Below are 53,776 nucleotides of genomic sequence, written 5' to 3' on the forward strand. Positions count from 1 at the left end.
TCAGGCCCCCTGCTTCGGTAATGCCGAGGTGCAGCGGGCAATCGACCGCGTCGGCCAGGCCCTGATAGGCCGCGACGGCAAGGAACACGTCGCTGGCCTTCACCGCGACCTTGTATTCGTGAAAATCGTGATCCTGCAGCAGCTTGATATGATCGAGCGCGGATTCGACCAGCGCCTCGGGGCAAGGCTCCCCGTACTTTTCGAGCAGGTCTTTTTCGAGGCTACCGGCATTCACACCGATGCGGATCGCACAGCCGTTCGCCTTGGCGGCGCGGACGACTTCGGCGACGCGCTCGCTCGACCCGATGTTGCCGGGATTGATGCGCAGGCACGCCGCGCCCTTGTCGGCGGCTTCAAGCGCGCGCTTGTAGTGGAAGTGGATGTCGGCAACGACCGGAATGTTCGACGCCTTCGTGATCTGGTCGAAGTTCGCTGTCGATTCCTCGGTGGGACACGACACGCGGATGATGTCCGCGCCCGCATCTTCGCAGCGGCGGATCTGGTCGATCGTCGCGGCCACATCCTCGGTCGGCGTGTTGGTCATCGTCTGCACGGTGATCGGGGCATCGCCGCCCACGGGCACCTTGCCGACCATGATCTGCCGGCTCTTGCGTCGCTCGATCGTGCGCCAGGGGCGGATCGCGTTCATATGCTTGATCGTCTTCCTGAATTTCGTGTCCGGACGATGCGGAACGGATGGGCCCTGCCGCCCGTTCCATGCGCCCTGCCATATGCTCTTACGGCCAGATGGGGATTCCCCTAGCAGTTTTTCAGGGCAGTATGAAATTGCCCCGACAACCTGCATAGATAGGCGCCATGACAGCGACGCGACACGATAACCATCCCGGCCACGGCAGCATCCTCCTGACCGATGACGTCGCCGGGGACGAGGCGCTGCTTTTCGGGCGCGTGCTCGACGGCAAGGGCGGCGGCAGGCCCGTGACCTGGGCAGAGGCCCGCGAATGGTCCCCCGGTGCGAACGACGAGATCATCTGGATGCACTTGTGCCGCAACCAGCCCGGTATCCAGGAATGGTTGGAGGCGACTTACGAGATTCCCGAACCGACGGCGGAACTGCTGGTATCGGACGAAACCCGCCCCCGCGCCTTCCGCGAGGCCGATACGCTGGTCGCGACGCTGCGCGGCATCAACTTCAACCCGAATGCAGAGCCTGAGGACATGGTCTCGATGCAGTTGTGGAGCGACGGCAAGCGCGTCATCACGCTGCGCCGCCATCCGCTGCAGACGCCTCGCGACACGCTGGCCCAGATCGACATGGGCCGCGGGCCGACCGATGCCGGATCGCTGATTACCTCGCTGACCGAACAGATGATCGCGCGGATGAGCCGTTCGATCATCGACATGAACGAACATATCGATGAACTGGAAGAGGCAGACCTCGACGGCGATACCGAGCCGCTGCTGGAAAAGATCGCGACGATCCGGCGCAACTGCCTTGCCCTCAAACGCCACATGAGCCCGCAGCACGAAGCGTTCGAACGGATCAGCCGCGAAGCACCGGCCTGGTTTGAAGATCATGACCGGCGCGAGATCGCGGAAACCATCGACCGGCTTTCCCGCTATCTCGACGATATCGACATCTCCAAGGAAAGCGCCGTCGTGCTGCAGGACGACATTCGCGCCCGCGCCGCAGCACGATCCGAACGCACCAGCTACCTGCTGACTATCGTGGCCGCCGTTTTCCTGCCGCTGGGCTTTCTGACCGGCCTTCTGGGCATCAACGTCGGCGGGATGCCGGGGGCCAGCGATCCCAATGCCTTCTGGGAAGTCGTCGCGCTATGCGGTGCGATCCTGATCATGCAGTTCGCGCTCTTCTGGCGCTGGAAGTGGTTCTGAGCCTCTAGCCCGCCGCATAAGTGCCAATACCTAAGGCGGCCCGCCCGCAGGATTCATCGGCTGCTGCCATTCCTTCTGCCCAATGTGGGGTAGAAGGAATCTGGCAAGATAAAGGAACTGCTCGCCATTCCCATGGTGGTGCTGGCGATTGCGGTGATTCCGACACTCGAGTTTGCAGGCGAAGACGGGGGGATCGTCAGCCGGGAAACGACGAGTTCGATGGAATCGCTGTGGATCGACGTGGAGAACACCGACACCGCTGCGCGCCGGTTCACCGTGCGCGTGGCCGCACCGGGCAGCGATGCACCGGTAAGCGGTGTGCGCGTGCTGCCCGACAATGCGCCGGAATTGAGCGGGGGCGAGAACCGGCGGGTGCTGGTGGTGTTCCAGGCGATGCGTCCCGGCGAACTGCGCGAGGCCGAGGTATGCTACGCCCCCGAAGTCCGGCCGCAGGACGCGACCTGCACCCACTTTGCGATCAGGCGGCTTTGATCTTCTTGAGCTTCAGTTCGTAGAGCAGTTCGTCATCGCGGTGATTGCCGACCCAGAAGTCGATGTCGGCGATCTTTTCGAAGCCAAAGCGTGCGTAGAACCGCTGCGCATCGTGGTTTTCGGCCCAGACTGAAAGCTGGATGGCGTCGGCCCGGCGGCTGCGCGATTCTTCCATCGCCCAATCCATCAGTGCAGCACCGATGCCGCGGCCGGTGTAGCGTGGATCGGTGTAGAGCTGCGACAGCGCGATCGGGCGCTTGGCATCGCCGTGATCGCCGAACTGCGCGCCTTCGACCAGCTTGCAGTAGCCCACCAGCTTGTCGCCCTTCACCGCAAGGCGATAGGCGACGCGGCGGTCCGCGATCTGCTTGGCGATCTTTTCCGGCGAGTGCGCGGAATGGAGGAAATTGGCGAGGTCCTCCGGCTTGTAGAGATGGCCGAAGGCTGCGTCGAAACTGGCGCGGCCCAGCGCGACAAGGGCGTCGCGGTCTTCGGGCAATGCATCGCGGTAGGTAATCGCGGTCATCCGGTCAGGCCCGTTTGTCCATTGGTAACAATCCGTCGTGTCTGTACACCCACCGAAGGCCCCATGGACGTAACCACTGGCCGGCGCAATCTTGAAGGGCACATGATGTGGAAACCGATGTCGATAATTGCCATGGTTCTGGCACTGGCCGGATGCACCACGGTAAAGGATCCGCCCATGCCGGTTAGCCCAGCCAAATCCGAATGGAGCATCGCGATTCACGGCGGCGCAGGTTCCATGGCACCGGGCCGGTTCAAACCGGAGCGCGAGCAGGAATACCGCGATGCGCTGGCCAAGGCGCTGAAAGCGGGGTCGGACATTCTGGCAGGCGGCGGTAGCGCCATGGACGCGGTAGAAGCCGCCGTCATGGTGATGGAGGACGACCCCGGCTTCAACGCAGGACGCGGTTCGGTGTTCAGTTACGAAGGCCACAACGAGATGGACGCTGCCGTCATGGACGGCGCAACGCGCGCGGCAGGGGCCGTGGCAGGGCTGACCGCGACGAAGAACCCCGTGCTCGCCGCCCGCGCAGTGATGGAGCGGACACCGCATGTTTTCCTGTCGCACGAAGGCGCAAACCGTTTCAGCGAAGAAATGGGCATCGAGCAGGCCTCGCCCGAATGGTTCGCCATTCCCTCACGCCGCCGCCAGTGGGAAGAATTCCGCGCCAAGCAGGTTGGCTGGTTCGACAAGGACCTGAAGTACGGCACCGTCGGCGCGGTCGCCCGCGACAGCGGCGGGCACCTCGCTGCCGCGACCAGCACGGGCGGTCTGACGGGCAAGCGCTGGGGCCGCATCGGGGACAGCCCCGTCGTCGGCGCGGGTACTTATGCCGATGACCGATCCTGCGCGGTTTCGGCAACGGGCACCGGCGAATACTTCATCCGCGAAGCCGCCGCGCACGAAATCTGCGCCCGCGTGCGGCTGACCAGCGTGGATACGCAGCAGGCAGCCGACGCGGTCATGGCCGAGATCGGCGAAATGGGCGGCGACGGCGGGGTGATCTTCGTGAGCAAGGATGGCGAGAGCGGGTTCAGCTTCAACACGCCCGGCATGTTTCGCGGACGTGCCGACAGCAACGGGGTGAGCGAAGTGGCGATTTACGCCGCGGACTAGCTTTTGCTGTCCGCCGCGCTGACCACGCGCTGGCGGATCAGCGGCATGACGAGGCTTTCGATCGCTTCGGGCTGGATCGGCTTTGTCATATGCGACTGCATTCCGGCCTCAAGGCACTTGCGTTCATCCTCTGCAAAAGCGTGCGCTGTCAGTGCGACGATGGGCAAGTCGTCGCCCGATATCCCGGCGCCGCGAATCTCGCGCGTGGCGGCAGTGCCGTCCAGCACCGGCATCTCGACGTCCATCAGCACCAGATCGAAAGCGGGGCCCTTGCTATTGGCAGCCATGACGGCTTCGACCGCCTGTCTGCCATCTTCAACGATTACCGGGTCGATACCCACGCGCTGAAGCATCAGGCGGATCAGCAGTCGGTTGGTCTCGTTGTCCTCTGCCACAAGCACGCGCGCATCGGTCATGCGGCGGCGGGGAGCGGCAGGCTTTGGTGCATCGCCGGGCCGGGCGACTACGAGCGGGAGCGCCAGAGTGAAAGTCGATCCGACGCCCTCCTCGCTCTTTAACGCCAGCGATCCGCCCATGAGTTCAGCGAGATTTCTGCAGATCGCGAGGCCAAGACCCGTACCGCCGAACTGGCGGTGCGTATCGTAACCGGCCTGTTCGAACATGTTGAACACGCGGCCCTGCGCATCTTTCGAAATGCCGATGCCAGTGTCGGACACCGGGAACTCCAGCATCCCCGCGCTGCCGACGCGGACCCGCAAGCCGATCTCGCCCTCCTCCGTGAACTTCGTCGCGTTGTTCATAAGGTTGACGAGAATCTGGCGAAGCCGCGATTGGTCCACCGCCACGCAAGCCGGGACATTGTCCTCGACTTTCACGACAAGCCTGATCGGGCGGTCGGTGAGCAAGGTTCCGGTTAGCCGCGCGACTTCTGCAACGACTTCGCGCAAGTCCACCGGACCGCTGCGCAGGCTGAGCTTGCCCGCCTCTATCCGCGAAAGATCGAGGATGTCGTCGAGCAAGGTCATCATCGCGTTGCCGGATTGGCGGATCGTATCGACCAGCAAGGCCTGGTCATGATCCAGATCGGTGTCCTTCAACAGATCGGCAAAGCCGAGCACGCCGTTCATCGGCGTACGGATCTCGTGGCTCATGTTGGCAAGGAAAACCGAACGGCTTCGCGCCGCGTCCTCCGCAGCCTGCCTGGCCCGATGGAGCCGCGCGACAAGCTCCTTCCGGCGCGTGACGTCACGGATGTTGGCGATAACCTCGCTGGGCGCGCCCTCCTCGTCGCGGACAAGCCGGCAGCTTGCCTCCAGCCAGATATAGACGTCGGGTTGCACGTGCGTGGCGGTACGATACTCGGCCTTCAGCATCTCGGTCTGGCCGCGCACGAGTTGTTCAAACTGCGAGAGGACGCGGACCCTGTCATCGGGATGAAGCGGGTCGAGCAACCTGCGACCAATCAACGATTCCGGTGACATCCCAAGCTGTTCGCGCACGGCCGGCGAGGCGAACAGACAAATGCCGTCCAGCGTGATGCGAAAGATGGCGTCGGACGAGTTTTCGACCAGAAGCGAGAATTCCGCCTCACGCCGCTGTAGCTCGCTGCGGTAGGCATCACGTTCGGTGACGTCGATGAATACGCCGACAAAGCCCAGAACTTCGTCATTTTCGTCGGTTTCGGCGCTTGCATATACCTCGGTCACAACGACCGATCCGTCTTCCCGCAGCCAGCGAATCTTGCGTTCACCCGATTGGCCGGTGCGAAGAATTTCTGCCCAAAGTTCGGCAAAATCCTCGACGTCGTCGGGATGGGCATGATCGCGCCATCCTTCACCCTGGCTCTGGTCGAGCGAGAGGCCGGTGATCTGCGTGTAGGTGCTGTTTACGAACGTCAAAAAGCCGTTGGGATCGGTGCGGAACACGCCGCACGGAATCTGGTCGGCCAGCATGGAATAGGCACGCTCGCTGTCGGCCAGCGCCTTTTGCGAGGCGATCTGTTCGGTCACGTCGATCGCAACGCCGACGAAACCGGTCGGCTTGCCGTCGAGGTCGAATTCCGCGCGGTTGAAGCTGTGCAGCAGGCGCAGGCCACCGTCGAGCTGAGGGACGGGGACAATCCGCTCCCTCTCCGGCAAATCGCTCGTGTAGTTCTGGAACGGCGGATCACGGCGGAAATCGGGGACTTCCAGCGCAAGATCGGCCCAGTGCCGGCCGATCGCACCTTCGGCCAGTGGGCCCAGCCAGTCGTACCAGCGGCGGTTGAAATAGGTTATCCGCCCGTCGACGCCGACACGGTAGATCCCGACCGGCACGATATCCGCCGTGCTTTCGAAGCGCGTATGCGCGACGTCGAGCTCCTGTTCCAGCCGCTGACGGCTGGTCTCGTCCGAAATTGTGGCAGCGAACGTCGCTGGCACGGTCTCGCTGGCTTTCACGTGGCGAACCATCAGTTGCAAACGCCGCTTCCGGCCCCTTGGATCGTCGCCTTCCAGCATGACCTGATGGACCGATCCCGAAACGTCTGCCGCGGCCCCTGCGAAGATACGCCGCACGGTTCGCAACGTGCCAAGGCCCAGCAATCGCTTCCAGCGATGCGATTCTTCGCGTGTCAGCCCGGTCAGCCGCTCCCACCCCGGGTTCACGTAGAGGAAGTTGCCCGCCATGTCGGTCTGGACCACTGCCTCGCGGACAAGGTCGAGCATGCCCTCATAGGCAGCGGGCTGTAGCGGGATCGGATGCGAATGTGGCATGGTTCGGGCTCGGCTCTTAAAGCGCCATCACCATGTGCGGCAGGGCGGGTGCAAGACAAGGTTCGCGATGACAGGTCCGGCTATACTCGACATCGACGCGCAACTCGGCGCGCTGGCGACGGACGCGAACGTAAAGCTGATGCTTGAGGCACTGCTGCGCGCCTCCGAGGTAGACATGGCACGGCTGAATGCGGCGATTGCGGCAGACGATGTCGGCGAAGCCGGTAAAGCGGCTCATGCTCTTGCGGGCGGCGCAATGGCAGCCGGTGCCGCAGCGCTTGCCAATATGGCACGCGACTTCGAATTGGCCGCAAAGGCGGGCAAAATGCCTGATGCAGGACCGCTTCAGACAGTCCATGCGACGACGCGGGAAGCGGCCTTGCAAAGGATCGCCCAATAATGACTGGCCCTTTGGCGCCACTTACTCGGTAACGCCCATTTCCTTAAGCCGCAGAATGGCCTGGCTGCGATTGGTGACGCCCAAGGTTTTGAGCGCGGCTGAAACGTGAGTCTTTACCGTCTGTTCGGCTAGGCCGAGATCGGCGGCAATGATCTTGTTCGGCTGGCCCTTAACAACCTCACGCATGACGCGAAGCTGTGCGCCGGAGAGCAGTTTGATCTGGTCACTCTCTAACTCGGCATCGTTGTCGAGCCCGTCTTCAAACCATTCTTCGCCGTTAAGAACCGCAGCGATCGCGCTGGTCATCTCGTCCATGGGGGCAGACTTTGGCAGGAAGCCCCTTGCACCCAGCGACCGGGCCTTTGCGGCAGCATCGGGCTGTTCCGTGGCGGATACCACGAGGATCGGCATACGCGGGGCGATGGAATGAACGATCGACAGGTTTATGAAACCCTGGCTGTCCTTGAGCCCGAGATCGAGCACCATGCCATCGAAGCGGCGCGCTTCCAGCTGATCTTTCGCCGCATCGAGCGTCTGAACTCCGGTCACCACGATCGCCGATTCATACGCGTGAGCCGCCATATCGATAGCAGCGGTACAGATCGGGTGGTCTTCAGCCACCAGCAGGTATTTCAGCAGCTTTCTCATAGTCGAAGCGGGCTGTCCCTTCCCGGTTCCGCGACGTGCCGATTACGCTTTTCCGATAGCGCGCAGCGTTGCAATCATACTCTATACTCAAATTCGTATATCGACGGAGAATATCCGGCAAGCCGCGGATATCTGCGGATCAGGCCCGCTTGCCCTCAATGAAGACAGCGCGCGGGGCTCCGACCAATCAGCTGCGGATCAGGCCCTGCGGATAGCAACCCAGCAGCCGCAGGTTTTTGGAGTAGAAACCCAGCTCTTCCAGCGCGAGATCGATTGCCGGATCGCCCGGCTTGCCCACGATGTCGCAATAGAAGCGCGTGGCGGCGAAGCTGGCCCCGTCCTGATAGGATTCCAGCTTGGTCATGTTCACGCCGTTCGTCGCGAACCCGCCGAGCGCCTTGTAAAGCGCGGCGGGGATGTTGCGGACCTCGAAGACGAAAGTCGTCATCGCCGGCCCCTCGATCTCTGCCGGATCCAGCGGCGCGCGGGCCAGCACGACGAAGCGGGTCGTGTTGTCCGAATTGTCCTCGATCGATTCCTTGATCACCTGAAGATCGTAAAGTTCGGCAGCCAGAGGCGGCGCAATCGCGGCAAGCGAGGGGTCCTGGTCCTCGGCTACCTTGGCAGCGGCAGCAGCGGTGTCGGCGTACTCCATCGGGACGATGCCGTTCGCGCGCAGCCAGTGGCGACACTGGCCTAACGCCTGCGGGTGGCTGACCGCCGCCTTGAACGGCCCCGGCCCCGTCGCCATCAGCGTGTGGCGGATCGGCATGAAATGCTCGCCCGTGATCGACAGGCCCGATTCGGGCAGCAGGAAGTGGATGTCGGCCACGCGCCCGTTATGGCTGTTCTCGATCGGGATGATCGCGCGGTCGGCGCGGCCCTCGCGCACGGCGTCGATCGCATCGGCAAAGGACCAGCACGGCATCGGCAGGCAGTCTGCATCGTAACGCAGCGCGGCGATGTGCGAATTGGCGCCCGGCGCCCCCTGGAAGGACATGGCACGGGTGCGATCCGCAAGCGCGGTGCGGTTGAGTTCCTCGGCCAAGGCGAGGGCTGGTGCGGGATAGCTGTGCATTGCGGCAAGCGCGTTAGGCGCGTGCAGCGCTCCTGCCAAGCCCGCGCGTGCGCGTGCGCAAGCCACCGTTCGTGCCGCACGGCAGCAATTCGGGCCCAAATGAGACTTGCGCTAACCTGCCCTTGTAACTAGAGCGGCGCGCAAACCCCCGTCCGGGGGACGATCAGGGACACGTTCGACGGGTTTTTCTGCATGAGCGACAAGTTCAACACCATTGCCGGCTGGACCCTTTTCGGCGGAGTCGTGGCACTCGGCCTTTCCAGCATCAGCCACCGCGTGATCACTTCGCACGCGCCCGAAACCGAAGGCTACACCATCGTGGCAGCCGAGGAAGAAGGCGCAGCAGAAGGTCCGAGCCTTGCAACCCTGCTCGCTTCGGCCGATCCGGCTGCTGGCGAAAAGGTCTTTGCCAAGTGCACCGCTTGCCACACCATCAACCAGGGTGGCGCGAACGGCATCGGTCCGAACCTTTATGGCGTGATGGGCCAGCCCGTTGGTCAGCACGTTGCCGGTTTCGCCTACTCGGGCGCGCTGGCGGATCACGGCGGCACCTGGGACTGGGACAACATGGACGCGTGGCTCGCCAGCCCGAAGGCTTTCGCCCCGGGCACGAAGATGAGCTTCGCCGGCCTTTCCAAGCCGGAAGATCGCGCCAACATCCTGGCCTATCTGAACGCGCAGGGTTCGAACCTGCCGCTGCCGACTCCGGAAGAACCGGCTGCCGAAGGCGAAACCGAAGCCGGCATCGAAACGGCTGAAGAGCCTGCGGTCTCGGCCACGCCGGACGGTGCGGCCGCCGTTGATGGCGAAACGCAGACCCCGGTTGCCGAAGAAGGCACTGCCGTCGCGGAATAAGCGGCTGGCAAGCGAACACGAAAAGGCCCGCCGGGATCGTCCGGCGGGCCTTTTTCTTTGCCTGGCCCGCGTGGCGGATCAGTAGACCGGCGGATCCTCTGCCGGAATACGGCCGACCGGCGCGACCGGTTCGCCGGGCTTGCGCGGGGGCAGTGCGTCTTCGGGTACTTCGGGGATCATCATGTCCTCGCTCGGCACGTGCTCAAGGTTCCGAACGACGACCTTGATGCCTTGATCCGACAAGTGCAGCTCGTTGAAACTGGGCGGGGAGGAGCGCAGCCGCTGAGACAACGTGCCTGCGCCTATCATGCGGATCTGGCCATTGGGCGTGTCCTGCATAAGATCGAAAGCATCGTGGACATGGCCCGACAGCACGGCCAGCACGTTGCGTTTCGCCAGTTCGGCCAGCGCATTGTTGCCACCCCGGGTCAGCGCGGTTCCGTGCGTGCCCACTTCGACCAGCGGGTGGTGGCAGGCAACGATCGGCCGCGTGCCAACGGGTAGCGCATCAATCATGTCGAGACATTCCTGAAGCGCGGCGCCTGTGATCCAGCCCTTCGACCAGTTCAGCCGCCATTGGGCCCGCGCAGCCGTCTTCAAAGGAACGATCGCCGCACCGGGCAGGTCGATTTCCTTTTCCACCACGTCCTCGATCGACCGGAACCGGCGATAGGGATCGAAGAACCGCTCTATCGGATTGAAATAGGGCAAGTCGTGATTGCCGATCTCGACCGTCACCGGCACGTCGAACGCGGTAATCCACTCACACGCAGCCTTAAATTCGTGGTGGCGCGCCCGCATGGTGAGATCGCCGGTGATCGCCACGGCATCGGGGCGCAGGCGCTCAATCTCGGCCACGACCCAGTCCAGCGCGCGCTGGTCCTCAAGCCCGAAGTGAATATCGCTGAGGTGAAAGAGCAGGCGTTCGTTATCGGCCACGCGACACCACTAGGTCGACTTCGCAGGGGACGACGCGGAACGTGGCTTCGCAATCGGACACGCGCGGTTCGCCGTCGACAAGAATGTCGAGCCTTTCGCCTTCGCAGGCCGTGATGGTCATTTCTTCAAGTCTTCCCAGTTTGTCATGCGGACCTTCGCGAAAATCGCGCTTCAGCAGTGCCAGGCTCTGCTGCGCGTACTCTCCTAGCGTTTCAGCATGATAACCGTCGACCGACATCTTGCCGTCTTCGGGGGACATCAGGACGAGGGGATATCCGTCCGGCTTGCCCAGCGGCGGGCTTACGACGCGGACCATTGGCCCGTCGGTCGATTCCTTCAGGGCTTCGGCCGTACTTCCCGCCATGGCGACCACATCGAAATGGCGCATCGCCTCGCGAACTTCGCTCCATGCGCAGGCAGGCCCGGCCATCATGCCGGCCAGCGCATCGCCCGCATCGCAGCGGATGACATGGGGACGCTCCCGCTCGGCCTTGCCCGAACAGAAGCGCGAGACGATCACATCCGGCTCGACATCGCCATGGAGGCGGATCGAAAGCAGGTTCATCGTCCCGCCCGGCAACACCAGGACCGCCCCGCCCCAGCCGTAAAGGCCAGTGACAAGCGCATTGATCGTGCCATCGCCGGTGTAGATCGTGACGAATTCGATGCCCGCCGCGTCCAGTTCGTCCGGCTTGGGCAGGTCGTCCTTGGGAAAGCGGATCACCCGTTCGACATCGATGCCGTTCTGGCCGCAGCAGTCTTGCAGCGCGTTGAACGCCTTGTCGTCATAGCTTCCGCTATCGGGATTGATGACCAGCCATGTCTTGCGCGCGTGGGCCATGTCCCACAAAAAGCGCGAAGCGGCACGCGGTTCCCGTTTCAGACCTTGCGCGAGATGATCAGCCAGGCCGCAACGCCGTTTGCCAGGGTATAGGCAAAGTAGGCCCAGATCGCCTGCGGGTATCCGTTCACGCCCAGCAGCATGGCCGCCAGCAGCATCACGAATTCGATCGCGATCGAAAATCGCCCCGACAGCATGTGCACGAACCACGGCATCTGGCCCAGCAGCGGATGCCCGCTTTCCAGCACGGCCTTGTGCATCGCGAAGTTTCCGACGCCGAGGATGAAGGCAAGCAATAGCATCAGGCGAACATTCTAGGCATGAAAGCGCGATTCGTCGGCACTTTTTTACGTGCGGCTCCGGTCCGGCGCACGAGTCTTGCGATTGTAACGAAGTCGTTCGTCCTGCCGGAATATGTCGTTCGTCCGTCAAAAACGGCGCTTATCGACCCGCGAGCCGCCCTTGCAGAGGGGCGAATGCCTGACGTCCCACCCTTGCGTAGACAGAATGACGACGCGGCAAAGAGCCGAAGCCGCAACACTAGAGGAGATGAGAGATGAAGACCATTCTGACCGCCACCGCCGCCCTCGCCATGTTTGCCGCTTCGGGCGCGGCTTCTGCAAAGGACGTCGAAACCGCAAGCCGTGAAGTTTCGTTTGAGGACGTCGATCTGACCACTGCCGAAGGTCAGGAAGAGATGGAGCGCCGGATCGTTCAGGCCGCTCGCAAGGTCTGCAAGGCCGACACGCCGAAGAGCTTTTTCCATCACCGTTCGTCGAGCGACTGTTTCGAAGTCGCCATGAAGAAGGGCCGCATCGAAATGGCCAAGCGGACGGAGGACGTACGTTACGGCGGCTGATCCCGCAGCCGTCCCACCCCGGACCGGTCCCAGTCCCCCGGTCCGGGGACAATTTACCCTCACAAGGAAATGCAGTCCCTTGGAGGTCAACCTGCCGCAGGAAGGAACCAGTCCCCCTTCCTGCGGCATTTTTTGTGTCTGAAATGGAAGGAGCAGGACGCGCTTAGCGCCCGGCCATCGCCTTTACCGACTTCAAGTGTGTACGCCCGATACGTACCGGCTCGCCCCGCGCGATTTCGGCGGACCAGACGCCCAGACCTTCGTGGCGAAGGCCCGTGATGAACTCACGCGCCAGGATGGTCGAACGGTGGACGCGGATGAAGCGTTCGGGGTCCAGCCTCTCTTCCAGCGATCCGATTGTCTCCAAGAGCAGGTGGCTCGTCTCTCCGACGTGCAGGCGAACGTAATCCCGTTCGGCATCGATGCGGCAAACGTCGTCCACGGCGATGCGCAGCAGTTCGGAGCGGTGCGGAACCCAGAATTCCTCGATCCACGGGCTGGGCGCGGTTTCGGACGAGGCCGCAGCAGTCCCGCCAGCACGGCGGTTGAAGGCGCGGTCGATGGCGCGTTCGAGCCGGTCGGTCGCGACGGGTTTGAGAACATAGTCCACGGCATCGAGATCGAAAGCCTCGACCGCGAAACTGTCATGCGCGGTGACGAAGACGACTGCAGGGCGCTGCGCCATGTCGGGCACGGTCTCGGCAATCCGGCGTGCGACCGATAACCCGTCGACTTGCGGCATCGTCATGTCGAGCAGGACGAGATCGGGCGTCAGCGCCTCGATCATGCGCAGTGCCGCCGCGCCGTCACCGGCCGTGCCGACAATGCGCAAGGCCGGGATGCGCGAGCAGATGACCTGCATACGCTCCACCGCCAAAGGCTCGTCATCGACGATCAGCGTCGAGAGCGTGCGGTTTTCCTGTTGTTCGACAGAATTCTGGCCATGTGTCCCCCCGGACATGTCGTTCAGTCCTCCTCCCCACTGAACTTCAGCGGCATCCTGATCACGGTTCGCCACCCCTCTTCCCCGGGGCCGCTGGCCACGCTCGCCTCTTTGCCGAACCGCGCCTTCAGCCTGTCCCGCACATTGGCGAGACCGATACCGAAGCCGCCGTGTTCGTCGCTCGAAGCGCCGGGGCCGTCGTCGGTCACCGTGACAACCAGCCGCTCGTACTCTTCCGAAGCTGCCAGCCGGATCGTGACGGGACGATTAACCAGCGCGACGGCATAACGGACCGAATTCTCGATCAACGGCTGCAGGATCATGCCGGGAATCCGCGCCTTGGCAAGTTCGGGCGGCACGTCGATGTCGACAACCAGCCGATCGGGGAAGCGTACGGCCTCGATCTGCAGGTAGATGCGCTGCAGCTCGATCTCTTCTTCCAACGGAACGTCATGCGTCGGATCGCCGGACAGTGACCGGCGATAGAACCGGCTGATCATCTGGATCATGGTTTCGGCCTGTTCGTTCCGGTTGGTCATGACCAGCGCGGAAAGCGAGTTCAGCGTGTTGAACAGGAAGTGCGGATTGACCTGATAGCGCAGGGATTTCAGCTCCGCCGCCTTGGCCGCGCGGCGATGTTCGCCCGCGCGCCGTTCGGCCATGCGGGCCTGTACCGCCTGTCCCAGCGCGATGTAGATCGCGCACCACGACAGCAGCAGGTAATAGCGGCCCAGCGCAATGTCGGTCAGTTGCTGCCACAAGAGCTTTTCCGGCCCCGGCGATGCAATGACGGTCTGCGCCGCAGCATGCTCTGCCGGAACGTCGGGCGCGGGGGGCGCAGGGGGCGGCACGTCCTCGTCGCCAGGCATCGGCGGAGGCGGAGCTTCGGGCGGTGCCGGTATATCCGGTACGTCGACCAGCAGGTTGCCTGCCTCATCACGGCGGATCGAAATGCCCTGCTCGTCCCCGATCCGCTTTACGTTGCGTTCTTCGATGTCGGCAAAGGCCTGCTGGTTGATGAATGCCAGCAACAGTGATGCCGGTGCCGCTGCGACGATGGCCACCACGATACGCAGGCCAAGGCTGCGCCGGTCAAACCCGCGCAGCAACAGCCAGAGCAGGACGGTCACGGCGATGCCCGCGATGCTGACGATCACGCGGCTCGACAGCATTTCCATCTGCATGTCAAAGCCAAGGACGACACCGCGCGCCGTCGCCAGCGCGAAGTAGACGGTCCACAGGATGACCATCGAGATCAGAACGGTCGGCAGCCCGACAGCCGCATGGGGGTGCGGGTCGGGCCCATTGTCTTCGTAAGGTTTCACATCGACCGTGATACGCGGCGCAAGCCGTGCGCGCCAGTAGGCCCGACTCGCCCCCGTCGAGGCGAGTCGGCCGTTTGTCGAACGTTCACAACTGTAGTCGCGAATCTATCCCCTCAGGTCGAGGGGAGCAGGTGTTCCTTGGCGATCTTTTCACGCCAGACCGCAGGGGCCAGCGTGTGGACGTTCTTGCCCTCGCTATCGACCGCGACGGTGACGGGCATGTCCTCGACCTTGAATTCGTAGATCGCTTCCATGCCCAGGTCCTCGAAGGCGACGACCTTGGCTTCCTTAATCGCGCGGGCGACGAGATAGGCCGCGCCGCCGACCGCCATGAGGTAAGCGACTTTGTGCTTTGCGATGACCTCGGTCGCGCCCTGCCCGCGTTCGGCCTTGCCGATCATGGCAAGGAGGCCAAGCTCGAGCATCTGGTCGGTGAACTTGTCCATGCGCGTCGCGGTGGTCGGGCCAGCCGGGCCGACAACTTCGCCGACGACCGGATCGACCGGGCCGACGTAATAGATCGCGCGGCCCTTGAACTCGACGGGCAGCTCCTCGCCCTTTTCCAGCATGTCGGCGATACGCTTGTGCGCAGCGTCGCGGCCCGTGAGCATGTGGCCCGAAAGCAGCAGGCGGTCGCCGTGCTTCCAGCTCTGCACTTCCTCGGGCGTCAGGTTGTCGAGATCGACCTTCTTGGCCGAGGCGTCCGGCTCCCAGTGAACCTTGGGCCATGCATCCAGATCGGGGAGCGGCAGGAAAGTCGGGCCGCTGCCGTCCAGCGTAAAGTGCGCATGGCGCGTGGCGGCGCAGTTCGGGATCATCGCGACCGGCTTGTTCGCCGCGTGGCAAGGCCAGTCGTAGATCTTGACGTCGAGCACGGTGGCAAGACCGCCAAGGCCCTGCGCGCCCACACCCATCGCGTTGACCTTGTCGAAGATCTCGATGCGCAGCTTCTCCAGATCGTTCTGGGGCCCACGCTCTTTCAGCTGGCCCATGTCGATCGGGTCCATCAGGCTCTTCTTGGCAAGCTTCACGCACTCTTCCGCCGTGCCGCCGATGCCGATGCCCAGCATCCCCGGCGGGCACCAGCCGGCGCCCATCTGCGGAATCATTTCCAGAACCCAGTCGACGATATTGTCCGACGGGTTCATCATCTTGAACTTGGACTTTGCCTCGCTGCCGCCGCCCTTGGCCGCTACGTCGATCGTCACCGTGTCGCCGGGGACCATCTCGACGTTGAGTACACAAGGCGTGTTGTCGCGGGTGTTGCGGCGGGTAAAAGCCGGATCGGCTAGCACAGACGCGCGCAGCTTATTGTCGGGATTGTTGTAGCCCTTGCGCACGCCTTCATCGACGACTTCCTGCAGCGACAGCTTGGAACCGAGGCGGCAGTTCTGACCCCACTTCACGAAGACATTGACGATGCCGGTGTCCTGACAGATCGGGCGGTGGCCTTCGGCGCACATGCGGCTGTTGGTCAGGATCTGCGCAATGGCATCCTTGGCGGCGGGGTTCTGTTCCGCCTCGTAAGCCTCGCCCAGCGCCTGGATGTAATCCATCGGGTGATAGAAGCTGATGTACTGCAAGGCGTCAGCGACGCTGTCGATGAGGTCCTGTTCCTCGATCACCACCATGTCGGACATGTAAAACCCACCTTTTCGCTCGAGCCTGTCGTTACGAGAGGCGACTTAGGAGCGATGCTGCTCAGTGGCAATGCCGTTCGACCCCGACAAAAGGAGGGGTACAGGCGCATAGCTTCGCAGGGGCGAAGGTCCTGCCTCTTGGCGGCGGGCCTTCGATGGCGTAGGGCGCCAAGCGGACTCGCACCTTGACGAAAGCTATCGTTTGGGGGCAAGTGTGTTACCTGACTAGGACAGTCCGCTTCGGGCTGCTGCAACAAGAGAGTGCATGACGCGATGGCCAGTGCTGCCGCTCCGACCGCCCAGACCGGTGATTTTGCCCGCGCCCGCCGCGCGATGATCGACAGCCAGCTGCGGACCAGCGGCATCAACGAGCCTTACCTGCTCGATGCCATTGCCCGCGTGCCGCGCGAAGATTTTGTGCCCGCATCGGCTCGCGCCGTTGCCTACAACGATCGCCAGATCCCGCTTGGTGGGGGCCGCGTGATGACGGCACCGCTCAGCCAGGCACGCCTCCTGCTCGAAGCAAAGCCTGCGCAAACCGACAAGGTCCTGCTGATCGGCGGCGGCTCGGGCTATCTCGCTGCCATTCTTGCCCCGCTCGTCGCATCGCTCGACGTGGTGGAAAGCGACGATGCGCTTGCCGCGATGGCATCGGTGAAGGCCGGTGACTGGCATAGCGGCGATCTTGCCGCTGGCTGGAAGAAAGGCGCGCCTTTCGACCTGATCATCATTGATGGCGCCGCAGAACAGATTCCCGCCGCTATCGCCAAGCAGATGGCCGAAGACGGCCGCATGGTCACCGGCACCGTCACGCGCGGCGTGACTCGCATTGCCGTGGGCCGCCGCGTCGACAAGTCGGTCGTGCTGGACGACGTTGCCGATATCTCGATGCCCGTTCTTGCCGACTTCGCCGCACCGAAGGGCTGGAGCTTCTGATGAAGGCTCGCACTGGCGCCGCGCTTCTTGCCGGCGCCGCCCTTCTTGCTCCCGCATCGGCGTGGGCCGATACGCTCGAAGAAGCGCTCGCGCTTGCCTATCAGACCAATCCGACGATTCAGGCCGCCCGCGCCGACTTGCGCGCGACGGACGAAAACGTACCGATCGAAAAGTCCGACGGCCTTCCCAGCATCGGCGGCAATGCGCAGTACACCGAAGTCCTGAAGCAGAGCGACAACAGCTTCAATTCACCCAGCCGCTATCTCAATGCCGGGGTAGAGCTATCGGTCCCGGTCTATTCGGGCGGCGGCGTCAAGAATTCGATCCGCGCGGCGAAACAGCGTGTTCAGGCAGGGCGTGCCGACCTGAAGGCAACCGAATCCGGCGTCTTCAGCCAGGTCGTGGCCGCCTACATGGACGTTATCCGCGATTCCGCAGTGGTGCAGCTCAACAAGCAGAACGTCGATACGCTGGACGTGAACCTGCAGGCGACGCGCGACAGGTTCGAGATCGGCGACCTCACCCGTACCGACGTTGCCCAGTCCGATTCGCGCCTTGCCTTGGCGCAAAGCGATTACCTGACCGCGCAGTCGAACCTCATCGGCAGCCGCGAACGCTATATCCAGCTTGTCGGCAAGGCGCCGGTAAATCTGCAAGCACCGCCGCCCCTGCCGGGTCTTCCGTCCAGCCCGGAAGAGGCCGTGGCGGTGGCGCTGGCCAACAATCCCGACCTCATTGCAGCACGCGAACGCAGCGAAGCGGCGCGCTATGACATCGAAGTCGCCGGTTCCACGCGCCTGCCGCGGGTCGAGCTTTTCACCAGCGGCGGATATACCGACTATTTCGGCACGCTTGGCGGCAATGCGCGCGACGTAGAACAGACCGAAACGACGGCGCAGGCAGGGGCCCGCCTTACCGTTCCGATCTTCCAGGGTGGCTTCCCCGCCGCGCTCGAACGGCAAGCCCAGGCCCGCGCCCAGTCGACCATGGAAACCGAGATCGCGATCGAACGCGACGTGATCGCACAGACCCGCGCCTCCTACACGGCGTGGCTGGCCGCGAACGAAGTGATCGAGGCGACGACGACCGCCGTTTCCGCCGCTTCGCTCAGCCTCGAAGGCGTGCGGGCGGAAAACACGGTCGGCAATCGCACGATTCTCGACATCCTCGATGCCGAACGCGAATTGCTGTCGGCGCAGGTCCAGCTCGTGACTGCGCAGCGTAATGCCTATGTCGCCGGGTTCAGCCTTCTGGCCGCGATGGGCATGGCAGAGGCGGAGGACCTCAATCTCGACGTTGGCCCGCTCTACGATCCGCTCGTCAACTATGACAGCGTAAAGGGCGCGATCTTCGACTGGCGCTTTGAGCCGGACCCCGAACCGGTCTCTACCCGCACCGTTGACACACCGGCGCAAGACGCAGACATTCCGAACCTGTAAGGGTCGGGTCGTAGTTTGGCTCTTGGACAGGAGCGACGTGTGAACAAGGATGGGGAACCGTCGGTCGAAGATATCCTTCGGTCGATCAAGCAGGTAATTTCCCGCGAGGATGAAGGCGCGCAGCAGGGCGGTGAGCCCGTAGCTGCGCCCAGTTTCGGTAACGGCCCGTTCGCCCGCCGCGACAGCTTTACCCGCCCGACATCCATGCCCACTCCGGCCAATGCGTCCGAGGAGGCAGATGCCGAGGACGTCTACGATCTCGGTGCACTGCCCGACGGCGAAGCACCCTCGGAACCGGAGGCCGTGGCGCCCGAGGAAACCGTCGCCCTTCCCGCCGGCTTTCAGGTCCATCGTTATGAGACGCCTGCCCCTTCCGCCAGCGAAGAGGATGAGGAAGAGCCGCTGACGCTGTCCTCCCCGTTCGTGTCGGACGAGGAAGAAGATGAGCCTGAAGTCGAAATCGAATTCGAAGCGGAGTTCGAGGAAGAGGAAACAGCCGTCGCTGCAGAGCCTGAGCATGTTGTAGATCCGGAACCGACACCCGAACCGCAACCCAGCGGCAACGAGGGCCTCCTTGCAGGAGCCGCCGCAGCAGCAGTCCGCGCCCAGCTTTCCGCGCTCGACAATCTCTCGGCCTCGGCGCCGAAAGCTGCGCCTGCTGCCAACCCGCTTGAGGACATGGTCCGCGAAATGCTTCGCCCGATGCTGAAGGACTGGCTCGACGCCAACCTGCAGGGCATCATCGAACGCATGGTTCAGGACGAGATCGCCCGCATCACCGGACGCCGCTGATCCCATGGCCAGAATCGCCGGTCCTGACCTCCTCGCACGCGCGCGCGCCGAACTGGGCGTCATGGGCGGCGGAGAGGCTTTTTCCCGCCACATCTTCCTCTGCGCCGATCAGACGAAGCCCAAGTGCTGCCCGAAGAAGGCAGGGCTGGAATCGTGGGACTACCTGAAAACCCGCCTCGCCGAACTCGGCCTCGACCGTGCGGGCGGGGTCATGCGCACCAAGGCCAACTGCCTGCGCCTATGTGTCGCGGGGCCGCTGGCGGTCGTTTATCCCGAAGGCGTCTGGTACCACTCGTGCAGCCCCGACGTGCTGGAAGAGATTATCCAGAAGCACCTCGTCGGGGGAGAGCCGGTGGAAGAATACCGGCTGACCGTGCCGGAAGAGGCAGACCAGACCTAGTCGATCTCGTCCCAGGCGTCTTTGGCCTGATCGCCCAGCCTGTCATCGATCGCTTCGTCGTGGCCGGTCCCGCTCGACAGGAAGACAAGTCCCATGAGTGCCGCCATCAGCATCATCGCCGCCGTCACGCCAAGCGCGGTCGCGATATAGAGGTGGATCGAGACCATCCCGTTGCGCCAATAGAGAAAGCCCAGCGACAGCACGACGGCAACGCTGGTAATGCCGAACATCAGCTTCATCAGCCAGCGATAGCGCGCCCATGCGTAGGCAGCGTTTTCCGGGTCGTCGAGGGGTGATCTGGGGGCCATGACGGGCCTCACATGGACCTGATGCGGCCCGCTGGCAAGTCGGCGACTCTTGTGGCACCATGCGTGGCGCAGTGCCGCTGCGACGGGCGGTGGCCAGCGCAGGAGAGACGCACCATGAGCATTGCGAGGATCATCGCCGGACGAGACTTCGAGATTGTCACCTGCAAGGCCGCGACCAAAGTCAGCGAGGCGGTCGAACTGCTCACCGAACGCCGGATCGGCGCCATGCCCGTGACCGACGACGAAGGCCGCGTGATCGGCGTCTTTTCCGAACGCGATGTGATCCGCTGCCTGAAAGCGCATGGCGGAGAGGCGCTGAACCTCGACATGGAAAAGGTGATGACCTCGCCTGCCGTGACGGTCAGCCCGGACACTTCGGAAAACCAGGCCCTGGCGCTCATGACCCGCCGCCGTATTCGCCACTTGCCGGTCGTCGAAGACGGCAAGATGGTCGATTTCGTCTCCATCGGCGACCTCGTCAAATCGCGCATCGATTCCATCGAATCCGAAGCGCAGGCGATGCGGGAATACATCCACAGCGTCTGACGGCCATGCCTGCGCCGCCTTGCCCCAAGGCGCGGCACATCCTATCTCGACAGGCATGGAACAGCCCATCGACCTGAGCCCGTCCGCCGCCAAGCGCGTGGCGACGATTGCCGCCAAGCAAGGACGTGACGCCGCGCTGCGTCTGGCCGTCGAAGGTGGTGGCTGTTCCGGGTTCCAGTACCGTTTCGACCTTGCCGGTGAGATCGAGGGCGATGACATCGTCGTCGAACGCGACGGGGTGAAGCTCGTCGTCGATTCGGTCAGTCTCGATCTGGTGCGCGGCAGCATCGTGGATTTCGTGGAATCGCTGGGCGGTGCCTCGTTCCAGGTGTCGAACCCCAACGCGGCCGCGGGCTGCGGCTGCGGTTCCAGCTTCTCGATCTGATTTTCGGTTCGAGGGGGACGGCAATGCGCATCGCGAGCTTCAACATCAACGGCGTGAAGGCACGCCTGCCGCGCCTGCTTGAATGGCTGAATGAAACGAAGCCCGACGTCGCCTGCCTGCAGGAAATCAAGTCGAGCGACGAGACTTTCCCGGGCGATGCCTTCCACGAAGTCGGCTATCGCGCGATCTGGCACGGACAGAAGGGCTTCAACGGTGTAGCCATCCTGCGCCGTGGGGAAGAGCCTGCGCACGAAGTTCTGCGCGGCCTTCCCGGTGACGATGAGGACACGCACTCCCGCTATATCGAGGCGGACGTGAACGGCGTGCGCGTGGTGTGCATCTACCTGCCCAACGGCAATCCGGTGCCGGGGCCCAAGTTCGACTACAAATTGAACTGGATGAAGCGTCTGCGCACGCGCATGTCGCAGCTTCTGGCGGAAGAGATTCCTGCAGTCGTCATCGGCGACTATAACGTGATCCCCGAAGACAAGGACGTCTGGTCGCCCAAGGCTATGGCATCCGATGCCCTGATGCAGCCGGAATCGCGCGATGCCTATTTCCGTTTGATCAATGACGGGTGGACAGACGCGATCGACCTGCATCACCCGCGCGGCGGCATGTGGACCTTCTGGGACTATCAGGCCGGTGCGTGGCAGCGCGATCATGGCTTCCGCATCGACCATGCGCTGCTGTCGCCGAAGCTGGCCGACAGGCTGGTCGCAACAGGCATCGACCGCGAATATCGCGGCCGGGAAAAGGCCAGCGACCACGTTCCCGTCTGGGTCGAAGTCACCGACTGATCGGTTTTCCAGGGTTCTGAAATAACGAAAGGCCGCCGGATGGGGGGATCCGGCGGCCTTTCCGCTTCCGCGCGCGTTTGGGGGGGACGCGCTTCAGCGATCTGATACTACCGGCTTAGCGGTAGAAGATGTGGTTATCGATCTGGGCCAACCGGGTCAGCTTGTTCTTCCAGCGGGGCGACACATAGTTCGCGTGGAAGAACAGGGCGCCCTCGGCCTGGCTTTCCCATGCATTATCGCGAGCGATCACGGCCAGCTTCTTGGCACGCTGCCAAGCGCGGCTGCCGGTGTTGATCGCGGGCATACGGCCACCGCGCACGAACGAGAACTGCGAACGCTGATAGACAACGCCGCAATAGCTCGACGGGAAGCGGCTGGATTCGGCGCGGGCGATGATCACGCGGCCAACGGCCAGTTGCCCTGCCAGCGGTTCGCCCTTCGATTCGAAATAGATCGCCCCGGCGAGGCAGCGCATCTGTTCGTCGAGAGTGTCGGGAACCGGCGAGGCGGCGACCAGTTCACGAAGCGACGATGCAGTCTGCGGCGCGACTTCCGGCTTTTCGGGAAGCGGCTGCACGACAGGCTGCGAAATGAAAGCAGGCGCGGCTTCCCCGGATACGGCAGCGTCTTCGACCTGCGTATCAACGGCGGATTCCGCCTGTGCATCTTCTTGGACGGAGACTTCGACGGGCCCTGCCACGTCGCTGTCTGCAAATGCGCTGGACCCGTCCGTTCCCAGCAGTATGACCCCGAGGGTCGCGACCAGCGAAAGAACGCTGGCGCCCTTAACCTTGCGGCTCATCGATGTTCTATCGAGTGCGGTTAACGTCCTGTCGCAGCGCTTTCGAAGGAACGGCGGTCGATCCCGACAACCTTTTGTGTGTTCCTTGAAACGGCGCTGCCGGCCGTTCCCCGTCTGCGCGCTTGATCAGGCGTGCCTTAATGCACGCGCGATCTGCCTACGCCCGTCAATCGCGCGCCATGTGCGATTGTGGCGGAAAAGTGTCAACACCGGTAACCAAGACGTTAATCCATTCCCGGGATGAACTGTTGCGCATTTGCGACATCCAGTTCCACGACCCAGCAATCGGGATCCTGCGCGCCGCGCCTGTCGACGTAGTCATTGAAATCAAATGGTTTTTCGGGGTCAGAGCGCCTGCTTTCGGCCCATTTTCGGCCACCCGACAGGTCTGGCATACGCTCGTAAAGTATTGAATCCCCGCCTCTTTCGCAAATAACGACAAGAAGGGAACCAGAATCCGATTCACCCTTTTTGAGTACTGTCGCAAAGCCTCCTGCAACCTCTACCGCGCGAATCATGGCCGTCACTTCAAGCCGAGTCGGCAAACGCGCGTCCATCGCGGTGCCTTATTTGCCTTCGGGCACGCGATATCCCGCAAGACCCGAAAGCTTGATCTGCGATCGCATGAAGGTGCCGGTGCCGCGGCCCACTTCCTCGCCTTCTTCATCGACCAGGCGCGCTTCACCGATCAATACGCGGCGGCGGCCCGAGATCCACTTACCTTCCGCGATGACGCGCCCGCCCTTGATGGGCCGCGCGAAGTGCAGGTTGAACGAGGTGGTGAGAAGGAAGCGGTCGGACACCATCGTGTTCGCCGCATAAAACGACGCATCGTCCAGCATCTTGAAGTAGATCGTGCCATGCGCAGCCCCAGCGGCATGGAAAACGCTTTCATCGACATCAAATGTGATGCGCGAGAGCCCTTCGCCCACGATTTCCAGCTTCGATTTGAAGAGCGCGTTGACCGGCGCGGATGCATAAAGCGATTCCAGCGCGCGCCAGTGCATTTGCGCACCGCTTGCCGCCCCATCCCTATTTGCACTGTCGCCCATCGCTCGCCTTATATCCTGATCGTACCTGCCAACAGGAACGATCAGGCCGCGTCGCGCGTCGATTCGTTCGTCAGCAGGGCGTAGACTGCCTCGTCGTTCTGCGCTTCGGCAAGGCGGTCGCGCAAGCGGTCGTCGCGCATTATGCGCGAAATCGCGGCCAGCGCGTGAAGATGCGTCGCCCCCGAATTGTCCGGCGAAAGCAGGCCGAAGGCCACTTCGACCGGCAGGCCATCGGCAGAATCGAACGTGACAGCGGTCGAAAGGCGCAGCACGGCGCAGACCGGACGGCGCAGGCCAGGGATTCGGGCGTGCGGGATCGCGACGCCGCGACCGAAGCCCGTGCTTCCAAGGCGTTCGCGTTCTTCCAGCGCTTCCATCACGGAAACGGCGTCGAGATCGTAGACGGCGGCAAAGCGATCGGCGAGCGCCTGGAGCACTTCACCTTTCGACATGGCATTCGACGTCCCGACAGCAGCGGGATCGAGCAGATACAGCGCACTCATAATGTTTTCAGTTCTTCCAGCCTTACTATGGCCGCCCCACTTGTTTTCGAGCAGGTGCAGCCGGGCATCGGCAAAGCGCGGCTAGGCGCGAGGGCACACCCCGCGCCTGTCCGGCCCTTGCGAACTCTTCTCCCTGATTCGCAAACCGATCTACGTCCGCTCCTTCCATCGGGTGGAAGGCCCCTCGCGCCTAAACGGCACCAGCGGACAGAATTATGACGGTTCGACCCAGCCGATCGTGCCGTCGGAGCGGCGGTAAACCATATTATGCCGTCCGGTGCCAGCATTTTTGAAAAACAGCGCCGGAGTATCGCGCAAATCAAGCATCATCACCGCGTCCGAAACCGAAGTCTCGGGAATGTCGGTGCGAGTCTCGGCAATGATCGGCGGGGCATCAGTTTCGATGAGTTCTTCGCCATCATCTTCGAAATCGGGCGCAGCACCAAACACGGTGTAGGCCGCATCTTCTTCCTTGAGCGCGTGTTCTGCCTGCTCATGGCGATCTTTCAGGCGGCGCTTGTAGCGGCGCAGCTGCTTGTCGATCTTCTCGGCGGCCTTGTCGACGGCCTGGTGCGCGTCCTGCGCCTCGGCGTGGCCCTTGAGGATCAGGCCCTGCATCACGTGCGTGACGATATCGACGGTAAAGCTGTTATGCGGGCCCTTGCCCAGCGTGACTTGGGACGAGATCGCCCGGTTGAAGTACTTTTCTACGATTCCGTTGAGTCTGTCGGAGGCGTGTTCCTGAAGCGCTGCACCCGTCTCGACCTGGTGACCGGAAACGCGAATATCCATCGACAACTCCTATTCTTAGTCTTCTTTTTCATCCCCGTCGGGGAAGGAGCGTGGCGCCGATTGTGGTTCAGCCCGCGACCGCTCCTTCATTCCAGATGGGGTCTTTCAACGTCGCGATAAAGGCCTGGTGCCGCGCGATTTCGTCCGCGCTCGCCGCATGGGGACGAGCCGGTCTCAATTCGCGCCGGACGACGACCGTCTCGACTTCGATTGAAACTTCTTGTGCCGCAGCCTCGACCGCCAGCTCGAGCCCGATCTGCCGTCCGCCGGTCAGTTCGACGTAAAGCTGGGCGAGCAGGTCGGCGTCGAGCAGTGCGCCGTGCTTGGTACGGTGACTGCGATCGATGCCGTAACGGGTACACAGCGCGTCGAGCGAAAGCTTTGCGCCGGGGTGCTTCTTCTTCGCGATCTGCACGGTGTCGACCATGCGCGAGGTGCACACGATATCGTGCCCGCACATGCCGAGTTCGGCATTGATGAAGCCGAAATCGAAACCCGCATTGTGCGCGACCAGCGGCGAATCGCCGATGAATTCGAGGAACTCCGCCACTTTTTCGGCAAAGCGCGGCTTGTCAGACAGGAAGGCGGCGGAAAGTCCGTGCACGGCCTCTGCCTCTGCCGGCATGTCGCGGTCTGGATTGAAATATTGGTGGTAGACCCGGCCGGTGGCGACCCGGTTGACCATTTCGATGCAGCCGATTTCGACGAGACGGTCCCCGGTGCGGGGATCAAGGCCAGTGGTTTCGGTATCGAACACGATTTCGCGCATTTGAAAAACTATGCGCTTCACCCGCCCCGGTGGCAAGGGGAGATCGGCGTGCGGAACGAACCTTGCCCACCGCTGGTTCTGACAGGCAGATGCCTATCAAGCCTGCCCCCGACTTTTCATGGCTAAAGCCCGATCCCCACGGGATTTTCGTGGAGCCGTGCAATGCCTGGATCGACCCGTCGAAGCCGGTTGAGACCGCGCTCGTCACCCACGGGCACGCCGATCACGCGCGCGGCGGGCACGGAGCGGTCTTCGCGACTCGGGAAACACTGGCGATCATGAACTTGCGCTATGGCGGTGCGGGGCGCGAGGTGACGGTGCCGATGCGCGAGCCTGTGGAGCTGGGCTGCGGCGTTACCGCGACCTATTTCCCGGCGGGCCACGTTCTTGGCAGTGCGCAGATCCTGCTCGAGCACGCTGGCGAGCGGGTCGTCGTCACCGGCGACTACAAGCGCCGCCCCGATCCGACTTGCGAGCCGTTCGAGGTCGTGCCCTGCGACATCTTCATCACCGAGGCGACGTTCGGGCTGCCGGTCTTCAAGCACCCCCCGATCGCGGGCGAGATGCGCAAGTTGCTTGATGCACGCGAACAGCGGCCCGAAGGCTGCGTCGCAGTGGGAGCATATGCGCTCGGCAAGGCGCAGCGGGTGATCTGCGAACTGCGCCGCGCGGGTTATCACGACCCCATCTACCTCCACGGCGCGCTGGAGAAGATGTGCGGGCTCTATGAGGAACTGGGCGTTCCGCTTGGCGAATTGCGCAGCGCGACCGGCATCAGGAAAGACGAATTGAAGGGCGAGATCGTGCTCTGCCCGCCCTCTGCCCTCAACGACAGGTGGAGCAGACGGCTGCCCGATCCGGTGACCGCGATGGCGTCGGGCTGGATGCGCGTTCGTCAGCGGGCGCGGCAGCGCAATGTCGAACTGCCGCTCGTCATTTCCGATCATTGCGACTGGGACGAACTGACCCAGACGATCCGCGAGGTCGATCCGGCGGAAACATGGGTGACGCACGGGCGCGAGGAAGCATTGCTGCGCTGGTGCCAGCTGAACCAGCGCCGAGCCCGCGCGCTGGCGATGGTCGGATACGAGGATGAGGACGACTGATGCGCGCCTTCGCCACCCTCGTAGACCGGCTGACCTATACGCGCAGCCGCAATGCCAAGCTGGACCTCATCGCCGACTACTTGCGCACCACGCCCGACCCCGACCGTGGCTGGGCGCTGGCGGCGCTGACCGGCGCGCTCGATTTCCCGGCGGTGAAGTCGAGCACGATCCGCAATCTCCTGACCGAGCGGGTCGATCCGGTGCTCTATACCCTCTCGCGCGATTACGTCGGCGACACGGCGGAAACCGCCAGCCTGCTGTGGCCCGCCCCTGAAGGTGAAGCGCCGACGGACGAGCCCAGCCTGTCTGAAGTCGTCGACCTGCTGCGTGCCATGACGCGCGGTTCGGTGATGACCGAATTGCCGAAGCTGCTCGACCGGCTCGACGCCGACGGGCGCTATGCCCTGCTGAAATTCGCGACCGGCGCAATGCGGATCGGCGTTTCCGCCCGCCTTGCCCGTGTCGCCTTTGCGCAGTCGTTCGATGTGCCGGTCGATGAGGTCGAGGAATACTGGCACGGGGTCGAACCGCCCTACCCCACGTTGTTCGCATGGGCGGCGGACGGTGCAGAGCCGCCGCGCACCGACCTCGTCCCGCTGTTCCGCCCTTTCATGCTCGCCCACCCGCTCGACGAGACTGTCGTGACGATGGACGACTACGCGGCGGAATGGAAATGGGACGGCATCCGCGTACAGCTTGTCCACGTGAACGGCGAGACCCGCGTCTATTCCCGCAGCGGCGACGATATTTCGGCAACATTCCCCGAGATGGCCGAGGCGCTGGACTTTCCCGCCGTGCTCGACGGCGAACTGCTCGTGCGCGGGGCGCATCAGGGCGGCCCAAAAAATGAAAAGACGCAAGGCGGGGCGGCGAGTTTCAATGCGCTGCAACAGCGCCTTGGCCGCAAGACCGTGTCGAAAAAGATGCTGAAGGAGGCACCGGCTTTTATCCGGCTCTACGACGTGCTGCTCCGTGATGGCGAGGACTTGCGTGAACTGGGCTGGGCGCAGCGGCGTGAGCATCTCGAACTGCTGATGGACCGGCTCGACCCCGAGCGCTTCGACCTGTCCCGCCTGATCGAGGCCGGGAGTTTCGAGGACCTCGCCGCGATCCGCGAAGGCGCGCGCGACGATGCGATCGAGGGCGTCATGCTGAAGCGCCGCGATTCCCCCTACATCGCCGGACGCAAGGTCGGCCTGTGGTACAAGTGGAAGCGCGATCCGCTGCTGATCGACTGCGTGCTGATGTATGCCCAGCGCGGGTCGGGCAAGCGGTCGAGCTTCTATTCCGACTTCACCTTCGGCTGCTGGGACGGAGACCCCGACAAAGGGGCGGAGCTGCTTCCCGTCGGAAAGGCTTACTTCGGCTTCACCGATGACGAGCTGAAATGGCTCGACCGCCATGTCCGCCAGAACACCATCAACCGTTTCGGCCCGGTGCGGGAGACCGACAAGTCGCTCGTCCTCGAAGTGGCGTTCGATTCCGTACACGAAAGCAAACGCCACAAGTCCGGCCTTGCCATGCGCTTTCCCCGCATCAACCGCATCCGGCAGGACAAGCCCGCACACGAGGCGGACCGGATCGAGTCGCTGAAAGCGCTCGTGCGTGACTAGCGCGGGTAGAGATCGCCGCGCAGCGTACGGACGATGCGTTCAGAGGCACGGCCATCGCCGAAGACATCGCTCGGCTCTGGCATGGGCAGCGACAGCACCTCGTTCGCAGCCGTGGCGATCAGATCGCGGTCATGCCCCACCAGCCGCGCCACGCCTGCTCCGATGGCCTCCATCCGCTCCGTCACCTTGCGCAACACGAGCAGCGGGAGGCCCAGTGCGGTGGCTTCTTCTTGAACGCCGCCACTATCAGAGACGACCAGCCGCGATGCGCGCATCAGGCGCAGGAAGGTGAAATAGCCGACTGCGGGAATCAGCTCGATCCGCGGCATATCCGCCAGAAGTTCCCGCAAAATCGCGCTTTCGGCACGGGGATGAAGCGGCAAAACGATCCGCACATCGCGCCGCTCGGCCAGTGACAGCAGGCCATAAGCAATGGCCTTCAGGGCCGATGTATCATGCTCGCGCCGGTGCACGGTCGCGAGGACGAGGGCGTGGTTATCCGCCGCCGCAATATACCGATGCGCCTCCGCCCCTAACGAGGGATCGGCATCGAGCCGTGCGCAGGCCCAGTGCAGCGCGTCGACGACGGTGTTGCCGACGACCTCGATACTATCCTGCGCGATATTTTCGCTGAGCAATGCGTTGCGCGCCGCCTTGGTCGGCGCAAAGTGCCAGCGGGCCAGCGGCGTGACCAGCCGCCGGTATGCCTCTTCGGGAAAAGGCTGCGTGATGTCGGCAGAGCGCAGTCCCGCCTCGACATGGGCGACCGGAATGCGCCGGTGGAAAGCCGCCATCGCCCCGGCCAGCGTCGTTGCGGTATCGCCCTGCACGATCACGGCCTTCGGGCACTGGCGATCAAGCGCGGCACCGATCGTCTCGATCATGCCAGCCAAAAGCCGGTCGACACCGGGGCCGTGCGGCCTTTCCAGCAATTCGTCGGGAGTGATCCCCGCGATGGTGAGCAAGTCTCGGCCCAGATCGGCGTGCTGACCCGAATGGCAGAAGCTTGGCCGCAGGACAGGTTCGTCCTCCAGCGCCCGCATCACGGGCACAAGCTTGATGATTTCCGGACGCGTGCCGGCAATCGTCATGACTGACAAGGAATTACGACCCTTTTTCTACGACCCGGTGAAGCGTTACCCTCTGAAATCGTTTGATTTCAAGCGCTCACTTACATTTTTTGACAGGTATCAAAGACGCTTGGCTCTGCATGCTGGATTACGAGGCTCGCAGCAGTTCGATCCGTAAGGACCCACGAATGACCAATACACCGCGCACCCCTTATGAAGCGCTTGGCGGGGCAGAGACCTTCCGCCGTATCACCGACAGGTTCTATGACCTGATGGAAAGCGAAGCGGAATTTGCAGAGCTTCGCGCCATGCACGCGCCTGATCTAGCCCCGATGCGCGGCGCGCTGGCAAGCTTTCTGGGCGGATGGGCCGGCGGCCCGCGCGAATGGTTCGACGCCAATCCGGGCCGATGCATGTTCTCGGTCCACGGCGACTTCCCGATTTCGGCGGATACCGCAGGGCAGTGGGCTGACGCGATGGAACGCGCGATTGCCGAGGCCGAGATCGAGAACGCCGACCTTGCAGCGCAATTGTCGGAGCGGCTGACCACGATGGCGCGGGGCATGGCCAAAGTCCCCGCCTGACAGGTCAGCCGACCTTCAGCACTTTGTCCCGCGAAGTCGCGCCGCGCACCAGTTCGACGGTGCCGGGCGCAATACCCATCGCCTTGGCGACCAGCTTGATGACGGCCTTGTTGGCCTTCCCGTCTTCGGGAACGACAGTCACGCGGGCGCGCAGCTGACCATCCTCTACCATAAGCGCTTCGTGGCTGGCATTGGGCGTGACGCGGACGGGCAGGAGGCCGTCCGCATCGACAAGCGTGCGGATCGCCTCGGCCGGCGGCAGCGACGGTTTCGGTCGAGCCAAGATCAGCCCGCGATCGCCGCCGTGTGCGCCTTTCCGTTCTTCACGTAGTGCGCGACGCCTTCCTGCATGTCGGCAATCTGCGCATCGCCGAGATCGCGCATGAACTTCGCCGGACGCCCTGCCCAAAGCTGACGCGCACCGATGGTCTTGCCGCCGGTCAGCATGGCACCAGCCGCCAGCATCCCGTCGCTTTCGATTACCGCCCCGCTCATGACGATGGCGCCAAGTCCGACGAAAGCGCGGTCCTTCAGGTCGCAGCCGTGGACCATCGCCATGTGACCGATCAGGACATCCTCGCCGATGATCGTCGGCCAGCCAGCGGGGTTCGCCTCGTCAGGGCTGTCGCAATGGACGACCGAGCCGTCCTGGATGTTGGTGCGCGCGCCGATCCGGATGCGGTTCACGTCGGCGCGGATCACGCAGTTGTACCAGACGCTGACGTCGGGGCCGATCTCGACATCGCCGATGATCCGGCATCCGGGCGCGATGAAGGCGCTGTCGTGGATTTTCGGGGTCTTGCCGCCGAACGGAATGATCGAGACGCCGTCGGGTGCGGTCATGATGGGTTCCTTGCGCTTTCGTGTTTGGTGAAGGTCTATGAGACAGATGCGCCCACGTCCACGCCCGCAAGATTCAGAGCGTAAGCCGGAAAGTGACGTGCGCCTCCAGCGGCGAACCTGCCGGGACATGCGGATGGTCGAAGTCCATGCTCTCCACCCGTTCCATGCCCAACCGCCGCATCACGGCCTGACTACGATGGTTGAGCACAGAAGTGATCGCGTAGATCGGCTTGCCGGGATAGGTCTTCGCAGCGTGGTCGATCGTCGCGCGTGCAGCTTCGGTCGCATAGCCCTTGCCCCAGGTGTCCCAGGCCAGCCGCCAGCCGATTTCGACCTCACCCGCGATAGGGCCGACAGAGGTGCGGTACATACCGACAAAGCCGATGACACGCGCATCGCTCTTGCGCTCGCAGGCCCAGAAGGTGTGGCCCTGTTCCTGCGCGACTTTGTCCAGCCGCTCGATCAGTCCTGCCGTCTGCTCGCGAGTCATCAATGTGCCAAGAGTCGCCATGACCTTGGGGTCAGTGCCGAGCACGTGCATCGCGTCGATGTCGCCGTCGTCGCCGACTTTCCAGTCGCGCAGTCGCAAGCGTTCGGTTTCGATTTCCATCACCCTCTCTCCGGCCTTTGCATCGACCACACCATTGTCGGGTTTTCCTGTGGCGGATAGTCGGGATCGTCGTAGTCGAGGTCCTTGCGCCGCGCCATGCCCAGCCGCTGCATCACCCGCCACGACCCGCAATTGGCCTGCGACGTCTGCGCGTAGGCCACCTCCTGATCGAACCGGTCGAAGATCATCGCGACGACCGCTGCCGCCGCTTCGGTCGCGTAGCCCTGCCCGCGCGCATCGCTGCGAAGCTGGTAGCCGACTTCGAACGAACCGCGTAGTTCGTCGGGCGCGGTCTCGGCCATGACAGGGCCGGTACCGCAAGACCCGACCAAGGCCCCGTCCGACACCCGCTCGATGGCGAGAAACCCATGACCCTCGTGGTCCCATGTTTCCAAGAGGCGGGCAAAGGTCTCGCGCTCACGCTCGGGCGGCAGCTTGCCGCCGAGATGCTTGCGCACTTCCTCTGTGTTGAGATGCGCCTGCCAGTCCGCAAGGTCGTCCTCCCGCCACTTGCGCAGGACGAGCCTTTCGGTCCGGCAGATCGTGTCAGCCATTGAGCAGCCGGGCGGCGAGCGGCGCGTGATAGGTCAGAACCCCGCTCGCGCCCGCACGCTTGAACGACATCAGCGTTTCAAGAACCAGTGCTTCGCGCTCGCCCGCTCCGGCGGCGACCGCGGCCTCGATCATCGCGTATTCGCCGCTGACCTGGTAGGCATAGACCGGCACTTCGAAAGTCTCGTGCACGCGGCGCACGATGTCGAGATAGGGCAGGCCCGGCTTCACCATGACGCTGTCCGCACCTTCCTCGATATCCAGCTCTACCTCGCGCAGCGCCTCGCGCCCATTGGCGGGGTCCATCTGGTAGGTCTTCTTGTCGCCTTTCAGCAGCCCGCTCGATCCCACGGCATCGCGGAACGGGCCGTAGAACGCGCTCGCATACTTGGCGGCATAGGCCATGATCTGGACGTTGTGATGGCCCTGATCCTCCAGCGCATCGCGGATCACGCCGATGCGTCCGTCCATCATATCCGACGGGGCAACGATGTCCGCGCCTGCCGCAGCCTGCACAAGCGCCTGCCCGACAAGCGCATCGACCGTCGCATCGTTCGCAACATAGCCGTTATCGTCGAGCAGACCGTCCTGCCCGTGGCTGGTGTAAGGATCGAGCGCGACGTCGGTCAGCACGCCGAGATCGTCGCCGACCGCGTCCTTTATCGCCGAAATCGCGCGGCACATCAGGTTCTGCGGATTGTGCGCTTCAGTCCCCGTGTCGTTGCGAAGCTCGGCGGGCGTATTGGGGAACAGCGCGACGCATGGGATGCCCAGCGAAACCGCTTCCTTCGCCCGCGCCGCGATACCGTCGACCGACCAGCGCGAAACGCCGGGAAGCGAGCCGACAGGCTCTTCCACGCTGCTGCCTTCGGTAACGAAAAGAGGCCAGATCAGGTCTGCCGGAGTGAGGACGGTCTCGCGCAGCATGGCGCGGCTCCACGCGGTGGAGCGAGTGCGGCGCATGCGAAGGTTGGGATAGGTGCTCATGGCGCAGTCTCCTGCCCCTTCGCCCCTATCCAGCGCAAGTGGCTTGTCGCGTCAGGCCGCGTTGGAAAGGCGGTCGATCTCGCGCACGGGCTCTTCCGGTTGCTCGTTCTGCGGAGCAAGCGCTTCAAGGGCGGCGCCCGGCTTAACCGTCTTCAACTCGCGAAGGTGGGCGCGGAATTCCTGCAACTCGCTGCTCGAAAGCTGGGCGCGGACGACGAACTGGACCGACAGCGGGTCGATGTTCTTGCCGTTGCGGTACAGCTCGTAATGAAGGTGCGGACCCGTTGAAAGGCCGGTCGAGCCTGCGTAACCGATGACCTGTCCGCGCTTGACCCTTTGCCCGCGCGACACGGCAAAGCGTGACATGTGGGCATAACCCGACTGCAATCCGCTGCCGTGGCTGAGCTTGATGAAATTGCCATAGCCGCCGTTGCGACCTGCAAACGCGACAGTGCCGTCGGTCACCGCGTAGATCGGCTGTCCGGTGCGAGCGCGGAAGTCGACGCCCTTGTGCATCCGCTTGTAGCGCAGAATCGGGTGACGGCGCATGCCATAGCGCGACGTAATCGCACCGTTGGTAGGTGAAACGAGACCGGTGCGCAGCTCGCCTTGCCCGTTCGCGTCATAGAACTTGCCGTCCTTGCCCCAGCGCAGCATTTGCGCCTTGGCCGTGCCGCGGCGCGAAAGCCCCGCGAACTGGACGTCGCCCACTTCGACCTCGCCGGTCTCGGCACGCTTGTAGGCGATGATGATGTCGAAATCGTCGTCGGCCCCGACTTCGCGATCAAGGTCGATCGCCTCGTCCAGAGCCTTCAGGTACTGCTGCACCGCGCGGGCAGGAGCGCCTGCGGCACGGGCCGAACGATAGAGGCCCGAACCCACCTTGCCGGTAATGCGCAGCGGCGTGTCGTCGACGCGGATAACCCGCTTTTCGAGCGCGAGGGGCCCGCCTTCGCGGCCTACCGTCAGCTGCAGGTCGAACCGTGCGCGGAACGTCAGGTTTTCGAGAGGGCGCGGCTCACTGGGCGAAGTGCGGCGGCCAAGCGTCATCTGGAAACCGGTGCCGCTTTCTATGTCCTCAACCGGAAACGCGCCCGAAATCAGTTCCTCGGCCCGCGAGGCATCGCCTGCGCCAACGCCCGCACGGCGCAGCATGGCGGCAAGGGAATCGTCAGCCCCGAATGTCGCTGTCAGTTCGACGACCGGGCGTTCCGGCGCACTGGCCAACGGCACGACAAGGCGCGACGGCCCCATGCGGCGGCCCGTGTCCGCGCCCAGCGCGAGCGGGGTGATCATCTGGCTACGGTATTCGTCGCGTTCTTCCTCGGTCAGGTCGACGTCGGGCGCAGCCTGGACGGCGTTGAAATCAGGCCAAAGCGCTAGCGCCAGCGCGATGAGGACCAGCATGAAGGCAAGGCTGCGATACCAGCGCGGCGAACCGATGCCGGAACCAAGGTCGGAAACCCAGGGCTCCTCCGCCCCGTCCTTCAGGCCGAACTGGCGCAGCACGGTGCCGAGGTCGCGTTTTTCGACCTCTTCCGTCTTTCCGTCGTCCGGCTTGCCGATATGCGGTGCCTGCACCGCGCACCTCCTCGTCATGGGTCCGTATTCCTGGCGCTGAGGCGATCCACCCCCCCGCGCGCAGGACTGGTTAACGCGTTGGCGCAAATCGTGCCTTACGCAAAGTTGAAGAAGTGCTGCTTCCACAAGACCAAGCGACGAAATGCCGTTTTGCTGCGACGAATGACACGCTCCGATGCGCGCATGGCGGGTGATGAGCACGGCCCCATGCCTTGTCGCCCCGCCCCGCGACTGCCAAGTTGGGTCCTGTCATGAACCGCGCTGCCCCCGACAGCCGCACCGTCAAGGCCATGCTTGGCCCGACCAATACCGGCAAGACCCACCTCGCCGTCGAACGGCTCTGCGCGCATTCGAGCGGGCAAATAGGCTTTCCGCTGCGTCTTCTGGCGCGGGAGATCTATGACCGTGTCGTCGCCATCAAGGGGCCGGACCGCGTCGCGCTGATCACGGGCGAGGAACGGATCGATCCGCCCAATGCGCGCTGGAAGCTCTGCACGGTAGAAGCGATGGACCGCGACGCCGATGTCGCCTTCGTCGCGGTGGACGAAGCGCAACTGGGCGCGGACCGGGAACGCGGCCACGTCTTTACCGACCGGATGCTGAACGTACGGGGCCGCGAGGAGACGATGATCCTCGGCTCCTCCGCACTCATCCCGATGGTCGAGCAGCTCGTGCCCGAGGCCGAGATCATTACCCGCCCGCGTTTTTCGACGCTGACTCACGCAGGCAGTCTCAAGCTGTCCCGCCTGCCTCCGCGCAGCGCAGTCGTCGCGTTCAGCGCCGAGGAAGTCTACACCGTCGCCGAAATGCTGCGCCGGTTCCGCGGAGGGGCCGCCGTCGTCATGGGCGCGCTTTCGCCGCAGACCCGCAACAAGCAGGTCGAGATGTTCCAGTCGGGCGAGGTCGACTACATTGTCGCCACCGACGCCATCGGCATGGGCCTCAACCTCGATGTCGCCCACGTCGCATTCGCAGGGCTTGCCAAGTTCGACGGCCAGCGCCGCCGCCGGCTGACGATCGCCGAAATGGCCCAGATCGCGGGCCGCGCCGGTCGCCACCAGAAGGACGGCACATTCGGTACGCTGGCAGGTGAGCGCGGCGCGGAGTTTTCCGAAGAGGAAGTCCACGCGATCGAGGAACACATCTTCCCGCCGATCGAGAAGATGATGTGGCGCGATGCGCGGCCTCGCCTCGATTCGGTCGACGTGCTGATCGACGATCTGTCCGCCCCACCGAACGATCCGGCGCTTGCCCCCGCGCCCGAAGCGATCGACCTGGCCGTTGCGCGGATACTTTCCGAAAGCCCGAAGGTTCGTGAACGCGCCAAGGGCAAGGCGATGGTCGGACGGTTCTGGGATGCCTGCTCGCTCCCCGATTTCCGTTCTTTGGGCCCGGAAAACCACGCCCGCTTCGTCGCGAGGCTGTGGGATGACCTGTCCGAAGGAACGGGCCGACTGGGTCACGATTACGTCGCGGGCATGATCGCGCACCTTGACGATGCGCGCGGCGACATCGACACCTTGCAGGGACGGATTGCCGCGATCCGTTCATGGGCCTACATCGCGCAGCGTCCGGACTGGGTCCGCGACCGTGAGGACATGGCCGATCGGGCCCGCGCGGTCGAAGCAAAGCTTTCGGATGCCCTGCACCAGCGGTTGACCGAGCGGTTCGTGAACCGCCGCACCGCCGTATTGATGAAGAAACTGGGCGACACCGCACTTCTGCCGGTGACGCTTGGAGAAGGAGGAGCCGTGATGGTCGACGGCGAGGAAATCGGGAAACTCGAAGGCTTCCGCTTCGATGTCGATCCCCAGGCACGGCTTGAAACGCGGCGGCTGCTTCTGGCCGCGGCGGAAAAGCACTTGCCCGGTCTGCTGAACGAACGCGCGGACGCGCTGAAGGCAGATTGCGAGAATCGCGGTGAGGATCTCGCGTGGTCCGGCGATACGGTCAGCTGGCTGGGTCAGCCGGTGGCAAAGCTGGTTGCGGGCCGCCGCCTGCTCGAACCGCAGGTCAAGCTGGCGCCGGGCCTCAATACCCTCGACGCGCCGCTGCGCGCGAAGATCGAGAAAGCCGTGCAAGGCTGGCTCGATAGCGAGATCTCGGTCCGCCTGAAGCCGTTGGTGAAGCTGTCAAAGGCCGCCGAGGAAGCCGAGGCCGGTACCGAGCTTCGCGCACTCGCCATTGCCCTGCACGATGCGGGCGGTGCGGTTGCGCGCAAGGATAGCGGTGTCGGCAAGCTCGACACCGACAAGCGTTCGCACCTGCGCCGTCTGGGCGTTCAGGTCGGCGCGCTCGACGTTTTCGTACCCGCCATGGCCAAGGCCTCGACGCTCGAGGCATGGCGCGCGCTGGCCGAATTGAGCGGCATGAAGGTCCGCCCCGTTGCTGCCGAGATGCAGGCGATCCTGCCGGTCAAAGGCGCGCCGCCGCTGTTCTACCGCCGCGTCGGCCAGCAGAACGTACGCGTCGATCTGGCAGAACGGCTCGTCCACGCCGCCCACCAGCGCCGCGCCCGCTGGGCTGGCGAAGCACCGCAGCGCCGCCGCAAGGGCAAGGAAGGCGAAAAGCCCGCAGAGCCGGTGCGCTTCGCGCTCGACCCGTCGATGGCGCTTTCGATGGGGCTCAGCACGCAGACCTATACCGAACTGCTGCGCCAGGCGGGCTTCACCGCCCAGCCGCCCGCCGAACTTGCCGAAGGCGCGTTCGGCCCGCCCGAGCCGCCGCTGTGGCGCTGGCGTCCGCGCCGTGACGGTGCGCCGCGCGGCAATGACCAGAACCGTGGGGGTCGCAACGACAACCGCAAGGGCGGGCCCGGACGCAAAGGCCCGCGTGGTCGCCGCGAGCCGGAACCCAAAGTCGCCGAAGGCAATCCCTTCGCCTCGCTCGCCGAGCTTATCCGCTGATGTCGAGGCAGGTCGTTCCGGTGCGCGAGACGCGGCGGATCGACCGGCTATTATGGATGCTGCGCCTCACCCGCACGCGCGGGGCGGCGCAGGATCTCGTCTGCGAAGGCCATGTCCGCGTGAACGGGCGGCGCGTGCTACGCTGTTCGCAGGCGATCGCGGTCGGCGACATCGTCACCATGCCGCATGACGAGACGGTGCGGATCATCGAGATCCTCGACCTGCCCAGCCGCCGCGGACCGCCTGCCGAGGCGCTTGCGATGTTCCGCGACCATACGCCCGGCGCAAATGCAAGCGTTTCGCAAGAAGGCGAGGCGTCTTGACGAACCGGAACACCCTGCATAGCAGCGGCGTTAACGGCTCTAGCTTATGCCTGCCGCCCGGCGGGCCACGATAACACGGGGAAGCCACGCGAAATGACCTACGTCGTCACCGATGCCTGCATCAAATGCAAATACATGGACTGCGTGGAAGTCTGCCCGGTCGACTGCTTCTACGAGGGCGAGAACATGCTCGTCATCAATCCCAGCGAATGCATCGACTGCGGCGTCTGTGAACCCGAATGCCCGGCCGAAGCCATCCTGCCCGATACCGAGAACGGTCTCGAAAAGTGGCTTGAGCTGAACACCAAGTTCTCCGCCGAATGGCCGAACATCACGGCCGCCAAGGAAGCCCCCGCCGATGCCGACGAGCACAAGGGCGAGGAAGGCAAGTTCGAGAAGTACTTCTCGGCAGAGCCCGGCGAAGGCGATTAATCAGCCCTTGGCGGGGCGCGAGTCGCTCCGCCGCCGGTACCCCCGGCGACATGGCAAACAAGTCCCTGTGATCGCTTGTTGCGAGCGTTCGCAACAGGATTCGCATTTTCCGTCAGATTATGGTAAAACTCCACCCAAGCTGGTGGCGTAGTGCCGCCTGCTGCCGTCAGGAAAGGCGTAATTCCCGCGAGGTGTGCACAATTCGGGCCGTGATTTTCGGCACGAGGGACATTGCACTCCATCGTTGCGTGCCCCGCCCCCCGGGGTCGTTGCGAAACGCGGGACAATCCCGCCATAGAAAGGACAATGCATGACTGCCAAGGCTCCTGCCTTCGACGTCGGAGACTATGTCGTTTACCCCAAGCACGGTGTTGGCCGTGTGATCGAGCTGCAAAGCCAGGAAATCGCAGGCATGCAGCTGGAACTCTACGTTCTGCGGTTCGAGAAAGAGCGCATGACGCTCCGCGTGCCCGTCAACAAGGTCGAATCGATCGGCATGCGCAAGCTGTCGTCGGACAAGACCCTGCGTGAGGCGATGGACGTTCTGAAGTCGAAGCCCAAGGTAAAGCGCACCATGTGGTCGCGCCGCGCCCAGGAATACGAAGCGAAGATCAATTCGGGCGACCTCGTGTCGATCGCCGAAGTGACTCGCGACCTGTTCCGTGCCGACGATCAGCCGGAACAGTCCTATTCGGAACGCCAGATCTTCGAAGCCGCTTCCAGCCGCCTTGCGCGTGAACTGGCCGCGATGGAAAAGACCGACGAACCGGCCGCCCTCGCCAAGATCCTCGAGATCCTGAACGAGTACGCACCCAAGTACTACGAACAGACCGCCTGATTTTCACATCAAGCGACCTGATCGCGTGAAGAGGCCGCCGGGAAACCGGCGGCCTTTTCCGTTTGCGAGCCTGTACCGTTCGTCTGCCGTTCGTCGAAGCGAATAGCCTGCTGGTCGAGCGCTGCCTGCCCCACCCTTGCCGCTTCGCTTCCAGTTCTGTATTACCGTGTTAATACAGTTCAGGAGTAGACGATGTCCCGCAAGTTTCCTTTCGACACTCTCGGCAAGGCCATCGGCGCTGTCGCCGGGCTCGCACTGGGCGCCAGCCTTTCGGCCTGCAATGCAGAGAACATCTCTTTCGGCGGCAAGCAGGGCGTGCCGCTTTCGGAACTCGACATGAGCGGCGATCCGCCCGAATCCATCGCGCTGGCAGGGCCCGACACGGTCAAGCTGAGCGAAGGGCAGGAACTGGCGATCGAAGTCGAAGGCTCGCAAGCGATGAAGGACGCCATGCGCTTCCACATCGAAGGCAAGACGCTCGCCATCATGCGCAGCAAGGACGCCCCCGATAGCGAACGTGCGAGAGTCCTGGTCACGATGCCTGCGCCCAAGTCAGTCGTGATCGCAGGTTCGGGTACTCTCCAGGCCGAAAAGCTCGCCGAAAAGGCAGACGTGACCATCGCGGGTTCGGGCTCGGCCGAAACGAAGGACATCGCCGTCAGCGCGCTTGACGTGAACATCGTCGGTTCCGGCACGTATCGGGCCAGCGGCACGGCCGGTTCGCTCGATCTCAACATCGCGGGCAGCGGCGATGCCGATCTGGATGATCTCATGGTCGAAAAGGCCGATATTTCGATCGCAGGGTCGGGCCGCGGGGCATTCCGCTCTGACGGCAAGGTCGATGCCTCGATCATGGGTTCGGGCACCGTGAAAGTGAAAGGCCGCGCCACGTGCGAGGTTTCCTCGATGGGATCGGGCAAGCTGGTCTGCGAGGAAGCGTAAGAAAGACACAGGATGGCGCAGTTCATCACAGCGCCATCGTAAATCGGATACTCCTCATGACGGGATCACCGTCGTGGGGAGTTTTCGTATGCGCCTGAAGCTGGCCGTTCCAGTCCTGTTGTTATCCGCCACTGCCCTTTCGGGCTGTATCGCCAAGACCGCGCTGGACGTCGCCACTGCGCCCGTTCGCGTCGCAAGCAAGGCCGTCGACGTCGCAACGACCAGTCAGTCCGAGGCTGACGAAAAGCGCGGGCGCGAGATTCGCAAGCGCGAGGAACGCCTTGGCAAGCTGGAGCGGCAGTACGGCAAGGAAATGGCCGACTGCGAGGATGGCGATGCAAAGGCCTGCGCCGAAGCGCGCGCGACTTATGCCGAAATTCAGGAAATCCTGCCGACGATCCCTGTCGAACCCGACTAGGCTGCGGCGCGGGCGAGCCTGTCGTTGATGGCGACGCCGATGCCTTCGTGCGGAATCGGCACGACCGCGACACGCGGCTGCGGGGCCGCGCTAGCGGCGTGCAGCGCTGCGTAGAGCCGCGATGCGGCCTCGGCGAGATCGCCCGATGGCGACAGGTTGAAATCGCCACCGTCCGTACCGAAGCCGATGCGGAATTCGCCTTCCTGCGCGTCCAGCGCTTCAAGCCGGACCGGTTTGCCCGGCGCATAGTGGCTCGCAAGCTGGCCCGGTGCTTCGATACCCTTTGTGCTGCCAGCTATCGCAGGGCCGAGCACCGCTGCGATCTCCGCCTCGGTTACAGGGCCCGGTCGCAGGATTTGCCAGCCATTCTCGCGCACCGCGACGATTGTCGATTCGAGCCCGCGCTCAGTCTCCCCGCCGTCGAGCACCATTGGTATGCGCCCTTCCAGCGAACTTGCGACATGGGCTGCGCTAGTCGGACTGACGGCCCCGCTGCGATTGGCCGATGGTGCGGCAAGAGGTGCCGGTGCGGCAAGAAGGACCGCGCGCATGGTTTGATGGCTCGGCATCCTGAGCGCCACGGTTGAAAGCCCTGCGGTCACCGCTGGCGCCAAACCGGAATCGTCGCGTATCGGCAGGACCATCGTCAGCGAACCGGGCCAGAAGTGTTCAGCCAGCGTCCTCGCCCGATCGTCCAGATGCGCCAAACGCTCCGCCGCCAATAGATCCGGCACATGGACGATCAGCGGATTGAAATCGGGCCTGCCCTTGGCCTTGTAGATACCCGCGACCGCTGCGGCCAAGTCCGCTCTTGCCGCAAGGCCGTAGACCGTCTCAGTCGGTAACGCGACGCAGGCCCCCTCCCCCAGAAGGCGCACGGCCTCGGAAATACCCTCTTCGTCGGCAGGCAGCACGCGCGGCTGGGATGGATTGGCGTCGGTCATCTTGCGTCGCTATAGGCGGGATGCATCGTGGGCCGGAAGGAAAGAATTTCGCGCGTGACCGACAACGACCAGACCCTTGCCCGCATTGCCGCCGCGCTTGAGCGTATCGCCCCTGCCCCGACAGATGCACAGGACGTATTGTCCGCCCCCGCCTACGGCTGGGACGGCAAGGCTCTGACCGCGATTCCCGCGATCGATGCCCCTCCTTTGGAGCTTCTGCGCGGCATCGACCGGCAGCGCGATACGGTAGCCGAAAACGTCGCACGCCACGCCGCCGGCGCGGATGCGCACGATATGCTGCTGTGGGGCGCGCGCGGCATGGGCAAGTCCGCCCTTGTCCGCGCCTCTGTAAAGGCCGCTGCAGGCCCCTCAGGGCACATTGCACTGGTCCAGGCGGCAGGAGACGCCCTTGGCACGCTTCCGGCGCTCATGAGCGTCCTGAGAGGTGCTGACCGCCGCTTCCTGCTGTTCATTGACGACATCGGCTTTGGGGCGGGTCAGGAGAATGAGGCTCGTACCCTGCGATCATTACTGGAGGGCGGCGTCACCCCACGCCCCGCCAACGTGCGCATCGCGGTCACCTCGAACCGCCGCGCGATCGTCTCGCGGCACATGGCTGAGCAGGACGATCCGGTGAACCCGCGCGATGCGGTGGACGATACACTGGCGCTGGCAGACCGCTTTGGCCTGTCGATCGGCTTCCATAATTGCACTCAGGACGATTATCTCGCCATCATCGCAGCCTATGCCGATCATTACGGCCTGGCGTGGGAACAGTCGGACGCGCTCGAATGGTCGAAGCGCCGCGGCGCACGGTCGGGCCGCGTGGCCCGCCACTATGTCACCGAACTGGCAGGCCGCGCTGGACGGACGCTCGGCTGATCAGGAGCCGGTGACGCGCCAGATGATGCCGCCGGTATCATCGCTGACCAGCAAGGCGCCGGTCTGATCCCATTCCAGCATCGTCGGGCGCCCGTGCGCCTCGTCGCCGCCGGCATCCATGAAACCGGTCAAAACGGGCTTCGGAAGCTCGTCCAGCGGATTGCCGCGTTCGTCAAAACCGACGAATACCACGTCATAACCCGCCGCCGGCTTGCGATTCCACGAACCGTGGCGCGCCACGAAAGCGCCGCTTGCAAAGCGAGCAGGCAATGCACTGCCTTCCGCAAACTTCAGCCCCAGCGGCGCAACGTGCGCACCAAGCGCATATTCGGGCCAGCGGACATATTCCTGCAGGTATTGCGGCATCGGTGCCTCGACACGCGGGTCATATTCGAAGCGCCAGTAAATCCACGGCCAGCCGTAATTCACGCCGATCGGCACGTTGGTGAGATAGTCGGGCGGACCGTCACCGCCCAACATGTCGCGCTCGTTCACCGTGGTCCAGAGCTCGCCGGACTGCGGGTGAAAAGCGAGACCAGTGGGATTGCGCAGGCCCTCGCCATAAATGCGCGAAGTGCCGCTGGCGATGTTGAACTCATGAATGGCAGCGCGTCCCTCTTCGAGATCCATGCCCTTTTCGCCGATGTTGGAGGCCGAGCCGACGCTGACGTAGATCCGCTCACCATCCGGTGACAGCACGAGGTTGCGCGCCCAGTGATTCTCCCCGCCGGGAAGATCCATCAACTTAGTCGGCGCTGCGTCGATCTTCGTCTGGCCCGGCTCATAAGGGAAGGACACGAGCGAGTCGGTGTTGGCGACGTAAAGCGTACCTTCGGTCCAGACCATACCGAAAGGCGACGTTAGTCCCTCGACAAGCACGCCGGCCTGCTCCGCCACGCCGTCCTTGTCAGCATCGCGTAGCAGCTTGATCCGGTCCGGCGACTTCACCCCGGCCCCGACCTTCTCCATGAAGAAGTTCATCACCTTGCCCTTGAGGCTGTCGGCCGGGCGTTGCTGCGAATTCGTTTCGGCAACCAGCACGTCACCATTGGGGAGGGTCAGCATCGAACGCGGGTGCGTAAGCCCATCGGCAAAGCGCGAGACTTTCAGCCCCTCGGCAGCCACGGGGGTTTCCGCATCCGCCCAGCCACTGGGTTCCAGCAGTTTGAGCGTGGGGAACGTCTCCATCTCCGCTGGCGCGATGACCGGATCGGTGCCCGAAACTTCATCGACCGTCATATCGGCAGGATTGCCGATCCAGAGATAGATGATGATGCCGACGATGATCGCGAGGATCAGGCCGACAAAGACGAACACGTTGCGTTTTGCTGAAGTCATGCGGAGTTAGATAGGGCGCGGCCCGTACGCGGGCAATGGTATTGGCTCGCAGAGGAAGCTATGGGCGGGCCATGTTCGATTTCCTTCCCACGAACCCGTCCGACAAGACCGCAACTTACGCCGAACTGGCAGAAGCGGTGTCAGCGATCACGACTGGCGAAACCGACCGGATCGCCAACATGGCGAACAGTGCCGCGCTGATCGACGCCTTCGTCGCAGACCTGAACTGGTCAGGCTTCTACCGCGTGGTCGAAGGTGAACTCGTGCTCGGGCCCTTCGTGGGGCGCCCTGCGTGCATCCGGATCCCCTTTGGCAAAGGCGTGTGCGGCACTTCGGTTTCCGAAAAGCGGACGATGCTGGTGGAGGACGTTCACGCCTTCCCCGGCCACATCGCCTGCGACGCAGCGAGCCGGTCCGAACTTGTCGTCCCGATCATCAAGGACGGCGAAGTCGTGGCGATAATCGACCTCGACAGTCCTTCGCCCGCGCGCTTCGACGCAGAGGACCAGGCAGGGATCGAAGCGGTTGCCGCGATCCTCGCCGAACGGTTCTAGATTTCGCCGCCTGAAAGCCGCTGACAGACCAGGTCCAGCTGATCGAGCGACTTGTAGCGCACGATCACCACGCCGCTCGTCGGATCGTCATCGGACTTGATCTGCACGGGAAGGCCGAGGAAATCTTCCAGATGCTTCTCGACCGCCGCGATGTCGGCATTGTCCTCACGCGGGGGACGCGCGGCACGGCGGCGCGGAGCCTCAGTCCCGGCAGAGGCCTTGCGAACGCGCTTCTCGACTTCGCGCACTGACAGCGCACCGCCCGCGGCCTCCTTCGCAATCTGTTCGGCCGCTTCGCAATTGATAAGCGCCCGGGCATGGCCCATCGACAGATCGCCCTTCTCCACCATCGTCAGCACGCCTTCGGGCAGGCTGAGCAGGCGCATCAGGTTGGCGACATGGCTGCGCGATTTTTCGACCAATTCGGCAATATCGCCCTGCGACATGCCGTCACGATCCGACAGCCGATGGTAGGCGCGCGCTTCCTCAACCGGATTCAGGTCTTCGCGCTGGATATTCTCGATTAAGGCTAGCGCAGTGACGTCACGATCGTTGAGATCGCGAACAATCGCTGGAATTTCATGCACTTGTGCCTTCTGAGCGGCCCTCCAGCGCCGCTCACCGGCGACAAGCTGATAGGTGCCGCCCTCAGCCGGACGCACGATTACCGGCTGAATCACGCCGCGTGCCGAAATCGACTTGGCGAGGTCCTCCAATGCGCCTTCTTCGAAATGGACGCGCGGGTTTTCGGGATGCGGCTCGATGCTGGAGACGGAAAGCATGGCCAGGCCCTCGCCGACCGGCGCGGGTTTGCTCTTGGCGGCGGCAGGCTTTGCACCAGCTGCTGCGACAGGCTCTTCCCGACGGGTATCGCCCAACAGAGCGCCAAGGCCGCGACCCAGTGCTGCACGGCCCTTCGGCGACGGCTTGGTCTTGGTGTCCTGGCTCATGCGGCTTTCCTCTTTTCGGGCAGACGACCGATCAGTTCACGTGCCAAGTCCATGTAGGCGCGCGATCCGGTGCAGTTGTGGTCATAGACAATGGCAGGCATCCCGTGACTGGGTGCCTCTGACAAGCGCACATTGCGCGGCACGACAGCTTCGAAGACGAGCTTGCCAAGAACGTTGCGAACGTCATCCGAAACCTGGTCGGTCAATCGATTGCGCCGATCATACATGGTCAGCGCGATACCAACGATAGCGAGCTCTGGATTGAAGCGCTGCTGCACCTGTTCAACCGTATTAAGCAGCTGGCTCAATCCCTCAAGCGCGTAGAATTCGCACTGGAGCGGAACCAGCAAGCGATCGGCAGCGGTAAGCGCATTGAGCGTCAGAAGCCCCAGCGACGGGGGGCAATCGACGAAACAGATATCGTGATGTGCTTCCGCCAATCCTGCGCGCAGGCGACCAGTCCGGTCGTGCATTTCGACCAATTCGATCTCGGCACCTGAAAGGTCGACGGTCGCAGGCACCAGATCAAGATCGGGGATCTGGGTCTTCACCAGACATTCGTCGAGAGGAATCCCATCGACGAGGAGGTCATAGCTCGATTTGAGTCGGTCTTCACGCTCGACCCCAAGCCCGGTTGAGGCATTTCCCTGCGGATCAAGATCGACAAGCAAGGTGCGCCAACCAATCGCGGCGAACGCGGTTGCTAGGTTCACGGCGCTGGTAGTCTTGCCAACCCCGCCTTTCTGATTGGCAACCGCTATCGTGATCATGCGAATCCCCGCTTTACTTTGGGCCGAGCAACTTCCCGATAATGATGCCCGATTGCGGATCGGTTACCGACTGTTCCACGTGGAACGTGTGTCGCCACCCCTTCAAGTCTTCCAATTCCTGCTTTGCAGAACGCCCTTTCGGCAAGAGCCATTCGGTAGCCTTTGTGGAAAAGGCGGCGGATAGCCTGAGCAAACGTGGCAAAGGTGCAAAGGCTCGCGCGCTGATCGCTTCGAATTTGGCCTCTGGCAGCTGTGATACATTTGCAGTCACGACATCGACATTGTCGAGTCGCATCTGCTGCGCAGCCCGGTTTAGCCAGTCAGTACGCAGCGGGCGTTGTTCTGCCAAAGTGAACCGACACGAAGGCAAAAGCGCTGCACAAACGAGCCCGGGGAACCCCGCGCCGGTTCCAAGATCAAGCCACGATTGTGTTTCACGTGGAACATATGTGAGTAGCTGGGCACTATCCACGATGTGTCTGGACCAAGCATACGGCACCGTTCCGCGCGCAATCAGGTTCTGACTCTCAGCCTCGGTCAGCAGAGCCTTGAGCAAAGTATCGAGCTTCGCGATACTCTCCTCGCTCGCATCAAGATTGGCAGACAGCCAGTCTCTAGACCAGTTCTCATCCTGCGGGTCGAACACTCAGGCGGCCTCGCTAGAGCGGCGGCGGGCATGGACCAGCAAGGCTGAAAGCGCTGCGGGCGTGATCCCCGCAATCCGTCCTGCGGCGGCAAGACTGTCCGGTTTGGCACTGGAAAGTCTCTCAACCATTTCCTTCGAGAGACCGGGGATCTCCGCGTACGGAAAGTCCGGGGCTAGCCGTAAGGATTCGCTCGCACGAAGGTCGCGCAGCTCCGCCTCTTGCCGCGCCAGATAAGGGGCGTAACGCGCATCCTCGACCATCTCTTCGAGAAGATCGGCATCTGGATCTTCGATATCGATGAGATCTGCGACCTTCTCCGCTACGCTATCGAAACGTAGCCACTCTGTCAGTTCAGCAGCCGGCAGATCCCTGCGCACCTCGACACCTCGCGCAATGAGGTCGCTTCCCGTCATTTTACGTTCAAATATTCGCGAGAGTGTTTCACGTGAAACACCCCGCTTAGTAAACCACTGTTGACGCTCCTCTCCGATACAACCGACATCCATCGCAACAGGTGTCAGGCGCGATGCCGCATTGCTGGCCCGCAAACGAAGTCGGTATTCGGCCCTTGCCGTCAACATGCGGTAAGGCTCGCTGACGCCATGCAACGTCAGATCATCGATCATCACCGCCATGTAGCTATTGGCCCGATCGATCGCGGGCCCCTCTTTCCCGACAACCGCGCAAGCAGCCTCGAGACCGGCAATAAGCCCTTGCGCTGCGGCCTCCTCATAACCGGTTGTTCCGTTGATCTGACCGGCACAATAGAGACCGGGAATAGCCTGAAGTTCCAAGGAGCGATGAAGGCAGCGGGGATCCACGTGGTCATACTCCACAGCATATCCCGGCACCGCCATCTCGACATTTTCCAGCCCTTCTATCGTACGTAGGAAGGCCAACTGGATGTCGGTGGGTAGCGATGTGCTGATTCCGTTCGGGTAGATCAGGTGAGTGTCGACACCCTCGGGCTCGAGGAAGATCTGGTGACTGTCGCGATCGGCGAACCGGTGGATCTTGTCCTCGATTGATGGACAGTATCGCGGTCCACGTGCGTCAATGGCCCCGCTGAAGAGCGGTGATCGGTCCAACCCATTACGGATAATTTCATGGGTTTCAGGTGTCGTCCGCGTAATCGAACAGAAGACCTGAGGATTCACGCGCCCCTTGGTCAGCGGCGACATCGTCCAATGGTCTGCGTCTGACGGCTGCTCCTCAAGTCTGGCCCAGTCAATCGTCCGGCCATCAAGGCGCGGCGGCGTACCGGTCTTGAGCCGTGCCATCGGCAAGGCAGCGTCACGCAGCTGCGAAGCCAGTTTATGAGCACCAGCCTCCCCTATGCGGCCACCTTCGAATACCTCTTCACCGCGGAAGAGTCGGCCACCCAAGAAGGTACCCGTGCAAAGGACAACTGCACGTGAAGCAATCTCGGTGCCATCACCCAGGACAACACCCCTCGCCGTACCCGCCTCAATACGAAGCGCGGCAACTTCGCCTTCAATTTCCTCAAGACCATCCTGAGCCGCGACCATCGCCTGAATCGCACGCCGGAACAGCGTCCGATCCGCCTGGACGCGCGGACCATGGACTGCACTGCCCTTTGACCGGTTGAGCATGCGATAATGGATTGCACCGGCATCAGCCGCACGCCCGATCAGTCCGTCGAAGGCATCGACCTCCCGGACAAGGTGTCCCTTACCCAGACCACCGATTGCCGGATTGCAGGACATTGCTCCGGTCTTGGATCGATCAAATGTCACCAACGCAGTGCGCGCACCGGCACGGGCCGAAGCTGCTGCTGCTTCGCAACCGGCGTGGCCTCCGCCTACAACGATGACATCGAACTCTTGCATAGCCGCCATCTAGAGGCGGCGTGCTATTTGGTCAAAGCAAGATGATGTTCCACGTGGAACATCACTTGCCGATGCAGAAACGACCGAACAAGGTATCCAGCATATCCTCGGTCGCTGCGCGGCCCGTCAATCGATCGAACGCCAGTCGTGCCCGCCGCAAATGTTCGGCGGCGATCAGCATGTCGGTTTCTCTACCAGCCAAATCGATCGCATCACGTGCATCTGCCAAGAGCGTCCGCTGATGCCGCGCAAGCGCCACCTGCCCCGGCTTCGGCATTGCTCCCTTGGCATGGGAGACTAGATCCTCCACCAATTGGCTCACGCCCTCCAGGGTCGTCGAAGATATGCGGTGGCGCGGTGCCGACTTGGTGACATGCTCGGCCCGGTCGATCATCGTCTCGACCTCCCAAGCGCCCTGCGGCCCCTCCCCTTCAGGGCCAAGCCAGAGGACCAGATCTGCTCGTTCGATCTCTCCGCGGGCGCGTTCGATGCCGATCTGCTCGATCTCGTCATCGGTCGCGCTGCGTAGACCAGCCGTGTCAGTAAAAGTGAACGGCACACCGCCCAACCCGACCGAACGGCTCAGGACGTCACGCGTTGTACCCGCAATGGGTGTCGCAATCGCTGCTTCTTCTTCAAGCAAAGCATTGAAAAGACTACTTTTCCCGCTGTTTGGCGGCCCCCCGATGACGACTCGGTAGCCCTCCTTCAAAACTTCGGCCCTTGGCGCTTCAAGCCAGGTAGCCAGACTGCTGGCTAGTGCATCACATGATTGCGCGAATACGGGCGAGAGTTCTGCAACATCGTCCTCGTCGGAAAAGTCGAGATTGCTCTCGATCTCTGCAGCAAGAGAAAGAACGGAATCTCGCCACTCGCTCACCTGCCGAGACAGCACTCCTCCTGCCAGCGCCTGCGCATTGCGCCGTTGCAACTCGGTCTCGGCGGATAGAAGGTCGGCCAGTCCTTCGGCCTCTGACACGTCCATTCTGCCATTTGCAAAGGCGCGACGCGTGAATTCGCCCGGCTCTGCATGGCGAAGCCCAGTTATATTGCTAAGCGCCCTCTCAACGGCAGATATGATCGCGCGGCCGCCATGCAGGTGCAGTTCCGCACAATCCTCGCCCGTGGCGCTGGCCGGGCCCGGCATGAACAGGACCAGCGCCCTATCGAGCAATGCTCCCTCCAACGGATCGCGCAGCGACCGCAGGAAGGCCTTGCGCGCTTCGGGTACCGAGCCTGTCAGTGTTTCCAGTGCCAGCGAGCATCCCGGTCCGCTCAGGCGGATAACGGCGATTGCTGCGGGCGGACTGCCGCTGGAAAGGGCAAAGATCGTATCGCCGCCCATCTGCGACCAAGTCCTTCAATCGCGAAAAGATCAGCTCTTCTTGGTGGGCGTTCCGAAAGCCGCCTTGGTGCCGCTTTCCATGATCTGCTGGAACATGCGCAGGCCCATTTCACCCATTGGCGCGAAGCCCTTGATGAGATCCTGGACCTGATCGAGGCTACCTGCACCCTTCATCGCGGTGACAAGGCTGTCGACATAGACGTCGTTGGCACGCGAAACGTCGGGCAGGCCCATGAAGCGGCGCGCCTCTTCCGGGGTGCAATCGATCTCGACATTCACTTTCATTGCCCGTTTCCCCTTCGTCCGTAAGCGCGCTTTACCACGCCAAGCTGTCATACGACCTTGGCAAAGTCCATTACCGCGCCATATCCCCACAGGGAAACGCAAAATTGTCAGGAGACGACCGATGGCCTTCAATGCACAAATCGAGACGCTGAGCGGCGAGGACAGCTTCGGCGCCTATGTCGCCCGCCCCGAAGGCACTCCGCGGGCCGCGATCATCGTCATCCAGGAAATCTTCGGCGTGAACGAAGGTATCCGCCAGAAGTGCGACAAGCTGGCCGCGGCGGGCTATCTCGCGGTTGCCCCCGACCTGTTCTGGCGGATCGAACCAGGCATCGAGCTCGACCCCGATGTCGAAAGCGACTTCCAGAAAGCGCTCGATTACATGGGCAAGAACAATCCCGACAAGAACGTGCGGGATATCGAGGCAACGATTCACTTCATCCGCCGGCAGGAAGGCGTCGCGAAGGTAGGTTGCGTCGGATACTGCCTTGGCGGCAAGCTTGCCTATATGACTGCCACGCGCACCGATATCGACGCCAGTGTCGGTTACTACGGCGTGATGATCGACCAGATGCTCAATGAAGCGCACGCGATCGCGCATCCACTGATGCTGCATATCCCGACCGCCGATGGTTTTGTTCCGCCTGAAGCTCAGGCCAAGATGCATGAGGGCCTGGACGGCCACGCCAAGGTCACGCTGCACGATTACGAAGGGCTGGACCACGGTTTCGCGACGGAAATGGGCAAGCGCCGCGACGAAGAAGGTGCAGACCTTGCCGATAGCCGCACGGCTGAATTCTTCGCCGCGAACCTCGTCTAGTTCAGCGTCGTAAAGTTTGTCACGACCCGCATCACAGCACTCTTGAGGTCGATCGGCATGTTGCGTGCCAACGTCTCTCGCCGGTGCTGCTTGTCCCCGTTCAACCGGATGTGATGCATCGTCCAGACCGGAAAGTTGCGCTTCTCGATCATGTTGTCTTCCAGCACCGTGATCGCGTGGTGCCGCTTGTCGGTATAAAGCCTGTCGAGCAGCTTATCGATCGCTCTGTCGGGTCCTTCGACAAGCTGCATGAACGTAGTTCCGTTGAATAAGAGAAATCCGGTTACGTCCGCCATGGCATTGTTGAACTGTGATTTGGCGACAATATCCGACACGTCTTTGTCGGATAAGGGGTTCGTCGCCGCACTTACGTAAACGATCTGGCGCACGCTGCTCCTCCATACGAGCAACCTGCCGGTTGGCCAGTGCGCAAGCCTTTCCCGACAGGAGAAGCGACCCTTCCGTCTATCGCGATAATGGAATCGGAATGGTTGCAGATGCAAACAAAAAAGGACGGCAAGCCGTGTGGCTGCCGTCCTTTCGCTGTTTCGGTGGGCGACGCGCTTACTGGTTCATCGTCGCGAAGAAGTCTTCGTTGGTCTTCGAATCCTTCATCTTGTCGAGCAGGAATTCCATCGCATCGACCGTGCCCATCTGCATGAGAATGCGGCGCAGGACCCACATCTTCGACAAGTTGTCCTTGCCGACCAGCAGCTCTTCCTTGCGGGTGCCGGACTTGCCGACATCCAGCGCGGGGAAGATGCGCTTGTCCGCGACCTTGCGGTCGAGCACGATTTCCGAGTTACCGGTGCCCTTGAATTCTTCGAAGATAACTTCGTCCATGCGGCTGCCGGTATCGATCAGCGCGGTCGCAATGATGGAGAGCGAGCCGCCCTCCTCGATATTGCGGGCCGCACCGAAGAAGCGCTTGGGGCGCTGCAGCGCATTCGCGTCGACACCGCCGGTCAGCACCTTGCCCGAGGACGGAACCACGGTGTTGTAGGCGCGGCCGAGACGGGTGATCGAGTCGAGCAGGATAACGACATCCTTCTTGTGCTCGACCAGGCGCTTTGCCTTTTCGATAACCATTTCAGCAACTTGCACGTGGCGCTGTGCGGGTTCGTCGAAAGTCGAGGAAATGACCTCGCCCTTCACGCTGCGCTGCATGTCGGTGACTTCTTCCGGACGCTCGTCGACGAGCAGGACCAGCAGGAACACCTCCGGGTGATTGTCGGTGATCGCCTTGGCAATGTTCTGCAGCAGGACGGTCTTACCCGTGCGCGGCGGTGCGACGATCAGGGCGCGCTGGCCCTTGCCCTGCGGCGAAATGATATCGATCACACGGGCCGACTTGTCCTTCACCGTCGGATCGACAGCATCGAGGACCAGCTTCTCTTCCGGATAAAGCGGTGTCAGGTTGTCGAAGTTGACGCGGTGGCGCACGACATCCGGATCGTCGAAATTGACCTTCAGCAGCTTCGTAAGGGCAAAATAGCGCTCTCCATCACGCGGAGCGCGGATCTCGCCTTCGACCGTATCACCGGTACGCAGCTGGAACTTGCGGACCTGGTTGGGCGAGACATAGATATCGTCGGGCCCTGCAAGGTAGTTCGCCTCGGGGCTGCGCAGGAAGCCGAAACCGTCAGGCAGAACCTCGATCGTGCCGATGCCGAGAATTTCCTCGTCTTCGGCGACTTCCTTGAGGATGCCGAACATCAGGTCCTGGCGGCGCATGGTCGACGCGCCTTCCACGCCCAGCTCTTCGGCCATCTCGACCAGCTCGGCGGGGGTTTTCTGTTTGAGTTCCTTGAGATGCATTTTTTTGAAATTCCGTCGTGGAGTCTGGTGGATCCTGTCGGGCCTTGAACCGATCGTTCGGCAGGCTGGCAGGGCCGTGGTCTATGGGCTTGGTGAAAGCGGACCTGTTCGCCCCTTTGCGGGATCGAACGGCGGCAGGAAGCCGCTGACTCTCTAAATAGGTTTTACGCGGTGAATCGTCAATCTGCCCTGACGGTCCCGTGCGACCGGCTGCGCCCTACGAAAGGTAGAACTTGCCCACGATCACCGTCGTCACAATCAGGATTGCGGCCATGCCCGGTACTTCGTTGAGAAGACGCAGTTTCTTGCCCGAAAGCGGCCGTTCGCCGCGTGCCAGCTTCTTCGCATAGGCCATCATCCAGCCGTGATAACCCGACAGGCCCAGCACGAAGAGCAGCTTGAGATGGAACCACCCCTGGCTCCACGCATCGATCGTGAAGGCCAGCGCGAGCCCGAAAACCCAGACGAGAATCATCGAGGGATTGAGGATAATCTTGCGAAGCCGTCCCTCACGCTCGACCCAGCGGGCGGCCTCTTCCGAACCTTCGGGAGCTTCCTGGTGGTACACGAAGAACCGCGGCATCATGAACAGTCCCGCCATCCAGAAGATCACGAAGACCAGGTGGCCGACCTTGAGCCAGGGATAGAGCAAGGAAAGATACTCCTGCATGGGACATGAGATAGGACGGGCAACGCGCGGCGCAAACCCCCTCGCCCGTCCGAAACGGGAAAAACGTTAGCGGGACCAGTCCCTGACCGTGGCCAGCAGTTCTTCGACATGGGCGATCGGGGTTTCCTTGCCGATGCCATGGCCAAGATTGAAAACGTGCGGCCTGTCGGCAAAGCAATCGAGAATGTACTTTGCCCGATCTGTCATGCGTTTACCGCCCGAAAGCAGGATCAGCGGATCGAGATTGCCCTGAACCGGCATGTTTGCGGGCAATTCGCGCGCGGCCCAGATGGGATCGACCGTTTCATCCACACCAACCGCATCGACGCCGGTTTCGCGGG

General features: G+C 63.0%; 62 protein-coding genes (2 of these 62 running past the window's edge). 25 read left to right on the top strand and 37 right to left on the bottom strand.

Annotation, left to right across the window (positions count from 1 at the left end; translation table 11 throughout):
• A protein-coding gene (gene ispG / locus KIH45_RS08490; RefSeq protein WP_213175575.1) for a flavodoxin-dependent (E)-4-hydroxy-3-methylbut-2-enyl-diphosphate synthase crosses the window boundary here: on the bottom strand, positions 1–649 show its 5' portion. The gene continues 497 nt to the left of window position 1, outside the view; the window shows 649 of its 1,146 coding nt (coding positions 1–649); its start codon is at positions 647–649; the stop codon falls past the left edge of the window.
• 167 nt (positions 650–816) lie between these two features.
• Here ispG and KIH45_RS08495 point away from each other — a divergent pair, with 167 nt between their 5' ends.
• Complete coding sequence (locus tag KIH45_RS08495; RefSeq protein WP_213175576.1) at positions 817–1,857, top strand: zinc transporter ZntB; 1,041 nt, start codon at positions 817–819, stop codon at positions 1,855–1,857.
• Positions 1,858–1,995: 138 nt separating this feature from the next.
• Positions 1,996–2,349: a hypothetical protein gene (locus tag KIH45_RS08500; protein WP_213175577.1), complete on the top strand. Its 354-nt coding sequence runs from the start codon at positions 1,996–1,998 to the stop codon at positions 2,347–2,349.
• On the opposite strand, the gene KIH45_RS08505 is transcribed toward KIH45_RS08500, so the two are convergent.
• A complete protein-coding gene (locus KIH45_RS08505) occupies positions 2,336–2,875 on the bottom strand; it encodes a GNAT family N-acetyltransferase (RefSeq protein WP_213175578.1) in 540 nt (179 codons plus the stop codon). The two genes, KIH45_RS08500 and KIH45_RS08505, sit on opposite strands and share 14 nt — an antisense overlap.
• 177 nt (positions 2,876–3,052) lie before the next feature.
• Between KIH45_RS08505 and KIH45_RS08510 the strand changes: the two genes are divergently transcribed.
• Complete coding sequence (locus tag KIH45_RS08510) at positions 3,053–3,991, top strand: isoaspartyl peptidase/L-asparaginase family protein (protein ID WP_213175736.1); 939 nt, start codon at positions 3,053–3,055, stop codon at positions 3,989–3,991.
• Here the strand turns inward: KIH45_RS08510 and KIH45_RS08515 are convergent.
• Positions 3,988–6,705 carry a PAS domain-containing hybrid sensor histidine kinase/response regulator gene (locus KIH45_RS08515; protein ID WP_213175579.1) on the bottom strand — a complete coding sequence of 906 codons (2,718 nt, stop codon included), beginning with the start codon at positions 6,703–6,705 and terminating at the stop codon, positions 3,988–3,990. The two genes, KIH45_RS08510 and KIH45_RS08515, sit on opposite strands and share 4 nt — an antisense overlap.
• Positions 6,706–6,772: 67 nt before the next feature.
• On the opposite strand from KIH45_RS08515, the gene KIH45_RS08520 reads away from it, so the two are divergent.
• The gene (locus KIH45_RS08520) at positions 6,773–7,105 is read left to right on the top strand and encodes an Hpt domain-containing protein (protein ID WP_213175580.1); all 333 of its coding nucleotides are present in this window, start codon (positions 6,773–6,775) and stop codon (positions 7,103–7,105) included.
• Positions 7,106–7,126: 21 nt separating this feature from the next.
• Here the strand turns inward: KIH45_RS08520 and KIH45_RS08525 are convergent, their stop codons facing one another.
• Both KIH45_RS08525 and KIH45_RS08530 read right to left on the bottom strand, forming a co-directional pair.
• Complete coding sequence (locus KIH45_RS08525; RefSeq protein ID WP_213175581.1) at positions 7,127–7,753, bottom strand: response regulator transcription factor; 627 nt, start codon at positions 7,751–7,753, stop codon at positions 7,127–7,129.
• A 187-nt stretch (positions 7,754–7,940) separates the two neighbouring features.
• Positions 7,941–8,831, bottom strand: coding sequence for a prephenate dehydratase (locus KIH45_RS08530; protein WP_213175582.1), 891 nt, complete (start codon positions 8,829–8,831; stop codon positions 7,941–7,943).
• Between the two features lie 192 nt (positions 8,832–9,023).
• On the opposite strand from KIH45_RS08530, the gene KIH45_RS08535 reads away from it, so the two are divergent.
• Positions 9,024–9,686, top strand: a complete 663-nt coding sequence (locus KIH45_RS08535; protein WP_213175583.1) for a c-type cytochrome — start codon at positions 9,024–9,026, stop codon at positions 9,684–9,686.
• Positions 9,687–9,764: 78 nt separating this feature from the next.
• Here KIH45_RS08535 and KIH45_RS08540 read toward each other — a convergent pair whose 3' ends face one another.
• From KIH45_RS08540 to KIH45_RS08550, 3 genes are read right to left on the bottom strand one after another with little or no spacing between them, the layout of a single operon-like run.
• Complete coding sequence (locus KIH45_RS08540; RefSeq protein WP_213175584.1) at positions 9,765–10,625, bottom strand: metallophosphoesterase family protein; 861 nt, start codon at positions 10,623–10,625, stop codon at positions 9,765–9,767.
• Positions 10,615–11,466, bottom strand: a complete 852-nt coding sequence (locus tag KIH45_RS08545; protein ID WP_213175585.1) for a diacylglycerol/lipid kinase family protein — start codon at positions 11,464–11,466, stop codon at positions 10,615–10,617. Before KIH45_RS08545 ends, KIH45_RS08540 begins: the two co-directional genes overlap by 11 nt.
• Before the next feature lie 38 nt (positions 11,467–11,504).
• Positions 11,505–11,768 carry a hypothetical protein gene (locus KIH45_RS08550; protein WP_225899773.1) on the bottom strand — a complete coding sequence of 88 codons (264 nt, stop codon included), beginning with the start codon at positions 11,766–11,768 and terminating at the stop codon, positions 11,505–11,507.
• 254 nt (positions 11,769–12,022) lie between these two features.
• Here KIH45_RS08550 and KIH45_RS08555 point away from each other — a divergent pair, with 254 nt between their 5' ends.
• Positions 12,023–12,325: a UrcA family protein gene (locus KIH45_RS08555; RefSeq protein WP_213175586.1), complete on the top strand. Its 303-nt coding sequence runs from the start codon at positions 12,023–12,025 to the stop codon at positions 12,323–12,325.
• A 163-nt stretch (positions 12,326–12,488) separates the two neighbouring features.
• Here the strand turns inward: KIH45_RS08555 and KIH45_RS08560 are convergent, their stop codons facing one another.
• The 3 genes from KIH45_RS08560 to KIH45_RS08570 form a co-directional block, all read right to left on the bottom strand.
• Positions 12,489–13,286 carry a LytR/AlgR family response regulator transcription factor gene (locus tag KIH45_RS08560; protein ID WP_213175587.1) on the bottom strand — a complete coding sequence of 266 codons (798 nt, stop codon included), beginning with the start codon at positions 13,284–13,286 and terminating at the stop codon, positions 12,489–12,491.
• Between the two features lie 5 nt (positions 13,287–13,291).
• Positions 13,292–14,593 (bottom strand): sensor histidine kinase, encoded by a 1,302-nt coding sequence (locus tag KIH45_RS08565; protein WP_337925432.1) that lies wholly within the window; start codon positions 14,591–14,593, stop codon positions 13,292–13,294.
• 113 nt (positions 14,594–14,706) lie between these two features.
• Positions 14,707–16,233, bottom strand: a complete 1,527-nt coding sequence (locus KIH45_RS08570) for a fumarate hydratase (RefSeq protein WP_213175588.1) — start codon at positions 16,231–16,233, stop codon at positions 14,707–14,709.
• Between the two features lie 273 nt (positions 16,234–16,506).
• Between KIH45_RS08570 and KIH45_RS08575 the strand changes: the two genes are divergently transcribed.
• The 4 genes from KIH45_RS08575 (at position 16,507) to KIH45_RS08590 (ending at position 19,800) form a co-directional block, all read left to right on the top strand.
• The gene (locus KIH45_RS08575) at positions 16,507–17,169 is read left to right on the top strand and encodes a protein-L-isoaspartate O-methyltransferase family protein (protein WP_225899774.1); all 663 of its coding nucleotides are present in this window, start codon (positions 16,507–16,509) and stop codon (positions 17,167–17,169) included.
• Positions 17,169–18,608: a TolC family outer membrane protein gene (locus tag KIH45_RS08580; protein ID WP_213175589.1), complete on the top strand. Its 1,440-nt coding sequence runs from the start codon at positions 17,169–17,171 to the stop codon at positions 18,606–18,608. The genes KIH45_RS08575 and KIH45_RS08580 overlap by 1 nt, the downstream gene beginning before the upstream one ends.
• A 39-nt stretch (positions 18,609–18,647) precedes the next feature.
• Complete coding sequence (locus KIH45_RS08585; protein ID WP_337925433.1) at positions 18,648–19,400, top strand: DUF2497 domain-containing protein; 753 nt, start codon at positions 18,648–18,650, stop codon at positions 19,398–19,400.
• 61 nt (positions 19,401–19,461) lie between these two features.
• Positions 19,462–19,800 (top strand): (2Fe-2S) ferredoxin domain-containing protein, encoded by a 339-nt coding sequence (locus tag KIH45_RS08590; RefSeq protein WP_213175741.1) that lies wholly within the window; start codon positions 19,462–19,464, stop codon positions 19,798–19,800.
• Here KIH45_RS08590 and KIH45_RS08595 read toward each other — a convergent pair.
• Positions 19,797–20,108: a hypothetical protein gene (locus tag KIH45_RS08595; RefSeq protein WP_213175590.1), complete on the bottom strand. Its 312-nt coding sequence runs from the start codon at positions 20,106–20,108 to the stop codon at positions 19,797–19,799. The two genes, KIH45_RS08590 and KIH45_RS08595, sit on opposite strands and share 4 nt — an antisense overlap.
• Positions 20,109–20,222: 114 nt before the next feature.
• Here KIH45_RS08595 and KIH45_RS08600 point away from each other — a divergent pair, with 114 nt between their 5' ends.
• From KIH45_RS08600 to xth, 3 genes are read left to right on the top strand one after another with little or no spacing between them, the layout of a single operon-like run.
• Positions 20,223–20,654, top strand: a complete 432-nt coding sequence (locus KIH45_RS08600; RefSeq protein ID WP_213175591.1) for a CBS domain-containing protein — start codon at positions 20,223–20,225, stop codon at positions 20,652–20,654.
• 55 nt (positions 20,655–20,709) lie between these two features.
• On the top strand, positions 20,710–21,039 hold the full coding sequence (erpA, locus tag KIH45_RS08605; protein ID WP_213175592.1) for an iron-sulfur cluster insertion protein ErpA: 330 nt from the start codon (positions 20,710–20,712) through the stop codon (positions 21,037–21,039).
• A gap of 23 nt (positions 21,040–21,062) precedes the next feature.
• Positions 21,063–21,839, top strand: a complete 777-nt coding sequence (gene xth / locus KIH45_RS08610) for an exodeoxyribonuclease III (protein WP_213175593.1) — start codon at positions 21,063–21,065, stop codon at positions 21,837–21,839.
• A gap of 115 nt (positions 21,840–21,954) precedes the next feature.
• Here the strand turns inward: xth and KIH45_RS08615 are convergent, their stop codons facing one another.
• From KIH45_RS08615 to dnaQ, 6 genes are all read right to left on the bottom strand, one after another.
• Entirely contained in the window at positions 21,955–22,641 is a 687-nt protein-coding gene (locus KIH45_RS08615) for a cell wall hydrolase (protein WP_213175594.1), read from the bottom strand.
• Positions 22,642–22,865: 224 nt separating this feature from the next.
• Positions 22,866–23,198 carry a DUF1491 family protein gene (locus tag KIH45_RS08620; protein ID WP_213175595.1) on the bottom strand — a complete coding sequence of 111 codons (333 nt, stop codon included), beginning with the start codon at positions 23,196–23,198 and terminating at the stop codon, positions 22,866–22,868.
• A gap of 9 nt (positions 23,199–23,207) precedes the next feature.
• Positions 23,208–23,693 carry a PaaI family thioesterase gene (locus tag KIH45_RS08625; protein WP_213175596.1) on the bottom strand — a complete coding sequence of 162 codons (486 nt, stop codon included), beginning with the start codon at positions 23,691–23,693 and terminating at the stop codon, positions 23,208–23,210.
• 41 nt (positions 23,694–23,734) lie between these two features.
• Complete coding sequence (locus tag KIH45_RS08630; RefSeq protein ID WP_213175597.1) at positions 23,735–24,196, bottom strand: PTS sugar transporter subunit IIA; 462 nt, start codon at positions 24,194–24,196, stop codon at positions 23,735–23,737.
• Between the two features lie 213 nt (positions 24,197–24,409).
• Positions 24,410–24,988 (bottom strand): ribosome hibernation-promoting factor, HPF/YfiA family, encoded by a 579-nt coding sequence (hpf, locus tag KIH45_RS08635; protein WP_213175598.1) that lies wholly within the window; start codon positions 24,986–24,988, stop codon positions 24,410–24,412.
• A gap of 67 nt (positions 24,989–25,055) precedes the next feature.
• Positions 25,056–25,769, bottom strand: coding sequence for a DNA polymerase III subunit epsilon (gene dnaQ / locus KIH45_RS08640; protein ID WP_337925444.1), 714 nt, complete (start codon positions 25,767–25,769; stop codon positions 25,056–25,058).
• A gap of 77 nt (positions 25,770–25,846) precedes the next feature.
• On the opposite strand from dnaQ, the gene KIH45_RS08645 reads away from it, so the two are divergent.
• Both KIH45_RS08645 and KIH45_RS08650 read left to right on the top strand, forming a co-directional pair.
• Positions 25,847–26,863 carry a ligase-associated DNA damage response exonuclease gene (locus KIH45_RS08645; RefSeq protein ID WP_213175600.1) on the top strand — a complete coding sequence of 339 codons (1,017 nt, stop codon included), beginning with the start codon at positions 25,847–25,849 and terminating at the stop codon, positions 26,861–26,863.
• Positions 26,863–28,476 carry a cisplatin damage response ATP-dependent DNA ligase gene (locus KIH45_RS08650; RefSeq protein WP_213175601.1) on the top strand — a complete coding sequence of 538 codons (1,614 nt, stop codon included), beginning with the start codon at positions 26,863–26,865 and terminating at the stop codon, positions 28,474–28,476. Before KIH45_RS08645 ends, KIH45_RS08650 begins: the two co-directional genes overlap by 1 nt.
• On the opposite strand, the gene wecB is transcribed toward KIH45_RS08650, so the two are convergent.
• On the bottom strand, positions 28,473–29,567 hold the full coding sequence (gene wecB, locus KIH45_RS08655) for a non-hydrolyzing UDP-N-acetylglucosamine 2-epimerase (protein ID WP_213175602.1): 1,095 nt from the start codon (positions 29,565–29,567) through the stop codon (positions 28,473–28,475). The genes KIH45_RS08650 and wecB overlap by 4 nt on opposite strands.
• A 167-nt stretch (positions 29,568–29,734) precedes the next feature.
• On the opposite strand from wecB, the gene KIH45_RS08660 reads away from it, so the two are divergent.
• The gene (locus KIH45_RS08660) at positions 29,735–30,130 is read left to right on the top strand and encodes a group II truncated hemoglobin (protein WP_213175603.1); all 396 of its coding nucleotides are present in this window, start codon (positions 29,735–29,737) and stop codon (positions 30,128–30,130) included.
• 4 nt (positions 30,131–30,134) lie between these two features.
• Here the strand turns inward: KIH45_RS08660 and KIH45_RS08665 are convergent, their stop codons facing one another.
• The 6 genes from KIH45_RS08665 to KIH45_RS08690 form a co-directional block, all read right to left on the bottom strand.
• Positions 30,135–30,413, bottom strand: a complete 279-nt coding sequence (locus tag KIH45_RS08665) for a DUF167 domain-containing protein (protein WP_213175604.1) — start codon at positions 30,411–30,413, stop codon at positions 30,135–30,137.
• Positions 30,414–30,415: 2 nt separating this feature from the next.
• Positions 30,416–30,973, bottom strand: a complete 558-nt coding sequence (locus KIH45_RS08670) for a gamma carbonic anhydrase family protein (RefSeq protein ID WP_213175605.1) — start codon at positions 30,971–30,973, stop codon at positions 30,416–30,418.
• Between the two features lie 73 nt (positions 30,974–31,046).
• The gene (locus KIH45_RS08675) at positions 31,047–31,583 is read right to left on the bottom strand and encodes a GNAT family N-acetyltransferase (RefSeq protein ID WP_213175606.1); all 537 of its coding nucleotides are present in this window, start codon (positions 31,581–31,583) and stop codon (positions 31,047–31,049) included.
• Positions 31,583–32,137 (bottom strand): GNAT family N-acetyltransferase, encoded by a 555-nt coding sequence (locus tag KIH45_RS08680; protein ID WP_213175607.1) that lies wholly within the window; start codon positions 32,135–32,137, stop codon positions 31,583–31,585. Before KIH45_RS08680 ends, KIH45_RS08675 begins: the two co-directional genes overlap by 1 nt.
• Entirely contained in the window at positions 32,130–33,122 is a 993-nt protein-coding gene (hemB, locus tag KIH45_RS08685; RefSeq protein WP_213175608.1) for a porphobilinogen synthase, read from the bottom strand. The genes KIH45_RS08680 and hemB overlap by 8 nt, the downstream gene beginning before the upstream one ends.
• A gap of 51 nt (positions 33,123–33,173) precedes the next feature.
• A complete protein-coding gene (locus KIH45_RS08690; protein ID WP_213175609.1) occupies positions 33,174–34,721 on the bottom strand; it encodes a M23 family metallopeptidase in 1,548 nt (515 codons plus the stop codon).
• Between the two features lie 233 nt (positions 34,722–34,954).
• Here KIH45_RS08690 and KIH45_RS08695 point away from each other — a divergent pair, with 233 nt between their 5' ends.
• From KIH45_RS08695 to KIH45_RS08720, 6 genes are all read left to right on the top strand, one after another.
• Positions 34,955–37,609 (top strand): helicase-related protein, encoded by a 2,655-nt coding sequence (locus tag KIH45_RS08695; RefSeq protein ID WP_213175610.1) that lies wholly within the window; start codon positions 34,955–34,957, stop codon positions 37,607–37,609.
• The gene (locus KIH45_RS08700) at positions 37,609–37,932 is read left to right on the top strand and encodes a S4 domain-containing protein (protein WP_213175611.1); all 324 of its coding nucleotides are present in this window, start codon (positions 37,609–37,611) and stop codon (positions 37,930–37,932) included. Before KIH45_RS08695 ends, KIH45_RS08700 begins: the two co-directional genes overlap by 1 nt.
• Positions 37,933–38,025: 93 nt before the next feature.
• Positions 38,026–38,364, top strand: a complete 339-nt coding sequence (fdxA, locus tag KIH45_RS08705) for a ferredoxin FdxA (RefSeq protein ID WP_066764521.1) — start codon at positions 38,026–38,028, stop codon at positions 38,362–38,364.
• A 310-nt stretch (positions 38,365–38,674) separates the two neighbouring features.
• Positions 38,675–39,202 (top strand): CarD family transcriptional regulator, encoded by a 528-nt coding sequence (locus KIH45_RS08710; RefSeq protein ID WP_213175612.1) that lies wholly within the window; start codon positions 38,675–38,677, stop codon positions 39,200–39,202.
• Between the two features lie 192 nt (positions 39,203–39,394).
• On the top strand, positions 39,395–40,144 hold the full coding sequence (locus KIH45_RS08715) for a head GIN domain-containing protein (RefSeq protein WP_213175613.1): 750 nt from the start codon (positions 39,395–39,397) through the stop codon (positions 40,142–40,144).
• A gap of 88 nt (positions 40,145–40,232) precedes the next feature.
• Entirely contained in the window at positions 40,233–40,562 is a 330-nt protein-coding gene (locus KIH45_RS08720) for a hypothetical protein (protein WP_213175614.1), read from the top strand.
• Here the strand turns inward: KIH45_RS08720 and KIH45_RS08725 are convergent.
• Entirely contained in the window at positions 40,559–41,506 is a 948-nt protein-coding gene (locus KIH45_RS08725) for an L-threonylcarbamoyladenylate synthase (protein ID WP_213175615.1), read from the bottom strand. The genes KIH45_RS08720 and KIH45_RS08725 overlap by 4 nt on opposite strands.
• Positions 41,507–41,560: 54 nt before the next feature.
• Here KIH45_RS08725 and KIH45_RS08730 point away from each other — a divergent pair, with 54 nt between their 5' ends.
• Entirely contained in the window at positions 41,561–42,388 is an 828-nt protein-coding gene (locus KIH45_RS08730) for an ATP-binding protein (protein WP_337925436.1), read from the top strand.
• On the opposite strand, the gene KIH45_RS08735 is transcribed toward KIH45_RS08730, so the two are convergent.
• Positions 42,389–43,726 (bottom strand): PQQ-dependent sugar dehydrogenase, encoded by a 1,338-nt coding sequence (locus KIH45_RS08735; protein WP_213175616.1) that lies wholly within the window; start codon positions 43,724–43,726, stop codon positions 42,389–42,391.
• A gap of 71 nt (positions 43,727–43,797) precedes the next feature.
• On the opposite strand from KIH45_RS08735, the gene KIH45_RS08740 reads away from it, so the two are divergent.
• On the top strand, positions 43,798–44,280 hold the full coding sequence (locus tag KIH45_RS08740) for a GAF domain-containing protein (RefSeq protein ID WP_213175617.1): 483 nt from the start codon (positions 43,798–43,800) through the stop codon (positions 44,278–44,280).
• Here KIH45_RS08740 and KIH45_RS08745 read toward each other — a convergent pair.
• The 6 genes from KIH45_RS08745 to KIH45_RS08770 form a co-directional block, all read right to left on the bottom strand.
• Positions 44,277–45,230 (bottom strand): ParB/RepB/Spo0J family partition protein, encoded by a 954-nt coding sequence (locus KIH45_RS08745; protein WP_213175618.1) that lies wholly within the window; start codon positions 45,228–45,230, stop codon positions 44,277–44,279. The two genes, KIH45_RS08740 and KIH45_RS08745, sit on opposite strands and share 4 nt — an antisense overlap.
• The gene (locus KIH45_RS08750; RefSeq protein WP_213175619.1) at positions 45,227–46,000 is read right to left on the bottom strand and encodes a ParA family protein; all 774 of its coding nucleotides are present in this window, start codon (positions 45,998–46,000) and stop codon (positions 45,227–45,229) included. Before KIH45_RS08750 ends, KIH45_RS08745 begins: the two co-directional genes overlap by 4 nt.
• Positions 46,001–46,013: 13 nt before the next feature.
• Positions 46,014–46,646: a 16S rRNA (guanine(527)-N(7))-methyltransferase RsmG gene (gene rsmG, locus KIH45_RS08755; protein WP_213175620.1), complete on the bottom strand. Its 633-nt coding sequence runs from the start codon at positions 46,644–46,646 to the stop codon at positions 46,014–46,016.
• Entirely contained in the window at positions 46,647–48,497 is a 1,851-nt protein-coding gene (mnmG, locus tag KIH45_RS08760; RefSeq protein ID WP_213175621.1) for a tRNA uridine-5-carboxymethylaminomethyl(34) synthesis enzyme MnmG, read from the bottom strand.
• A gap of 61 nt (positions 48,498–48,558) precedes the next feature.
• On the bottom strand, positions 48,559–49,842 hold the full coding sequence (gene mnmE, locus KIH45_RS08765) for a tRNA uridine-5-carboxymethylaminomethyl(34) synthesis GTPase MnmE (protein ID WP_213175622.1): 1,284 nt from the start codon (positions 49,840–49,842) through the stop codon (positions 48,559–48,561).
• Positions 49,843–49,872: 30 nt separating this feature from the next.
• Positions 49,873–50,127 carry a DUF6489 family protein gene (locus tag KIH45_RS08770; protein ID WP_213175623.1) on the bottom strand — a complete coding sequence of 85 codons (255 nt, stop codon included), beginning with the start codon at positions 50,125–50,127 and terminating at the stop codon, positions 49,873–49,875.
• A 121-nt stretch (positions 50,128–50,248) separates the two neighbouring features.
• On the opposite strand from KIH45_RS08770, the gene KIH45_RS08775 reads away from it, so the two are divergent.
• On the top strand, positions 50,249–50,947 hold the full coding sequence (locus tag KIH45_RS08775) for a dienelactone hydrolase family protein (RefSeq protein ID WP_213175624.1): 699 nt from the start codon (positions 50,249–50,251) through the stop codon (positions 50,945–50,947).
• Here KIH45_RS08775 and KIH45_RS08780 read toward each other — a convergent pair.
• The 4 genes from KIH45_RS08780 to hemE all read right to left on the bottom strand — a co-directional run.
• Positions 50,944–51,336 carry a BLUF domain-containing protein gene (locus KIH45_RS08780; RefSeq protein ID WP_213175625.1) on the bottom strand — a complete coding sequence of 131 codons (393 nt, stop codon included), beginning with the start codon at positions 51,334–51,336 and terminating at the stop codon, positions 50,944–50,946. The two genes, KIH45_RS08775 and KIH45_RS08780, sit on opposite strands and share 4 nt — an antisense overlap.
• 175 nt (positions 51,337–51,511) lie before the next feature.
• Complete coding sequence (gene rho, locus KIH45_RS08785; RefSeq protein ID WP_213175626.1) at positions 51,512–52,765, bottom strand: transcription termination factor Rho; 1,254 nt, start codon at positions 52,763–52,765, stop codon at positions 51,512–51,514.
• A gap of 217 nt (positions 52,766–52,982) precedes the next feature.
• Positions 52,983–53,435 carry a CopD family protein gene (locus KIH45_RS08790; protein ID WP_213175627.1) on the bottom strand — a complete coding sequence of 151 codons (453 nt, stop codon included), beginning with the start codon at positions 53,433–53,435 and terminating at the stop codon, positions 52,983–52,985.
• Between the two features lie 66 nt (positions 53,436–53,501).
• A protein-coding gene (gene hemE, locus KIH45_RS08795) for a uroporphyrinogen decarboxylase (protein WP_213175628.1) crosses the window boundary here: on the bottom strand, positions 53,502–53,776 show its 3' end. 751 nt of this gene lie beyond the right edge of the window; only the last 275 of its 1,026 coding nucleotides appear in the window; the start codon falls outside the window, past its right edge; it ends in the stop codon at positions 53,502–53,504.

The sequence above is a fragment of the Croceicoccus gelatinilyticus genome, assembly GCF_018398395.1.
GTDB lineage: Bacteria > Pseudomonadota > Alphaproteobacteria > Sphingomonadales > Sphingomonadaceae > Croceicoccus > Croceicoccus gelatinilyticus.

What these genes read in the sequence shown, in the direction of transcription:
- KIH45_RS08495 (WP_213175576.1), top strand. Translation starts at nt 817, where the DNA reads ATGACAGCGACGCGACACGATAACCATCCCGGCCACGGCAGCATCCTC.
- KIH45_RS08505 (WP_213175578.1), bottom strand. Translation starts at nt 2,875, where the DNA reads ATGACCGCGATTACCTACCGCGATGCATTGCCCGAAGACCGCGACGCC.
- KIH45_RS08510 (WP_213175736.1), top strand. Translation starts at nt 3,053, where the DNA reads ATGCCGGTTAGCCCAGCCAAATCCGAATGGAGCATCGCGATTCACGGC.
- KIH45_RS08515 (WP_213175579.1), bottom strand. Translation starts at nt 6,705, where the DNA reads ATGCCACATTCGCATCCGATCCCGCTACAGCCCGCTGCCTATGAGGGC.
- KIH45_RS08520 (WP_213175580.1), top strand. Translation starts at nt 6,773, where the DNA reads ATGACAGGTCCGGCTATACTCGACATCGACGCGCAACTCGGCGCGCTG.
- KIH45_RS08525 (WP_213175581.1), bottom strand. Translation starts at nt 7,753, where the DNA reads ATGAGAAAGCTGCTGAAATACCTGCTGGTGGCTGAAGACCACCCGATC.
- KIH45_RS08530 (WP_213175582.1), bottom strand. Translation starts at nt 8,831, where the DNA reads ATGCACAGCTATCCCGCACCAGCCCTCGCCTTGGCCGAGGAACTCAAC.
- KIH45_RS08535 (WP_213175583.1), top strand. Translation starts at nt 9,024, where the DNA reads ATGAGCGACAAGTTCAACACCATTGCCGGCTGGACCCTTTTCGGCGGA.
- KIH45_RS08545 (WP_213175585.1), bottom strand. Translation starts at nt 11,466, where the DNA reads ATGGCCCACGCGCGCAAGACATGGCTGGTCATCAATCCCGATAGCGGA.
- KIH45_RS08550 (WP_225899773.1), bottom strand. Translation starts at nt 11,768, where the DNA reads ATGCTATTGCTTGCCTTCATCCTCGGCGTCGGAAACTTCGCGATGCAC.
- KIH45_RS08555 (WP_213175586.1), top strand. Translation starts at nt 12,023, where the DNA reads ATGAAGACCATTCTGACCGCCACCGCCGCCCTCGCCATGTTTGCCGCT.
- KIH45_RS08560 (WP_213175587.1), bottom strand. Translation starts at nt 13,286, where the DNA reads ATGTCCGGGGGGACACATGGCCAGAATTCTGTCGAACAACAGGAAAAC.
- KIH45_RS08570 (WP_213175588.1), bottom strand. Translation starts at nt 16,233, where the DNA reads ATGTCCGACATGGTGGTGATCGAGGAACAGGACCTCATCGACAGCGTC.
- KIH45_RS08575 (WP_225899774.1), top strand. Translation starts at nt 16,507, where the DNA reads ATGGCCAGTGCTGCCGCTCCGACCGCCCAGACCGGTGATTTTGCCCGC.
- KIH45_RS08580 (WP_213175589.1), top strand. Translation starts at nt 17,169, where the DNA reads ATGAAGGCTCGCACTGGCGCCGCGCTTCTTGCCGGCGCCGCCCTTCTT.
- KIH45_RS08590 (WP_213175741.1), top strand. Translation starts at nt 19,462, where the DNA reads ATGGGCGGCGGAGAGGCTTTTTCCCGCCACATCTTCCTCTGCGCCGAT.
- KIH45_RS08595 (WP_213175590.1), bottom strand. Translation starts at nt 20,108, where the DNA reads ATGGCCCCCAGATCACCCCTCGACGACCCGGAAAACGCTGCCTACGCA.
- KIH45_RS08600 (WP_213175591.1), top strand. Translation starts at nt 20,223, where the DNA reads ATGAGCATTGCGAGGATCATCGCCGGACGAGACTTCGAGATTGTCACC.
- erpA (WP_213175592.1), top strand. Translation starts at nt 20,710, where the DNA reads ATGGAACAGCCCATCGACCTGAGCCCGTCCGCCGCCAAGCGCGTGGCG.
- xth (WP_213175593.1), top strand. Translation starts at nt 21,063, where the DNA reads ATGCGCATCGCGAGCTTCAACATCAACGGCGTGAAGGCACGCCTGCCG.
- KIH45_RS08615 (WP_213175594.1), bottom strand. Translation starts at nt 22,641, where the DNA reads ATGAGCCGCAAGGTTAAGGGCGCCAGCGTTCTTTCGCTGGTCGCGACC.
- KIH45_RS08620 (WP_213175595.1), bottom strand. Translation starts at nt 23,198, where the DNA reads ATGGACGCGCGTTTGCCGACTCGGCTTGAAGTGACGGCCATGATTCGC.
- KIH45_RS08625 (WP_213175596.1), bottom strand. Translation starts at nt 23,693, where the DNA reads ATGGGCGACAGTGCAAATAGGGATGGGGCGGCAAGCGGTGCGCAAATG.
- KIH45_RS08630 (WP_213175597.1), bottom strand. Translation starts at nt 24,196, where the DNA reads ATGAGTGCGCTGTATCTGCTCGATCCCGCTGCTGTCGGGACGTCGAAT.
- hpf (WP_213175598.1), bottom strand. Translation starts at nt 24,988, where the DNA reads ATGGATATTCGCGTTTCCGGTCACCAGGTCGAGACGGGTGCAGCGCTT.
- KIH45_RS08645 (WP_213175600.1), top strand. Translation starts at nt 25,847, where the DNA reads ATGCCTATCAAGCCTGCCCCCGACTTTTCATGGCTAAAGCCCGATCCC.
- KIH45_RS08650 (WP_213175601.1), top strand. Translation starts at nt 26,863, where the DNA reads ATGCGCGCCTTCGCCACCCTCGTAGACCGGCTGACCTATACGCGCAGC.
- wecB (WP_213175602.1), bottom strand. Translation starts at nt 29,567, where the DNA reads ATGACGATTGCCGGCACGCGTCCGGAAATCATCAAGCTTGTGCCCGTG.
- KIH45_RS08660 (WP_213175603.1), top strand. Translation starts at nt 29,735, where the DNA reads ATGACCAATACACCGCGCACCCCTTATGAAGCGCTTGGCGGGGCAGAG.
- KIH45_RS08670 (WP_213175605.1), bottom strand. Translation starts at nt 30,973, where the DNA reads ATGACCGCACCCGACGGCGTCTCGATCATTCCGTTCGGCGGCAAGACC.
- KIH45_RS08675 (WP_213175606.1), bottom strand. Translation starts at nt 31,583, where the DNA reads ATGGAAATCGAAACCGAACGCTTGCGACTGCGCGACTGGAAAGTCGGC.
- KIH45_RS08680 (WP_213175607.1), bottom strand. Translation starts at nt 32,137, where the DNA reads ATGGCTGACACGATCTGCCGGACCGAAAGGCTCGTCCTGCGCAAGTGG.
- hemB (WP_213175608.1), bottom strand. Translation starts at nt 33,122, where the DNA reads ATGAGCACCTATCCCAACCTTCGCATGCGCCGCACTCGCTCCACCGCG.
- KIH45_RS08690 (WP_213175609.1), bottom strand. Translation starts at nt 34,721, where the DNA reads ATGACGAGGAGGTGCGCGGTGCAGGCACCGCATATCGGCAAGCCGGAC.
- KIH45_RS08695 (WP_213175610.1), top strand. Translation starts at nt 34,955, where the DNA reads ATGAACCGCGCTGCCCCCGACAGCCGCACCGTCAAGGCCATGCTTGGC.
- KIH45_RS08700 (WP_213175611.1), top strand. Translation starts at nt 37,609, where the DNA reads ATGTCGAGGCAGGTCGTTCCGGTGCGCGAGACGCGGCGGATCGACCGG.
- fdxA (WP_066764521.1), top strand. Translation starts at nt 38,026, where the DNA reads ATGACCTACGTCGTCACCGATGCCTGCATCAAATGCAAATACATGGAC.
- KIH45_RS08710 (WP_213175612.1), top strand. Translation starts at nt 38,675, where the DNA reads ATGACTGCCAAGGCTCCTGCCTTCGACGTCGGAGACTATGTCGTTTAC.
- KIH45_RS08715 (WP_213175613.1), top strand. Translation starts at nt 39,395, where the DNA reads ATGTCCCGCAAGTTTCCTTTCGACACTCTCGGCAAGGCCATCGGCGCT.
- KIH45_RS08720 (WP_213175614.1), top strand. Translation starts at nt 40,233, where the DNA reads ATGCGCCTGAAGCTGGCCGTTCCAGTCCTGTTGTTATCCGCCACTGCC.
- KIH45_RS08725 (WP_213175615.1), bottom strand. Translation starts at nt 41,506, where the DNA reads ATGACCGACGCCAATCCATCCCAGCCGCGCGTGCTGCCTGCCGACGAA.
- KIH45_RS08735 (WP_213175616.1), bottom strand. Translation starts at nt 43,726, where the DNA reads ATGACTTCAGCAAAACGCAACGTGTTCGTCTTTGTCGGCCTGATCCTC.
- KIH45_RS08740 (WP_213175617.1), top strand. Translation starts at nt 43,798, where the DNA reads ATGTTCGATTTCCTTCCCACGAACCCGTCCGACAAGACCGCAACTTAC.
- KIH45_RS08745 (WP_213175618.1), bottom strand. Translation starts at nt 45,230, where the DNA reads ATGAGCCAGGACACCAAGACCAAGCCGTCGCCGAAGGGCCGTGCAGCA.
- KIH45_RS08750 (WP_213175619.1), bottom strand. Translation starts at nt 46,000, where the DNA reads ATGATCACGATAGCGGTTGCCAATCAGAAAGGCGGGGTTGGCAAGACT.
- mnmG (WP_213175621.1), bottom strand. Translation starts at nt 48,497, where the DNA reads ATGCAAGAGTTCGATGTCATCGTTGTAGGCGGAGGCCACGCCGGTTGC.
- mnmE (WP_213175622.1), bottom strand. Translation starts at nt 49,842, where the DNA reads ATGGGCGGCGATACGATCTTTGCCCTTTCCAGCGGCAGTCCGCCCGCA.
- KIH45_RS08770 (WP_213175623.1), bottom strand. Translation starts at nt 50,127, where the DNA reads ATGAAAGTGAATGTCGAGATCGATTGCACCCCGGAAGAGGCGCGCCGC.
- KIH45_RS08775 (WP_213175624.1), top strand. Translation starts at nt 50,249, where the DNA reads ATGGCCTTCAATGCACAAATCGAGACGCTGAGCGGCGAGGACAGCTTC.
- rho (WP_213175626.1), bottom strand. Translation starts at nt 52,765, where the DNA reads ATGCATCTCAAGGAACTCAAACAGAAAACCCCCGCCGAGCTGGTCGAG.
- KIH45_RS08790 (WP_213175627.1), bottom strand. Translation starts at nt 53,435, where the DNA reads ATGCAGGAGTATCTTTCCTTGCTCTATCCCTGGCTCAAGGTCGGCCAC.